This is a genomic window from Sagittula sp., from assembly GCF_052825245.1.
On sequence record NZ_JBRBWD010000045.1, the window covers coordinates 1 to 55,815 of the forward strand.

At 65.2% G+C, this 55,815-nt stretch carries 54 protein-coding genes; 20 read left to right on the forward strand and 34 right to left on the reverse strand.

Annotated features, from left to right (window positions below; genetic code table 11):
- Together ACU0DV_RS19530 and ACU0DV_RS19535 are read right to left on the reverse strand one after the other, a co-directional pair.
- Window positions 1-141: GTP-binding protein (locus ACU0DV_RS19530; RefSeq protein WP_370312185.1), on the reverse strand; the 141-nt coding region annotated here is incomplete at its 3' end.
- A 96-nt stretch (window positions 142-237) separates the two neighbouring features.
- Window positions 238-822, reverse strand: coding sequence for a hypothetical protein (locus ACU0DV_RS19535; protein ID WP_283981924.1), 585 nt, complete (start codon window positions 820-822; stop codon window positions 238-240).
- Between the two features lie 131 nt (window positions 823-953).
- Between ACU0DV_RS19535 and ACU0DV_RS19540 the strand changes: the two genes are divergently transcribed.
- Entirely contained in the window at window positions 954-2,309 is a 1,356-nt protein-coding gene (locus ACU0DV_RS19540; protein ID WP_100928321.1) for a cytochrome P450, read from the forward strand.
- A gap of 668 nt (window positions 2,310-2,977) precedes the next feature.
- On the opposite strand, the gene ACU0DV_RS19545 is transcribed toward ACU0DV_RS19540, so the two are convergent.
- The 4 genes from ACU0DV_RS19545 to ACU0DV_RS19560 all read right to left on the reverse strand — a co-directional run bounded on the left by ACU0DV_RS19545 (window position 2,978) and on the right by ACU0DV_RS19560 (window position 5,311).
- Window positions 2,978-3,553: a cob(I)yrinic acid a,c-diamide adenosyltransferase gene (locus ACU0DV_RS19545; RefSeq protein WP_446269802.1), complete on the reverse strand. Its 576-nt coding sequence runs from the start codon at window positions 3,551-3,553 to the stop codon at window positions 2,978-2,980.
- Between the two features lie 13 nt (window positions 3,554-3,566).
- A complete protein-coding gene (locus ACU0DV_RS19550) occupies window positions 3,567-3,770 on the reverse strand; it encodes a twin transmembrane helix small protein (RefSeq protein WP_100928323.1) in 204 nt (67 codons plus the stop codon).
- Between the two features lie 84 nt (window positions 3,771-3,854).
- Window positions 3,855-4,688: an SDR family NAD(P)-dependent oxidoreductase gene (locus ACU0DV_RS19555; RefSeq protein ID WP_446241763.1), complete on the reverse strand. Its 834-nt coding sequence runs from the start codon at window positions 4,686-4,688 to the stop codon at window positions 3,855-3,857.
- A gap of 23 nt (window positions 4,689-4,711) precedes the next feature.
- Complete coding sequence (locus ACU0DV_RS19560) at window positions 4,712-5,311, reverse strand: SH3 domain-containing protein (RefSeq protein WP_283981921.1); 600 nt, start codon at window positions 5,309-5,311, stop codon at window positions 4,712-4,714.
- 171 nt (window positions 5,312-5,482) lie between these two features.
- Between ACU0DV_RS19560 and ACU0DV_RS19565 the strand changes: the two genes are divergently transcribed.
- The 7 genes from ACU0DV_RS19565 to ACU0DV_RS19595 all read left to right on the forward strand — a co-directional run bounded on the left by ACU0DV_RS19565 (window position 5,483) and on the right by ACU0DV_RS19595 (window position 14,806).
- A complete protein-coding gene (locus tag ACU0DV_RS19565; protein WP_446241764.1) occupies window positions 5,483-7,912 on the forward strand; it encodes a DNA topoisomerase IV subunit A in 2,430 nt (809 codons plus the stop codon).
- A 194-nt stretch (window positions 7,913-8,106) separates the two neighbouring features.
- Window positions 8,107-9,333, forward strand: coding sequence for a DUF898 family protein (locus ACU0DV_RS19570; protein ID WP_446241792.1), 1,227 nt, complete (start codon window positions 8,107-8,109; stop codon window positions 9,331-9,333).
- Window positions 9,330-10,421: a M48 family metallopeptidase gene (locus ACU0DV_RS19575; RefSeq protein ID WP_446241765.1), complete on the forward strand. Its 1,092-nt coding sequence runs from the start codon at window positions 9,330-9,332 to the stop codon at window positions 10,419-10,421. Before ACU0DV_RS19570 ends, ACU0DV_RS19575 begins: the two co-directional genes overlap by 4 nt.
- A gap of 92 nt (window positions 10,422-10,513) precedes the next feature.
- Complete coding sequence (locus ACU0DV_RS19580) at window positions 10,514-11,734, forward strand: YjgN family protein (RefSeq protein ID WP_446241766.1); 1,221 nt, start codon at window positions 10,514-10,516, stop codon at window positions 11,732-11,734.
- Window position 11,735: 1 nt separating this feature from the next.
- Complete coding sequence (locus tag ACU0DV_RS19585; protein WP_446241767.1) at window positions 11,736-12,884, forward strand: M48 family metallopeptidase; 1,149 nt, start codon at window positions 11,736-11,738, stop codon at window positions 12,882-12,884.
- Window positions 12,885-13,121: 237 nt separating this feature from the next.
- Entirely contained in the window at window positions 13,122-13,880 is a 759-nt protein-coding gene (locus ACU0DV_RS19590; RefSeq protein ID WP_283981917.1) for an electron transfer flavoprotein subunit beta/FixA family protein, read from the forward strand.
- Complete coding sequence (locus tag ACU0DV_RS19595) at window positions 13,880-14,806, forward strand: electron transfer flavoprotein subunit alpha/FixB family protein (protein WP_100928331.1); 927 nt, start codon at window positions 13,880-13,882, stop codon at window positions 14,804-14,806. The genes ACU0DV_RS19590 and ACU0DV_RS19595 overlap by 1 nt, the downstream gene beginning before the upstream one ends.
- An 83-nt stretch (window positions 14,807-14,889) precedes the next feature.
- On the opposite strand, the gene ACU0DV_RS19600 is transcribed toward ACU0DV_RS19595, so the two are convergent.
- Entirely contained in the window at window positions 14,890-15,726 is an 837-nt protein-coding gene (locus ACU0DV_RS19600) for a DUF6473 family protein (RefSeq protein WP_446241768.1), read from the reverse strand.
- Between the two features lie 156 nt (window positions 15,727-15,882).
- On the opposite strand from ACU0DV_RS19600, the gene ACU0DV_RS19605 reads away from it, so the two are divergent.
- Window positions 15,883-16,758 carry a 3-hydroxybutyryl-CoA dehydrogenase gene (locus tag ACU0DV_RS19605; protein WP_446241769.1) on the forward strand — a complete coding sequence of 292 codons (876 nt, stop codon included), beginning with the start codon at window positions 15,883-15,885 and terminating at the stop codon, window positions 16,756-16,758.
- 3 nt (window positions 16,759-16,761) lie between these two features.
- Here ACU0DV_RS19605 and ACU0DV_RS19610 read toward each other — a convergent pair whose 3' ends face one another.
- Genes ACU0DV_RS19610 through ACU0DV_RS19640 form a run of 7 tightly spaced genes read right to left on the reverse strand, consistent with a single transcriptional unit; the run spans window position 16,762 to window position 22,175 of the window.
- Complete coding sequence (locus ACU0DV_RS19610) at window positions 16,762-17,640, reverse strand: lysophospholipid acyltransferase family protein (RefSeq protein ID WP_446241770.1); 879 nt, start codon at window positions 17,638-17,640, stop codon at window positions 16,762-16,764.
- 43 nt (window positions 17,641-17,683) lie between these two features.
- Entirely contained in the window at window positions 17,684-17,962 is a 279-nt protein-coding gene (locus ACU0DV_RS19615) for an HPr family phosphocarrier protein (protein WP_100928335.1), read from the reverse strand.
- A 42-nt stretch (window positions 17,963-18,004) separates the two neighbouring features.
- The gene (locus tag ACU0DV_RS19620) at window positions 18,005-18,403 is read right to left on the reverse strand and encodes a PTS sugar transporter subunit IIA (protein ID WP_100928336.1); all 399 of its coding nucleotides are present in this window, start codon (window positions 18,401-18,403) and stop codon (window positions 18,005-18,007) included.
- Entirely contained in the window at window positions 18,400-19,332 is a 933-nt protein-coding gene (rapZ, locus tag ACU0DV_RS19625; RefSeq protein ID WP_198521844.1) for an RNase adapter RapZ, read from the reverse strand. The genes ACU0DV_RS19620 and rapZ overlap by 4 nt, the downstream gene beginning before the upstream one ends.
- Window position 19,333: 1 nt before the next feature.
- Window positions 19,334-19,750 carry an HPr kinase/phosphorylase gene (locus tag ACU0DV_RS19630; RefSeq protein WP_446241771.1) on the reverse strand — a complete coding sequence of 139 codons (417 nt, stop codon included), beginning with the start codon at window positions 19,748-19,750 and terminating at the stop codon, window positions 19,334-19,336.
- A 1-nt stretch (window position 19,751) separates the two neighbouring features.
- Window positions 19,752-21,470 (reverse strand): sensor histidine kinase, encoded by a 1,719-nt coding sequence (locus tag ACU0DV_RS19635; protein ID WP_100928338.1) that lies wholly within the window; start codon window positions 21,468-21,470, stop codon window positions 19,752-19,754.
- Between the two features lie 3 nt (window positions 21,471-21,473).
- A complete protein-coding gene (locus tag ACU0DV_RS19640) occupies window positions 21,474-22,175 on the reverse strand; it encodes a response regulator transcription factor (RefSeq protein ID WP_100928339.1) in 702 nt (233 codons plus the stop codon).
- A 348-nt stretch (window positions 22,176-22,523) separates the two neighbouring features.
- Between ACU0DV_RS19640 and ACU0DV_RS19645 the strand changes: the two genes are divergently transcribed.
- From ACU0DV_RS19645 to ACU0DV_RS19655, 3 genes are all read left to right on the forward strand, one after another.
- Complete coding sequence (locus tag ACU0DV_RS19645; protein WP_100930882.1) at window positions 22,524-24,122, forward strand: phosphoenolpyruvate carboxykinase; 1,599 nt, start codon at window positions 22,524-22,526, stop codon at window positions 24,120-24,122.
- A gap of 159 nt (window positions 24,123-24,281) precedes the next feature.
- The gene (locus ACU0DV_RS19650; RefSeq protein ID WP_446241773.1) at window positions 24,282-24,824 is read left to right on the forward strand and encodes a DUF3859 domain-containing protein; all 543 of its coding nucleotides are present in this window, start codon (window positions 24,282-24,284) and stop codon (window positions 24,822-24,824) included.
- Window positions 24,825-24,845: 21 nt separating this feature from the next.
- The gene (locus tag ACU0DV_RS19655) at window positions 24,846-25,115 is read left to right on the forward strand and encodes a c-type cytochrome (RefSeq protein ID WP_446241774.1); all 270 of its coding nucleotides are present in this window, start codon (window positions 24,846-24,848) and stop codon (window positions 25,113-25,115) included.
- 7 nt (window positions 25,116-25,122) lie between these two features.
- On the opposite strand, the gene ACU0DV_RS19660 is transcribed toward ACU0DV_RS19655, so the two are convergent.
- From ACU0DV_RS19660 to pobA, 5 genes are all read right to left on the reverse strand, one after another.
- Entirely contained in the window at window positions 25,123-25,953 is an 831-nt protein-coding gene (locus ACU0DV_RS19660) for a 3-keto-5-aminohexanoate cleavage protein (RefSeq protein WP_370316329.1), read from the reverse strand.
- A 103-nt stretch (window positions 25,954-26,056) separates the two neighbouring features.
- On the reverse strand, window positions 26,057-26,659 hold the full coding sequence (gene pcaG, locus ACU0DV_RS19665) for a protocatechuate 3,4-dioxygenase subunit alpha (protein ID WP_446241775.1): 603 nt from the start codon (window positions 26,657-26,659) through the stop codon (window positions 26,057-26,059).
- Complete coding sequence (gene pcaH, locus ACU0DV_RS19670) at window positions 26,659-27,381, reverse strand: protocatechuate 3,4-dioxygenase subunit beta (protein ID WP_446241776.1); 723 nt, start codon at window positions 27,379-27,381, stop codon at window positions 26,659-26,661. Before pcaH ends, pcaG begins: the two co-directional genes overlap by 1 nt.
- A gap of 14 nt (window positions 27,382-27,395) precedes the next feature.
- Complete coding sequence (pcaC, locus tag ACU0DV_RS19675) at window positions 27,396-27,788, reverse strand: 4-carboxymuconolactone decarboxylase (RefSeq protein ID WP_100928344.1); 393 nt, start codon at window positions 27,786-27,788, stop codon at window positions 27,396-27,398.
- A gap of 46 nt (window positions 27,789-27,834) precedes the next feature.
- The gene (gene pobA, locus ACU0DV_RS19680; protein ID WP_446241777.1) at window positions 27,835-29,013 is read right to left on the reverse strand and encodes a 4-hydroxybenzoate 3-monooxygenase; all 1,179 of its coding nucleotides are present in this window, start codon (window positions 29,011-29,013) and stop codon (window positions 27,835-27,837) included.
- Between the two features lie 79 nt (window positions 29,014-29,092).
- On the opposite strand from pobA, the gene pcaQ reads away from it, so the two are divergent.
- From pcaQ to ACU0DV_RS19695, 3 genes are all read left to right on the forward strand, one after another.
- Window positions 29,093-30,052, forward strand: coding sequence for a pca operon transcription factor PcaQ (pcaQ, locus tag ACU0DV_RS19685; protein WP_370312320.1), 960 nt, complete (start codon window positions 29,093-29,095; stop codon window positions 30,050-30,052).
- 159 nt (window positions 30,053-30,211) lie between these two features.
- Window positions 30,212-30,712 (forward strand): YbjN domain-containing protein, encoded by a 501-nt coding sequence (locus ACU0DV_RS19690; RefSeq protein WP_100928347.1) that lies wholly within the window; start codon window positions 30,212-30,214, stop codon window positions 30,710-30,712.
- A 116-nt stretch (window positions 30,713-30,828) separates the two neighbouring features.
- On the forward strand, window positions 30,829-32,226 hold the full coding sequence (locus ACU0DV_RS19695; protein ID WP_446241778.1) for a tannase/feruloyl esterase family alpha/beta hydrolase: 1,398 nt from the start codon (window positions 30,829-30,831) through the stop codon (window positions 32,224-32,226).
- 4 nt (window positions 32,227-32,230) lie between these two features.
- Here ACU0DV_RS19695 and ACU0DV_RS19700 read toward each other — a convergent pair whose 3' ends face one another.
- A complete protein-coding gene (locus ACU0DV_RS19700) occupies window positions 32,231-34,018 on the reverse strand; it encodes an SLC13 family permease (RefSeq protein WP_100928349.1) in 1,788 nt (595 codons plus the stop codon).
- 335 nt (window positions 34,019-34,353) lie between these two features.
- Between ACU0DV_RS19700 and proC the strand changes: the two genes are divergently transcribed.
- Both proC and ACU0DV_RS19710 read left to right on the forward strand, forming a co-directional pair.
- On the forward strand, window positions 34,354-35,169 hold the full coding sequence (proC, locus tag ACU0DV_RS19705) for a pyrroline-5-carboxylate reductase (protein WP_446241779.1): 816 nt from the start codon (window positions 34,354-34,356) through the stop codon (window positions 35,167-35,169).
- On the forward strand, window positions 35,162-35,500 hold the full coding sequence (locus ACU0DV_RS19710; protein WP_446241780.1) for a tRNA-binding protein: 339 nt from the start codon (window positions 35,162-35,164) through the stop codon (window positions 35,498-35,500). The genes proC and ACU0DV_RS19710 overlap by 8 nt, the downstream gene beginning before the upstream one ends.
- 36 nt (window positions 35,501-35,536) lie before the next feature.
- On the opposite strand, the gene ACU0DV_RS19715 is transcribed toward ACU0DV_RS19710, so the two are convergent.
- Complete coding sequence (locus tag ACU0DV_RS19715) at window positions 35,537-35,782, reverse strand: hypothetical protein (protein WP_446241781.1); 246 nt, start codon at window positions 35,780-35,782, stop codon at window positions 35,537-35,539.
- A 122-nt stretch (window positions 35,783-35,904) separates the two neighbouring features.
- Between ACU0DV_RS19715 and ACU0DV_RS19720 the strand changes: the two genes are divergently transcribed.
- Entirely contained in the window at window positions 35,905-37,023 is a 1,119-nt protein-coding gene (locus ACU0DV_RS19720) for a beta-ketoacyl-ACP synthase III (protein WP_446241782.1), read from the forward strand.
- On the opposite strand, the gene ACU0DV_RS19725 is transcribed toward ACU0DV_RS19720, so the two are convergent.
- From ACU0DV_RS19725 to ACU0DV_RS19735, 3 genes are read right to left on the reverse strand one after another with little or no spacing between them, the layout of a single operon-like run.
- Window positions 36,987-37,457, reverse strand: a complete 471-nt coding sequence (locus tag ACU0DV_RS19725; RefSeq protein ID WP_446241783.1) for a GNAT family N-acetyltransferase — start codon at window positions 37,455-37,457, stop codon at window positions 36,987-36,989. The two genes, ACU0DV_RS19720 and ACU0DV_RS19725, sit on opposite strands and share 37 nt — an antisense overlap.
- The gene (locus ACU0DV_RS19730) at window positions 37,454-38,605 is read right to left on the reverse strand and encodes a benzoate/H(+) symporter BenE family transporter (RefSeq protein ID WP_446241784.1); all 1,152 of its coding nucleotides are present in this window, start codon (window positions 38,603-38,605) and stop codon (window positions 37,454-37,456) included. The genes ACU0DV_RS19725 and ACU0DV_RS19730 overlap by 4 nt, the downstream gene beginning before the upstream one ends.
- Before the next feature lie 2 nt (window positions 38,606-38,607).
- Window positions 38,608-39,186 (reverse strand): thymidine kinase, encoded by a 579-nt coding sequence (locus ACU0DV_RS19735; protein ID WP_283981900.1) that lies wholly within the window; start codon window positions 39,184-39,186, stop codon window positions 38,608-38,610.
- 197 nt (window positions 39,187-39,383) lie between these two features.
- On the opposite strand from ACU0DV_RS19735, the gene ACU0DV_RS19740 reads away from it, so the two are divergent.
- Window positions 39,384-39,845 (forward strand): hypothetical protein, encoded by a 462-nt coding sequence (locus tag ACU0DV_RS19740; RefSeq protein ID WP_100928356.1) that lies wholly within the window; start codon window positions 39,384-39,386, stop codon window positions 39,843-39,845.
- On the opposite strand, the gene rimO is transcribed toward ACU0DV_RS19740, so the two are convergent.
- The 3 genes from rimO to ACU0DV_RS19755 form a co-directional block, all read right to left on the reverse strand.
- Window positions 39,842-41,200, reverse strand: coding sequence for a 30S ribosomal protein S12 methylthiotransferase RimO (rimO, locus tag ACU0DV_RS19745; RefSeq protein ID WP_446241785.1), 1,359 nt, complete (start codon window positions 41,198-41,200; stop codon window positions 39,842-39,844). The genes ACU0DV_RS19740 and rimO overlap by 4 nt on opposite strands.
- Before the next feature lie 109 nt (window positions 41,201-41,309).
- Complete coding sequence (locus tag ACU0DV_RS19750; RefSeq protein WP_100928358.1) at window positions 41,310-41,897, reverse strand: GcrA family cell cycle regulator; 588 nt, start codon at window positions 41,895-41,897, stop codon at window positions 41,310-41,312.
- A gap of 130 nt (window positions 41,898-42,027) precedes the next feature.
- The gene (locus tag ACU0DV_RS19755) at window positions 42,028-43,110 is read right to left on the reverse strand and encodes an ATP-binding protein (protein WP_446241786.1); all 1,083 of its coding nucleotides are present in this window, start codon (window positions 43,108-43,110) and stop codon (window positions 42,028-42,030) included.
- Between the two features lie 439 nt (window positions 43,111-43,549).
- On the opposite strand from ACU0DV_RS19755, the gene betC reads away from it, so the two are divergent.
- Window positions 43,550-45,070 carry a choline-sulfatase gene (gene betC / locus ACU0DV_RS19760; protein WP_446241787.1) on the forward strand — a complete coding sequence of 507 codons (1,521 nt, stop codon included), beginning with the start codon at window positions 43,550-43,552 and terminating at the stop codon, window positions 45,068-45,070.
- 51 nt (window positions 45,071-45,121) lie between these two features.
- Here the strand turns inward: betC and ACU0DV_RS19765 are convergent, their stop codons facing one another.
- From ACU0DV_RS19765 to ACU0DV_RS19795, 7 genes are all read right to left on the reverse strand, one after another.
- Window positions 45,122-46,123: a C45 family autoproteolytic acyltransferase/hydolase gene (locus tag ACU0DV_RS19765; RefSeq protein WP_283981896.1), complete on the reverse strand. Its 1,002-nt coding sequence runs from the start codon at window positions 46,121-46,123 to the stop codon at window positions 45,122-45,124.
- Between the two features lie 12 nt (window positions 46,124-46,135).
- Window positions 46,136-47,587, reverse strand: coding sequence for a biotin carboxylase (locus ACU0DV_RS19770; RefSeq protein ID WP_446241788.1), 1,452 nt, complete (start codon window positions 47,585-47,587; stop codon window positions 46,136-46,138).
- A gap of 14 nt (window positions 47,588-47,601) precedes the next feature.
- Entirely contained in the window at window positions 47,602-50,355 is a 2,754-nt protein-coding gene (locus ACU0DV_RS19775; RefSeq protein WP_370312305.1) for an aminotransferase class I/II-fold pyridoxal phosphate-dependent enzyme, read from the reverse strand.
- A gap of 48 nt (window positions 50,356-50,403) precedes the next feature.
- On the reverse strand, window positions 50,404-51,372 hold the full coding sequence (locus tag ACU0DV_RS19780; protein WP_100928364.1) for a carbon-nitrogen hydrolase family protein: 969 nt from the start codon (window positions 51,370-51,372) through the stop codon (window positions 50,404-50,406).
- 87 nt (window positions 51,373-51,459) lie between these two features.
- A complete protein-coding gene (locus tag ACU0DV_RS19785; RefSeq protein ID WP_100928365.1) occupies window positions 51,460-51,885 on the reverse strand; it encodes a universal stress protein in 426 nt (141 codons plus the stop codon).
- Between the two features lie 12 nt (window positions 51,886-51,897).
- Window positions 51,898-54,663, reverse strand: coding sequence for a TRAP transporter permease (locus ACU0DV_RS19790; protein WP_446241789.1), 2,766 nt, complete (start codon window positions 54,661-54,663; stop codon window positions 51,898-51,900).
- 109 nt (window positions 54,664-54,772) lie between these two features.
- On the reverse strand, window positions 54,773-55,735 hold the full coding sequence (locus tag ACU0DV_RS19795) for a TAXI family TRAP transporter solute-binding subunit (protein WP_100930885.1): 963 nt from the start codon (window positions 55,733-55,735) through the stop codon (window positions 54,773-54,775).
- Between the last annotated feature and the right edge of the window lie 80 nt (window positions 55,736-55,815).

Consider the following 55,815-nt stretch of genomic DNA (forward strand, 5'->3'; position numbering starts at 1 on the left):
GCCGTCGATCTGGTCGTAGGCGCGGAATTCGCCGAAGTACTTCGTGATCGCCGCGGTCAGCGTGGTCTTGCCGTGGTCAACGTGACCGATCGTGCCGATGTTGCAGTGCGGTTTCGACCGCGAAAACTTTTCCTTTGCCATCTCTCAGACGCCTCATGGTTCATGGGGCCACACATCTGGCCCGGTTCACATGGCGGGGCGTTTATTGAGTCGCAGCCGGAAAATCAAGCCGTTCGATCAGCCTTCGGGCTGCGCGACGGGTGCGGCCGCCGGTGCGGGCGCGGCGCTCGCGACCGTGGCGGACCCGGCGGTCGCGAACCAGCCGTCTTCCTCCATGCGCTCGCGCAGCCACTTTTCGATCCACAGCGCCGCTTCCTCCGCGAGCGAGGCGATCTGCTGCTCGCGCGTCATGCCGTAGGAGGGCAGCACCTGGACCACGCGCACAACGTGGGTTTCCTCGTTCATCTTGGCCTTCGCGGCATCGTCCCAGACCGTCACGCGCAGCGACAGGCCGGACTTGCTGGGCACCAGCGGCACCGGCACCGCCAGCGAATATTCCTCGAGGCTGATGCCAAGGTGATAGAACTTGCCGCCGTCGTAGCGGCGGAACCGCGTCTCCACCGCGCGGTCGACCGCCGTCACCCATTCCTCGCTGCTGGCCTCCTTCGAGATGCCCACCATGTTGAGGTTCGGCGCCACGACGATCGCGTGACCCATCTTGAAATCGCCCAGCGGCTCGACCGGGCGCGACAGGTCGGATGTCGCATCCGTGCAGGCGGCAAGGCCCAGCATCAGGCTCAGAATGGCAAGAATGCGTACCATAGGTACCCCCGTTGACTTGGTTTTCCCGTAGCGCAGCCCCGGTTCACGTGCAATCTCGCAGGCCTTTGTCAATGGCACGATCCCGCCTATGTTTGCAGGGAAACCACAGGCCGCGAGGCCGGGAGCGCACCATGACCGAACTGAAGCCGCATCGCCTGCCCGTGCAGGTGCCGCTGGTCACACGACCGCTGGGCATCTGGGGCAGCCTCCAGGCATCGCGCCGCAACGTGCTGTCCATCATCCCCGAGGTCGCCACCCGCCAGCCGATCCTTTCGGGCAAGACCGGCAAGCGCTGGCACATGGTGATGGAGCCGGGCGCCATCCGCCGGGTCCTCCTGGAAAACCTCGACGCCTACCCCAAGAGCCTCGTCACCAAGAACCTGCTGAAACCGGCCATCGGCGAAAGCCTCTTCATCGCCGAGGGCGCGCACTGGCGCTGGCAGAGGCGCACCGCGGCGCCGGTCTTCGGTCACCGCAACGTGATGAACCTCGCCCCGGTGATGAGCGCCGCGGCGGGCCGCTCGGTCGAGCGCATCCGCGCCGCAGGCCCCCGAGCCGTCGACTTCCTCGAAGAGATGGTCAGCGTCACCTTCGACGTAATCTCCGACGTGACCTTCTCCGGCGACAGCACCTTCGACCGCGACGGCGTGCATTCCGCCATCGACGCCTACATCGCGGAGGCCGGGCGGATCTCGCTCTTCGATCTCCTGGGCTTTCCCGACTGGGTGCCGCGCCCGGGGCGGGCCTTCTTTGCGGGCGGCGTGAACCAGATGAAGCAGATGGCCGACCGCGCGATCGAGACGCGGGCCAGCCGCGACCCGAACGCCGTGCCGGACCTGCTCGACCTGCTGAAGGCCGGCGCCGACCCGGAGACCGGGCGCACCATGTCCACGGCAGAACTGCGCGACAACCTGCTGACCTTCATCGTCGCGGGGCACGAGACCACGGCGCTGACGCTGTCGTGGTCGCTCTACCTCCTGGCCTTCGACCAGGAGGCGCAGGCCCGCGCCCGGGCCGAGGCGCAGTCGGTGCTGACGGACGGCGTTGCACAGGGCGAGGACGTGCCCAACCTGCCCTTCATCCGCAAGGTCATCGACGAGGCGCTGCGGCTCTACCCGCCCGCGGGCATGGTCTCGCGCACCGCGCGCGAGGACGACACGCTCTGCGGGCGCGAGATCCGCAAGGGCGACACGGTGATCCTGCCGATCTACGCGCTGCACCGTCACCACGCGCTCTACGACGACCCCCATGCCTTCCGCCCCGACCGGTGGGAGAAGAAGCCCGACCGCTACGCCTACCTGCCGTTCGGCGACGGGCCGCGAATCTGCATCGGCGCCAGCTTCGCGCTGCAGGAGGCGGTCATCATCCTCGCCACGCTCATCGCCAACTTCCGCTTCACCCCGGTCAGGGGGCGCGAACCCGACCCGGTGATGATCCTGACGCTGCGCCCGCAGGGCGGCGTCTGGCTCGAAGCGGACCCGCTCTGAGCCCTGGGGGCCCCGCGCCCCCGAACCGCCAGCCGCCCCGACCGAGCTACCACCCGGCCAGCCCGCCGCATGCCGCACCCGGCCCGCCACATGGCGCACATGCCACCTGGGCCACAGCCCCCGCCGCCTTCATCTTGGCATAAATTCCTCCGCCGGAGGCATCCCAAGAATGCACCGCACAGACAACGACCGGGCTGGCGCCCGCGCCCCACAGTCAGCGCCCATTGTCCGCACCACCCACGACCCGCCGCAAAGTCGGCACCATGGGCCGCGCTCCCGCCGCCTTCATCTTGGCAAAAATACCTCCGCCGGAGGCATCCGGACGCATCGCAGGCGCAACGCCGGGCCATGGGCACCTGCGTCACGTCCGCCCGTTAACCACCTTTTCCCACCCGAAACGGCAAAAGGTTACCAACCGGCCGGTTCGAGGGGTCCAATCGGCCGGTTCACCCCTTACAGGGTGGAAAGCTGTCTGAAGAACCGGATAACGCGCGGTATGCCGGGCCAGAGGGCATACCAGATGCTGCGTCCGGACGCCCAGCGCGCGCGCCGTTCATCCCACCGCCCGCACCATTAAGGTTAATGCCGGAAAAGGCCCTGCCGGACCTTCCGCCGCCAGCCGCGGTTCGTTCTTCCGGGAACCGCAAGGTCCCCCGGACCTTTCGCCGCTAGCCGCGGTTCGCTCCCGGAACCCACAAGACGTCGGCGGTGCCGTTGTCGTTGGCGATCCGGGCAGCGACGAAGAACCAGTCCGAAAGGCGGTTGAGATACTTCACCGCCGCCGGGTTCACCGCCTCGGCAGAGGCCAGCTCCACGCACAGCCGTTCCGCCCGACGGGCCACCGTCCGGCACACGTGCAGATGCGCCGAAAGCGCCGATCCGCCCGGCAGGACAAAGCTCCGCAGGGGCTCCAGCGAGGCGTTCATCGCGTCGATTTCCTGTTCGAGACGAACCACTTGCGCGTCGACCATCCGCAGCGGCGGATACTCCGCCTCGGCGTCCTTCTCGATGTCCGGGCGGCACAGGTCGGCGCCCAGGTCGAAGAGGTCGTTCTGGATGCGCGACAGCGCGCCGTCCACGTCGCCGGTGGCCGCCTGCCGTGCCACGCCGACAAAGGCGTTCAGCTCGTCCGCGGTGCCATAGGCCTCGACCCGGGGATCGTATTTCTTCACCCGCGCGCCATTGCCCAGCGCGGTCTCGCCCTTGTCACCGGTGCGCGTGTAGATCTTGCTCAGGACAACCATGTCTTCCCCCGTCTTATCCGCCGCGACGGATGTAGACGAACAGCAGGATCAGGACAATCGCCGCGAACTGCGCCCCGATCCGCCACTGCATCGCCTTGTTCGACCACTTCCGACTGAACGCCCCGCCCTTGGCGAAGCTGCCGATTCCAAACAACAAAATGCCTACGACGCCCAGCATGACGAGGGCGATGAGGATGAAAAGGGGATCGTCGCGCATGGTGCCTCCCAAGCGGCCTGCGAAGGTTTGACGATGACTTAGCGCGCACAGGCGGCTTTGCGAACCCGTCCCGCCTGCGTCACGTCAGCCGCCCCTCGCACAAAGCGCATCCATCGCCCGGGTCGTCAGCACCCGCCGCGCCGTGCCCATCAGGTGGGTCGCCGTGGTGATGTAATACCGCGGTTTCGGGCGCGGGCTTTCCAGCGCATGCACCAGCTTGGCCGTCACGGCCGAGGGCGGCAGCTCGAACATGTCCTTGCCGCGCGATTCGTAGAGCCGTTTCAACAGCTTCTCGCGGTACTGCGGCGCACGCGGGCTGTTTTCCCAGTCCACCCATTTCTCGAAATGCGGAATGGAGTTCACCCGGATCTTCGACGTCACCGGCCCGGTGTTCAGCGTGATGACCCGGATCGGCGTGTCGCGCATCTCCAGCCTGAGCGTGTCGGTCAGCCCCTCCACCGCGTGCTTCGTCGCGTTGTAGGCGCCGCGCCACGGCATCACCACCAGCCCCAGGACAGAGGAGTGATTGACGATCCGCCCATGCCCCTGCGCCCGCATCACCGGAATCGCCTTCCGGCTCAGGTCGTGCCAGCCAAAGACATTGGCCTCGAACAGCGCGCGCAGCCCTTCCACCGGCAGATCCTCCAGCGCACCGGGGATCGCGTGGGCACCGTTGTTGAACAGCGCGTCAAGCGTGCCCCCGGTGGCCTCCAGCACCTCGGTTAGGCCCGCCGCGATGCTGTCCGGCTCGGTGTAGTCGATTCGCGGGCTGTCGAATCCTTCGGCGCGGAATCGGGCGCAGTCGGCCTCTTGCCGGCAGGACGCAAAAACGCGCCACCCACGGGACTTGAGCCCGTGGGCGGCGTCGTATCCGATGCCCGAAGAGCATCCGGTGATCAGGACTGAGCGTTGTTGCACGCGATGCGTCGTTCGTCCGGCGATCAGTTCGATGCGGTCAGGAAGCTGCCGGCCATCCAGCCGATGTCGTTGCCGTCCATGGCGCGCAGCTTGACCCAGCCGTCCGGCGTCTCGTCCAGCACTTCGACCTCTTCGCCTTCCAACAGTTGGGTGACGGCGTCGAAGCTGGTCGAGGGTCCGGCACGCAGGTTCACGCGAGACCCGGTGACGGTGCGATACTCGGCAATTGCAGCGGCTACAGCGTCATCCACGTTGTCGACCGATGCGGCGACCTGCTGGATATCCTGCTGAACGTCCTCTTCGCTGGTGAAGGCCGCGTCGAGCATGGCCAGCTTTTCGCTGTCGACCGCCAGATTGTTGCCGGAGGACACGTAGACCGTCTTGACCTGCGACGGACGCGGCTCCGCAACGGCGGGCTGCACGACGGCATGCATTTCGGTCGTATCGGCGCGGGACACGGCTTCCGGCTCTGCGCCCGAGGTCGACACGACAGGCTCGCGTGCCGGATGCGCTGTGGCGACCCACTGTACCCCGTTCTGGCCCGCAACGAATGCGCTGCCACCGGACAGTTCGAACCACGCCCAACCAAGAACCCCAAACGTAAGCAGGATGACTTTAGCCATGCCCAACCCCCCATATTCGTACCGAAGGTATCGCCCCCGCGACCCGGTCGTCCGCAGCTCGACGACCACCTTCGAGATTATCCGATTCCCCAAAATGCCCTAAGTGCATTCGGAGAATATTTCCCACACTGTCGCTTGCTGCGGTGCCGAGGCAACGGTATCACGACATCTATGTCCGACGATGACCTCGACCCCAACATGAACGCCCGCAACCTTGCGGAGCCTTTGCGCCGTGCCATCGGGGAGCGCTACCTGACGTATGCGCTATCCACGATCATGCACAGGGCGCTGCCGGATGCCCGGGATGGGCTGAAGCCAGTCCATCGTCGTATCCTATATGCAATGCGCAGGCTGCGACTTAGTTCCAACGGAGGCTTCCTGAAATCCGCAAAGATTTCGGGGGACACCATGGGGGACTTCCACCCGCACGGTGACGCGGCGATCTACGACGCGATGGCGCGGTTAGCCCAGGACTTCACGATCCGCTATCCGCTGGTCGACGGTCAGGGCAACTTCGGCAACATCGACGGCGACAACCCGGCCGCCTCGCGCTACACCGAGGCACGCATGACCGTGATGTCGGAGGCGCTGCTGGAAGGGCTCGACGAGAACTCCGTCGACTTCCGCCCGAACTACGACGGCCGGCTCGAGGAACCCTCGGTCCTGCCCGCCTCCTACCCGAACCTGCTGGCCAACGGGTCGTCCGGCATCGCGGTCGGCATGGCGACGAACATCCCGCCGCACAACATCGGCGAACTCATCAACGCCTGCCTCCACCTGATCCGGTCGCCCAACGCGGTGGACGACACGCTGATGCAATACGTGCCCGGGCCGGACTTCCCGACCGGCGGCGTCATCGTGGAACCGGCCGAGAACATCGCGACCGCCTACCGCACCGGGCGCGGCTCCATCCGGCTGCGCGCGCGCTGGCACGTGGAGGACCTGGGCCGCGGACAGTGGCAGGCGGTGGTGACGGAAATCCCCTACCAGGTGCAGAAGTCGAAGCTGGTCGAGCGCATCGCCGAACTGATCCAGACCAAGAAGATCCCGGTGCTGGCCGACGTGCGCGACGAAAGCGCCGACGACATCCGCATGGTGCTGGAGCCCAAGACGAAGAACGTCGATCCGGACCTGCTGATGAACATGCTGTTCCGGAACTCGGACCTGGAAATCCGATTCTCGCTGAACATGAACGTGCTGATCGACGGCGTGACGCCGAAGGTCTGTTCGATGAAGGAATGCCTGCGCGCCTTCCTCGACTTCCGGCGCGAGGTGCTGATCCGGCGCTCGAAGCACCGGATGGCGAAGATCGACAACCGGCTGGAGGTGCTCGAAGGCCTGATCATCGCCTTCCTGAACCTCGACCGGGTGATCGACATCATCCGTTACGACGACGACCCCAAGGCCGCGCTGATGTACGAGGACTGGTCGCGCCCTCACCAGGCCACCATCCCGCGCGCCACCGACGAACGCGACTACCGCTCTCCGCTGGTGGGCATCGACGTCACGGCGCTGGAACTGCGCGACGATCCCGACGCCGTGGAACGTGGCGTGCTGGCCGACGACGGCACCTCCTCTGCCGTGCCGCGCCGGTTCATCGGGCGGTCCGAGGGGCTGTCGGATGTGCAGGCCGAGGCGATCCTCAACATGCGGCTGCGCAGCTTGCGCCGGCTGGAGGAGCTGGAGCTTGTCAACGAACGCGACAAGCTGATGGAAGAGCGTGCCGGGCTGGAGGACCTTCTGGCCTCCGAGGACATGCAGTGGGGCCGCATCAAGGAAGAGCTCTCAGAGGTGAAGAAGACCTTCACCAAGGGCTACAAGCGCGGCCAGCGACTCACCACCTTCTCCGAGGCGACGGAGGCGGAGGACGTACCGCTCGAGGCGATGATCGAGCGGGAGCCGGTCACGGTCGTCTGCTCCAAGATGGGCTGGATCCGCGCGATGACCGGCCACATCGCCCTCGACCGAGAACTGAAGTTCAAGGACGGCGACGGCCCGCGCTTCACCTTCCATGCCGAGACCACCGACAAGCTGCTGGTCTTCGGATCGAACGGCCGGTTCTACACGGTGCTTGCGGCGAACCTGCCCGGCGGGCGCGGCATGGGGGAACCCCTGCGCCTGATGGTCGACCTGCCCAACGACACGGAGATCGTCGACATTCTCATCTATCGCCCCGGAGAACGGCTGCTGGTCGCGTCCAGCGCGGGGGACGGCTTCCTCGTGCCGGAGGACGAGGTGATCGCCCAGACCCGCGCCGGCAAGCAGGTGCTGAACGTCAAGGACCCGGTCAAGGCGCTGGTCTGCAAGCCCGTCACCGGCAATGCCGTGGCCGTCGTGGGCGAGAACCGCAAGGTCCTGATCTTCATGCTCGACGAGCTGCCGGAGATGGGTCGCGGCAAGGGTGTGCGCCTGCAGAAGTACAAGGACGGCGGCCTTTCGGACGTGCGCACCTTTACCCTTGAGGCGGGCCTGTCGTGGCTCGACCCGGCGGGCCGCACCCGCACCGTTACCGGCGAAGAGCTGACGGAATGGGTGGCCAAACGCGCCGGTTCCGGCCGGATGGCGCCGCGGGGCTTCCCGCGCGACAACAAGTTCACCTGATCCCGGCAGGCGCCGCCCCTCCACCGGGGCGGTGCCCGACCTTGCGGGAAACACGCGGAGGTACGTGTTTTCCGGCCCGAGGCACCGGATAACACCAACGGGCACTCGAAACGCTTGTCTGCAACTTCCCGAGGCGGCAGGCTTCGGGTGGGAGCAAGCTTTTCGGAACACACGCATTGGACGCCGGCCAGACCTTGCCCACGGGCGCACACGCCGGGGCATCCTCCACAGCGACAGAGCACAGGGTCTGGCAGACCGCCTTTGCCGGAACGCGCTGGCCGATGTTCAGACTGGTCTTCGGCACCGGGCTGCTGACGGTCCTGACGCTCGGCCTTTACCGGTTCTGGCAGAAGACGCGGGTGCGGCGCTGGCTGTGGTCGGCGGTGCGGCCGGGGGGCTACCCGCTGGAATACGTGGGCGACCCCTACGAAAAGCTCCTGGGCTTCCTGATCGCGGTCGTCATCCTCGCCTTCTACATCGGCATCGTGAACCTGCTGCTGATGTTCGCCAGCTTCGCGGTCTTCCAAGGCAACTTCGCCGCCTACCTGCTGTCGCTCGTCGGCGTGTTCCCGATCTGGTTCTACGCCCGCTACCGCGCCCGGCGGTACGTGCTGGCCCGCACGCGCTGGCTTGGCCTGCGCTTCGGGCTTGAGCCAGGGGCCTGGGGCTATGCTTTCCGCGCGCTGGGGCACGGCGTGCTGACGCTCATCACGTTGGGGCTCCTGTGGCCGCGCATGACCTTCCATCTCGAGAAATACCGCACCGACCGGACGTTCTTCGGCGAGACGCGGATGGCCCAGGACGGCCGCTGGACGATGCTGTTCCCGGCACTGAAATGGCATTTCGTGACGCTGGGCCTGACGGTGATCGGCAGCATCGGCTTGGCGGTCTCACCGGCGAACGGCTGGCTGCTGATGGTCATCGCCGGGGTCACGGCAATCTACTCCACCGTCTACTACCGCGTCGAAACCCTGAAGCGCCTGACCGCCACGAAGCGCATCGGCCCGCTGCGCCTGACACTGGACGCGAAACCCGGAAAGGTTTTCCGGATACAGGCCGGCGGCTACACGCTGGCCGCCGTGGCCGCGGCCTTCCCGACATTGGTGCTGCTGGGCCTGTTCCTCGAACTGCAATCGCTGGAGACGCTTGTCGAACTGGGGCTGGAGGATTTGCCGCCGGTCTTCGCGGGCCTGAACCGCTGGCTGCTGATCGCCCTTTCGGTGATGTGCTACTTCGCCATCTTCCTGCTGTGGTCGGCCCTGACCGCCGCCTGGGTGACGCTGCCGCTGATGCGCCACTACGCGACCGGCCTCAGCGTCACGGGCACGGAACACATCGCCACCTTCCGCCAGCGCCCCCGCGACGAACACATGGAGGCCGAGGGCTTTGCCGAGGCGCTGGACGTGGGGGCTTCGCTATGAGCGTCTTCGAGACCTCGGCGATCTACCTCGACGGGGAGACCGGGCAGCCGCTGCGCCTGCGCCTGCGCGTCGATACGGAGCGCGGGGCGCTGGTCGGTCCGGGCGTGTTCTGGCCGCTGGACGACGTGCGCGTGGTGCCCGACATCGCGGGCGGCGACCTCGTGGTGCTGGCGCGGGCCGACAACGCGGTGGAGCGGCTGCTGGTGCGCGATACCGAAATCCGCGCCCTTCTTCCCCGGCGCCGCCACGTCCGCCCCGTCGCGAACCGCAAGCGGCTGATGGGCTGGGCCGCGGGCGCCGTGACCTCCGTCGCGCTGATCCTCTTCGTTCTCGTACCGGTGATGGCGAACCAGCTTGCCAACTTCATCCCGCCCGAAGGCGAACGCGCGCTGGGGGAAGTCACGCTTGCCCAGATCCGCGAGGCGATGGACGAGACCGGCATCGCGCCGACCCGGATATGCTCGTCCCCGGCAGGGATGGCCGCCTTGCGGCAGATACAGGCCCGGCTGGAGACAGAAGCCGGCCTGCCGGTCGAGGTGACCGTGCATGTGCTGGACCACGACATGGTCAATGCCTTTGCGCTTCCGGGCGGGCACATCGTGTTCTTCCGCGGGCTGATCGACGCGGCGGAGGACCCGGAGGAAATCGCCGCCGTCTTCGCGCACGAAATGGGCCATGTCGCCAGCCGCGACCCGACGCGCCATGCGCTGCGCTCTGCCGGGTCGATCGGAGTCCTCGGCCTGCTGTTCGGCGATTTCGCGGGCGGCGCGGTGGTGCTGTTCCTCGCCGAACGGCTGATCGACGCGCAGTACAGCCAGGGCGCGGAGGCAGAGGCCGACGTCTTTGCCCACGACCTCATGGCGCGGGCCGGCCTGTCCCCCGCCGCCCTCGCCGCGATGTTCGAACGTTTCCGGGCGCTCGGGGGCGAGGCAGACGGCATCGTCGCGCATTTCCAAAGCCACCCGGCCCTGGGCAACCGGATCGAGCAGGCACGCGCCGCCGTCCCCTCGGACTTCACGTCCTTGCCCGTGCTGGCGCCGCAGGACTGGAACGCGCTGAAATCGGTCTGCGACACGACCGGCGGCTGAAGGCAACCCACTGGCGAGGCATTGAATTCGCTACTTTACTCGGCATACAGGTCGCTTAAGATTCAAGCAGATTGAGTGTCAAAGGTATTTCGATGCAGCCAGAACCCGCCACCATGCAATTGTCCTACTCCGGCGAAAAAGGTCCGCTGTTCAAGCTGGCGTTCAAGACCGGGCTGCTGACCGTCGTCACCCTCGGCATCTACCGCTTCTGGCAGAAGACGCGCATCCGCAAGTACATCTGGTCCTCGGTCAGCGCCGACGGCGACACCTTCGAATACACCGGCACCGGGATGGAGAAGTTCCTGGGCTTCCTCGTCGCCATCGTGTTTCTCGCCGTCTACCTCGGCATCCTCCAGATGATCCTGTTCTACTTCGGCCTGAACATCATGGTCGATCCGGAGACCGCCGGCCCCGAGGCGGTGATCGGTCAGGCGGTCGCGATCTACATCTCGCTCTTCGCTGTGCTGCCGTTCATCCTCTTCGCGATCTACCGGGCACGGCGCTACAAGATGGCGCGCACGCGGTTCCGGGGCATCCGGCTGGGCATGGAGAAGGGCGCATGGGGCTACGTGGTCCGCGCGCTCGGCTACGGGTTCCTGACCGTCGTGACGCTTGGCGTGCTCATGCCGCTGTCGACCTTCAAGCTCGAGAAATACATGGCCGACCGGAGCTTCTACGGCTCCACCCGGCTGATCCAGGAAGGCGCGTGGACAAAGCTCTACCCGGCGATGAAGCACCTTTTCATCGCGCTCGGGATCTTCACTGTCTGCGGCATCCTCATCGCGATTGGCGGCATCAACGAAATGGTCGGGCTGGCGGTCATCGGCGGCATCGGCATCTTCGTCGGATACATCTGGTTCATGATCGGCGCGGTCTATTACAGCGTCCGCTCCTTCGGCTACCTGATGAGCCACAAGGTCCTGGGCGGCACCGTCCGCTTCGTCGCCGAACCCAAGACCGGCTTCGTCATCAAGACCTACATCATCGGCGGCCTGCTCCTGAGCCTTCTGGCCTCCGTCGCTTTCGGCGCCGTGGGCGTGTTGGCGATGCCGATGATCATGCTGGCCGAGGACGGCTCCGTCGGCGGGATCGTCGCCTTTGCGATCATCATGGGGATCGGCTACCTCGTGGCGCTGGTCGTCACGCAGGCGCTGAGCCTGATCCTCATCACCCAGCCGATCCTTGCCCACTACATCGAGACGATCCGCGTGGAGAACCCCGAGGCGCTCGACCGCGTCCACCAGCGCGAGGCAGAAACCGGTGTCGATGCGGACGGCTTTGCCGACGCGCTCGATATCGGCGGCGCGATCTGAGATGGCACCAGAGGGCACCGCGGCGCAGTTCTTCGACGGACAGACGGCGGCACGGCACCATGTGCAGGTCGCCCTCTGCGACGACCGGCAGGCATTGGTCATCACCGGCGACAGACTGGCGGAGCCGCTGCGCTGGCGGCTGATGGACCTGCGGGCGCTGTCCGACACCTCCGACAAGGCGCGGCTGACCGTCACCCGGCACACCACGTCCGATGACGAGATGCCGCGCGACATCGCCCGGCTGGTGATCCTCGACCCCGACCTGATCGCCTGGCTGCACAAGACCCGACCCAGCCTGTTCAAGGCGGAGGTCCACCCGGGATCGGTGCGCAAGCTTGCCACCTATGCCATCGGCGCCGTGGTGGCGGCGGGCCTGATGCTGTTCGTCATCCTGCCCGCGTTGGCCGGAACGCTGGCCCGGGTGATCCCGGTGGAGCGCGAGGTCGCCTTCGGCAAGACCGTGACCCGGCAGATGGAGCGCGCACTGGGCCGCGCCCGCATGCCCGACCTGCGGTGCAGCGATCCCCGGGGCCAGGCCGCCCTGCAGAAGATGCTGACCCGCCTGACCGCAGGCCAGGACATGAAGTACGACATCAACCTGATGGTGTTCGACCACCCGATGATAAACGCCTTCGCCGCGCCCGGCGGGCAGGTGGTGCTGGTGCGCGGTCTGCTGGACAAGGCGGAGCACCCCGACGAAGTCGCCGGTGTGCTGGCCCACGAACTGGCGCATGTGGAAAACCGCGACACCACCCGAGAGGCGCTGCGCGCGGCGGGCTCTGCCGGGTTGCTGACCATGATCCTCGGCGATTTCACCGGCGGCGCGGCCATCGCCATCGTGGGCGAACACATGATCTCCGCCTCCTACACCCGTGATGCGGAGGGCAAGGCCGACGACTTCGCGCTGGACATGCTGGCGGATGCGGGCGTCAGCGCCGAGGGGTTCGCGGGCTTCTTCGACCGCATCGCCGAGCTGGAGGGCTTTGCCCTGCCCGCCTACCTGTCGAGCCACCCGGTGACCGAGGAACGCGCAATGCAAGCCCGTGACTTTGCGGGGGAACAAGCGCACACCACCCCGATCCTCACGGACGCCGAGTGGTCCGACCTGCAGGGAATCTGCGACAGCGCGGGCGATCACGACGGCGACTGACAGGTGTAGAACGGCACACAGTGCCGTCGCAGCGTAATTTCATTATGAATTCTGCGGCGCTATTGAAATGTTCGTGCCCGACCGTTATTGGCATCGCACCCCTGCGCGCCGTGAAACGCGACGTAGAATGACCGCGACGTGACGATTTTGCCCTGTTTCCCCGGTAAATGCCGCGTTACGTGTGTGCGAGAGGAATCTTGCGGGGAGCGCCCCGCCGAAATGAGGAGAGACACGCTTATGAAGGTACTCGTACCGGTCAAGCGCGTGATCGACTACAACGTGAAGGTCCGTGTCAAAGCGGATGGATCGGGTGTCGATCTGGCGAACGTGAAGATGTCGATGAACCCCTTTGACGAGATTGCCGTCGAAGAGGCGATCCGCCTGAAGGAGGCCGGGAAGGCCGACGAAGTCATCGCCGTTTCGATCGGCGTGAAGCAGGCGCAGGAGACGCTGCGGACCGCGCTGGCCATGGGTGCCGACCGGGCGATCCTCGTGGTGGCCGCCGATGACGTGCACACCGACATCGAGCCGCTCGCCGTCGCCAAGATCCTCGCGAAGATCGTCGAGGACGAGCAGCCGGGCCTCGTGCTCTGCGGCAAGCAGGCGATCGACAACGACCTCGGCGCCACCGGCCAGATGCTGTCCGCCCTGCTGGGCTGGAGCCAGGCGATGTACGCCAACACCGTGGACGTCGACGGCGATCATGCCGTGGTCACCCGCGAGGTCGACGGCGGCCTGCAGACCATCAAGGTGAAGATGCCGACCATCATCTCTACCGACCTGCGCCTGAATGAGCCGCGCTATGCCTCGCTGCCGAACATCATGAAGGCGAAGAAGAAGCCGCTGGACGAGAAGACCGCCGCCGATCTCGGCGTCGACGTGGCGCCGCGGCTGGAGATCGTGAAGACCACCGAGCCCGAGGCCCGTCAGGCCGGCGAGATGGTCGGTTCGGTCGACGAACTGGTGGCGAAGCTCAAAGAGAAGGGGATCGTGTGATGGCCGTTCTGCTGATTGCCGAGATTACCGATGGCGCCCTGTCGATGGACGCAACCGCCAAAGCGGTGACCGCCGCGAAGGCGCTGGGTGACGTGACCGTTCTGGCCTGTGGCGCCTCTGCCAAGGCCGCCGCCGACGAGGCCGCGACCATCGAGGGCGTGTCGAAGGTTCTGGTCGCCGAGGACGCGATCTACGGCCACCGCCTTGCAGAGCCGGTCGCGGCGCTGATCACCTCGCTGGCGGGCGACTACAGCCACGTCGTGGCGCCGTCGACCACGGACGCAAAGAACATTCTGCCGCGCGTCGCCGCGGCGCTGGACGTGATGATCCTGACCGACGTGACCGGCGTCGTGGACGCCGACACCTTCGAGCGCCCGATCTACGCGGGCAACGCGATCCAGACGGTGAAGTCGAAGGACGCGACGAAGGTCATCACCTTCCGGACCTCGACCTTCGACGCGGCGCCGACCGGCGGCTCGGCTTCGGTCGAAGCCATCGGCGCAGGCGAGAACCCGGGTGTCTCGGAATGGGTCGAGGACAAGGTCGCCGAAAGCGACCGTCCCGAGCTGACCTCGGCGGGCATCGTCGTCTCCGGCGGACGCGGCGTGGGCTCCGAAGAGAACTTCGAGCTGATCGAGAAACTTGCGGACAAGCTGGGCGCAGCCGTGGGCGCGTCGCGCGCAGCGGTCGACTCCGGCTTTGCCCCGAACGACTGGCAGGTCGGCCAGACCGGCAAGGTCGTGGCGCCGAACCTCTACGTCGCCGTGGGCATCTCCGGTGCGATCCAGCACCTCGCCGGAATGAAGGACTCGAAGGTGATCGTGGCGATCAACAAGGACGAAGAGGCGCCGATCTTCCAGGTCGCCGACTACGGCCTCGTCGCGGACCTCTTCGAAGCCGTCCCGGAACTCACTGAAAAGCTGTAAGCGAAGGGGCACTGCCCCGATTGCCAGGCGTTTCAAGGCCCCGCTGCATCGCCAGCGGGGCCCTTTCTTTCTACGGCACGGGTTTACCCCGAGAGGCCGATCATGGGCCGCAGCACCGTCTCCAGGGCGTCGGTGGCTTCGGCGTGGGCTATCGGCCCCTGAAGCTCTGCCGCGGCGCAGGATTCGAAGTCCGAGAACACCATGCCGGCGGTCCCTTCCCGCCGGGCCGCGGCGGAGGCGCTGACCTCGACGACGTGAGAGACGCGCGGGCGCAGGACTTCGATCATCTGGCGGGTGATGAACAGCGGGTCGCGGTCCAGAAGCGGCGTCTCGTCGTCGGGCACCGGACGGTCGGCGAACCAGAGCAGCACCACCTGTCCACGTATCTGCGTCAGCATATTCTTCATCCGGGCGATCCACGCCTGCCGCAGTTCCGTCACGACCGTCGCGAACCGCTCTTCCGAGGCCTCCTTCAGCCGGCCCAGCATGTGGCGCACGAAATGGAATTCGGTGAAGTCGACCTCCGGGAAGAGCGACTCGAGCCGCTCGGAAGCGCGCAGGAACCGGTCGTTGCGACGGGGGTGCACCGAGTAGTAGCGGTTCGACATGTTCTGCGCGCCCATGACCTGCACGACCTTGGCGCTGGCCTGCATCACGAGGTCGAGGACCGGCGGATCGTTGAGATAGAGATCGACACCGGCATTCACCACGCCGAAGTTGATGCAGGTGGCACCCAGCCGTTCCTCCAGCAGGAGGGGAAATGGCGCCTCCACGAAGCGGCCGTATGTCTCCGTCGAGCCGAGGAACGCGACGTATTGCCCCTGAAGGTCCCTGCGCGGACCGCGGAACATCACGCGCGAGTTGCCGTATCGGCACGGATAATACTCCAGGGAACCATGGCCCCCACCATGTACGGACATCTCACCACCCTTTTTCATTCACCCGGCGAGGAGAATCGCTCAAAGGGTTTGCCATTTCGCTAATGTTAAAATGCCTCCGGCCCCGGTGCGGGGCAGCCCTTGCGGTTGGTCGTCCCCGCGCCCTACAGTCGCCCCGGGCCAGAATGGAGACGCACAATGGAAATCAAGTCGGTCGGTGTCGTGGGTGCGGGGCAGATGGGCAACGGAATCGCCCATGTGATGGCCCTTGCGGGCTATGACGTCCGGCTCAACGACGTGCGTCAGGACGCGCTGGACAAGGCCGTGGCCCTGATCGGCAAGAACCTCGACCGCCAGGTCAGCCGCGAGAAGATCAGCCAGGAGGAACGCGATACCGCGCTTGCGCGCATCTCCACCACGATGGAGATCGCCGAGGTCGCGGACACCGACCTCGTGATCGAGGCCGCGACCGAAAAGGAGGAGGTCAAACACAAGATCTTCGAGGCGATCCTGCCGTCGCTCCGCCCGAACACCATCCTGACGTCGAACACCTCGTCGATTTCCATCACGCGTCTTGCCAGCCGCACCGACCGGCCCGAGAAGTTCATGGGGTTCCACTTCATGAACCCGGTGCCGGTGATGCAACTGGTCGAGCTGATCCGCGGCATCGCCACCGATCAGGACACCTATGCGTCGTGCCTGGCCGTGGTGGAAAAGCTGGGAAAGACCGCCGCTTCGGCGGAGGACTTCCCGGCCTTCATCGTGAACCGCATCCTGATCCCGATGATCAACGAGGCCTGCTATACGCTGTACGAAGGGGTCGGCAACGTCGCCTCCATCGACACCGCGATGAAGCTGGGTGCGAACCATCCCATGGGGCCACTGGAGCTGGCGGATTTCATCGGGCTGGACACCTGCCTTGCGATCATGAACGTCCTGCACGACGGGCTGGCCGACACCAAGTACCGCCCCTGCCCGTTGATGACGAAATACGTCGAGGCCGGCTGGCTTGGCCGCAAGACCAAGCGCGGGTTCTACGATTACCGGGGGGAGACGCCTGTCCCGACGCGCTGAGGCTCAGTCCTCGCGCAGCGCCAGTGTCTTCTCGCGCAGCCAGCCGACGAACTCGCGCTGACCGCCGGTGAAGGCCTTCACCTCTTCGGGGGTGATGGCCGGGCCGACAACGGGCTTCTGCGGGCGTCGGCAGGCGTGCACCACCTCGTGGATCAGCAGGCCCTGCCGGATCGTGGCCGAGACCTGGTTCGCCATCTGGTAGACGCGGGAGTTCTGGCCGGGGAAGTAGATCGGCACCACGGTCGCACCGGACCGCTGCACCATCTTCGCCGTGAACGGGTTCCACACCTGTTCCACCGCCGGGCCCCACCACGTCTCGGACGAGGCGACCACGCCCGAGGGGAACAGGGCGATGACGCCGCCCTGCTTGAGGTGGTCCATCGCGCGGGCGCGCATTTCGAGGCTTTGTTCGCGGGCGTCGACCTCGTGCGGGAAGGGCACGGGGATCATGAACTGATCGACCTCCTTCACGCCGGTCAGCAGCGAACGGGTGAGGATCTTGTAGTCGGTACGGATCTGCCCGATCAGATGCGCCAGCACCATCCCGTCAACCAGCCCGTGCGGGTGGTTGGCCACCACGATCACCGGGCCGTCCTTGGGGATGTTGGCGATCTGCTCCGTAGGGGTCAGAAGGTCGATGCCCATCACGCCAAGCGCCTGTGCCCAGAAGGCCTGCCCCTCGACGGAACCGATCCGTTCGAAGCGGCGAACCATGCGCAGCAGGGGGATCTTGCCGGTCGCCCACTCCATCGCGCGAATGGTGTTGGCCTTCCACGGATTGGTGAAGGTGTTGGCGTAGCTGACCTTGCGCTTGTCGTAGGGTGCGGACTCCGAGATCACCGGCCTGACGCCTGCGTCTGTCGCCTGGGTGCTTTCAACCATGCGCCTTCACTGTCCCGTACCTGTTCCGCACCGGCCGCCCGGATCAGCAGCTTTCCCCGAACCGATCGGCCACGAGGGCTTCCACGGCGTTGGCCAGAGCCTCCGCATCCGGGCCAGAGGTCTGAACCTCAATAGTCGTTCCCTTAGCCGCTGCCAACATCAAAAGCCCCATGATGCTGTCGCCGCTGGCCGACATCCCGTCGCGGGAGACCTCAGCGCGCGCATCGAACCCTTCGACGACCTCGACCAGTTTCGCGGAAGCGCGGGCGTGCAGACCCTTCTCGTTGATGATCTTGAGGGTCCGGTTCACGGATTGGGTCATTGCGGCAATCTTTCGGTCGTCGGGAAAATCTACAGGAGCCCGTCAGGTGGGCTCGGACGGAACGTTCTGGGTGTCTATATACTTGCGCCCGGCCTCGAGCGCGCTGCGAACCGCATCGCCGACAGGCAACTGGCGGCTTTTCGCCAGCTTGATCAACATGGGAAGGTTGGCGCCGTAAAGGATGCGCCGGTCGTCGGGGCGACAGGCGTTCAGCGACAGGTTGGAGGGCGAGCCGCCGAACATGTCGGTCACCACCACTACGCCCTGGCCATGGTCCACGGCATCGGCGGCATCGCAGATCTCGGCCTGCTTCGAAGACCGGTCGCAATCCGCCTCGATGGAAATGGCCGTCATCCCGGGTTGTTTGCCCACGACATGCTCCACGGCAGCGAGGTACTCCCTCGCCAGCCCACCATGCGCGACGATCACGATTCCGATCACCCGGCTTTCCTTCCGTTCGGAACAGCTCCCAGCCCCTGCGCCGACGAGGGTGCTGCGCTGCGGCGTTCCAATTCACGATGGCGAATAGACACGTGCCAGCCTTCGCGCGCAAGTGCCGCCGAAACGCTTTCCGTCACGGCGACAGACCGGTGTTTGCCCCCGGTGCAGCCAAAGCCGATGGCAAAGTGCGCCTTCCCTTCCTCGACGCAGGCGGGAAGCATCATCAGGATCAGATCCTCGATCTTTTCGAGGAACGGCCCGTGACGCGGATCGGCCTCCACATAGGCGGCCACCTGCGGGTCGAGCCCGGTGTGGGGGCGCAGCTCGGGTTCCCAGTGCGGGTTCCTCAGGAACCGGCAGTCGAGGACCACGTCCAGTCCCTGCGGAAGCCCGCGCTTGTAGCTGAAACTCTGGACCGACACGGCCATGCCCTGCCCCGTGACGTTGCCGAACCAGCCCTCCATCTCGGCGCGCAGGTCGTGCACCGTCAGCTCCGAGGTGTCGATCAGGATGTCAGCCCGGGCGCGCAGATCCTCCATCAAGGTCTTTTCGCGCGCGATGCCTTCGGAGGGGCTTTCGTCGGGCGCCATGGGATGACGGCGCCGCGTCTCCGAATACCGCCGCATCAGCACCTCGGCCGAGCAGTCGAGGTACAGCAGGTCGGCATCGATGCCGGGCTTGTTCAGGCTGTCCCGCAACTCCACCAACCTCTCGACCGAGAAATCCCGGTTGCGCACGTCGATTCCCAGCGCAAGCGGCCGGACAAGCGGCGCATCACCGTCGAACAGCCGCGGGATGAAGCTCAGCGGGATGTTGTCGATCGACTCGAACCCGCAGTCTTCCAGCACATTGATCGCGGTGGCCCGCCCGGCGCCCGAAGGGCCGGTGACCAGAACTATTCTTGCGGTTTCTCGACCAGGTTGGCCCATCTCACTCTCTTCTTCCCGCCTTTAGATACTGTACCAGTGCGGCGGGAAAATAGGGGCGCGCGGTTTTGTGAAGCAACGGCACATCCATACCAAGCAACGTGCTCTTTCGTATAGGCGGAAGCCGTTCCGTTTCTTCGGATTCGAGGTCGACGATGGCGGCCAGCGGGGCCGGCGCGCTTTGCGCGTTCAGAATGCCCAGCCCGCGCGCCTCAATCATGCCCCGGATCGTTTCGGGGGCGTCCATCCACAGCCTGCCGTCGCGCAGGGAAACAAGCGTGCGGTCGTCAGCGACCAGCGTGGCCCCCAGCGCCAACAGTTCAAGCGCCAATGCGGATTTCCCGGCGCCGGATCGCCCGCGGATCAACAGTCCCCGGCCAGCCACAGCAACCGAGGACGCGTGGATCAGGGTTTCCGACATCTCAGATCGGCAAGCCCACGACGAAGCGCGCGCCCAAGGGTTCGGAGGTCGCGTCGGCTTCTGTCGGCCTGATGTTCTCCGCCCAGATCACGCCGCCGTGCGCCTCGACGATCTGCTTTGAGATCGCAAGGCCGAGGCCGGAGTTGTTGCCGAAGTCCGACTGCGGACGCGACGTGTAGAACCGCTTGAAGATCTTCTGAAGCGCCTCTTCCGGGATACCGGGGCCCGTGTCCTCGACCACGACGAGCACGCGGTTGTCGCGCCGCCGGGCCCAGACACGGATCGCGTCGCCATCCTCGCAGAAGGAAATGGCGTTGGTGATCAGGTTGACGAAGACCTGCGCCAGCCGCGCCTCCAGCCCGCCGATCATGATCGGGCGCTTCGGCAGGTCCGAGATGAACTCGATCCCCTTCGCGCGGGCATCCTCCCCGAGGAACTCCGCAAGGTTGCCGATCATCTTCAGGAGGTCGAATTCTTGCTCCTCCTCCTTCACCAGCTCGGAATCGAGGCGGGAGGCGTTGGAGATGTCGCTCACCAGGCGGTCGAGGCGGCGCACGTCGTGTTCGATCACGTCGAGGAGCTTGTGCCGGTGCTCGTCCTTCTTGACCATGCGCAGGCTGCCGACGGCAGAGCGCAGCGAGGCCAGCGGGTTCTTGATCTCGTGCGCGACGTCGGCCGCGAACTGTTCGTTGGAATCGATGCGGTCGTAGAGCGCGCTGACCATGCCGCGCAACGCCCCCGACAGGCGACCGATCTCGTCCGGGCGGGCGGTCAGGTCGGGGATGCGGATGCGGCCCGTGGTGCGGTGCTTGCGGTTGCGGTCGCGGCCGATCTCTGCCGCGTCGGCAAGGTCCGAGATCGGGTTGGCGATGGTCGAGGCCAGAACCAGCGACAGGCCGATGCTGACCAGCGTGGCGATGATGAACATCTGCAGCACCCGCTCACGTTCGGAACGGACTGCGGCGTCGATCTCTGCTGCGGGCGCGACCATGGCGACGGTGCCCTGGATCGCGTTGCCCAGCCGGATCGGCGAGAAGGCATAGAACATGGTATCGGCGCTGCCGCCGCCCTGGACGACACGGGTGGTCGTGGGATCGCCCGCCTCGATCGCGCGGCGCAGCCGGTCCTCGAGCACCAGGTCCGGCTCGTCCGAAAAATAGGTGAACAGCCCGGCAACCCCTTGCCACGCGGCGTTCAGGAAATCGGAAATGACCGTCGGCTTCTCCTCCTCCGTGCGGAGGGGGATCGCGGCGGCCATCTTGCCCTCTGTCTCGCCGACGAGGAAGGTCGCGCTGTCGAAGACCATGACCTGCGTGCCTTCCCGCAGGTCGATGCCCTGCAGGGTCGCGGCCACGTCGATGCCCTCGGCAGACCCGAGCGGCGCCGCCCCCGGCTGAAGCTGGCTTTCGAAGACATCGGCCAGCAACTCGACTTCGGACTGTAGCGCATTGATACGCTGGACGGCCAGCGTATCGCGTGAGGAGTTCAGCCAGAGAACACCTGCAACCAGCACGTTCAACGCAATCAGGTTGAACGTGATGATCTTGCGCGTCAGCGGCGAGCGGTTGAGCGTGAAAAGGCCGCGCTGCGCACGCGTCGCACGCATCTCCTTTTCCACCGTGCTGTCCGGGGCGACCCAATCGTCGCCCAGCACAACATCGGCGTCGCGACGATTTTCATCGTCGTCCTTACCCATCGGGATCCGCTCGGCCAAGGCCATTCATCACTCTTCGTTGTAACGATAGCCGATACCGTAGAGCGTTTCGATGGCGGAGAACTCCGGATCGACAGAGCGCATCTTCTTGCGCAGCCGCTTGATATGGCTGTCGATGGTGCGGTCGTCCACGTAGACCTGATCGTCGTAGGCCACGTCCATCAGCTGATCGCGCGACTTCACGAAGCCCGGGCGCTGCGCCAGCGCCTGCAGCAGCAGGAACTCGGTCACGGTCAGCGAGACGTCGAGGCCCTTCCACGTAACGGCATGCCGCAGCGGATCCATGGTCAGCGACCCGCGGGTCATCAGCTTGGTCTCTTCGGTCTCGCCGACGACATCGCCGGCCACCGCTTCCTGACGACGGAGAAGCGCGCGGATACGTTCGACCAGAAGGCGCTGCGAGAAGGGCTTCTTCACGTAGTCGTCGGCGCCCATGCGCAGGCCGAGCACTTCGTCGATCTCGTCATCCTTGGAGGTCAGGAAGATGACCGGCATCTTGGATTTCTGACGGACGCGCTGGAGCAGGTCCATCCCATCCATGCGCGGCATCTTGATGTCGAACACGGCCATGTCGGGCATCTTCTTGGTGAAGGCGTCCAGTGCGGCCTGTCCATCATTGTAGGTCTCGACTTCGAATCCCTCTGCCTCCAGAGTCATCGATACCGATGTCAGGATGTTTCTGTCATCGTCCACGAGGGCGATTTTCGACATGGTATTGTCCTTGTACTGCTCTGTTTTTGTAATTTTTCCCAAACTATCAGCGATTTTTCGCCCTGCGGCAATCCTTAACTGCGAATCAGACTCCGCGCCTGTTTCAAGGGGACCCGAATTTGACAAAGGAATGGCTAAAATGTCCCACTGCTTAAGTATAGGATTTTCACAAAGCGGGCAGGCATCCGCCCGCCGGGGAACATGGTATCGCTAAACCTCGGGTGGTATCGCTAACTGCGCGAATGCGTCCTGTTCACCCGGAAAAACGACGTGCTAAAGGATCGGATACCGGCGCATACCGTCGCGTAATTTTCTTTCTCGGACCAGCGCTGCACAGGAGCTATGCTGATGACATTCGGACGGGTAAACCCGCAGTTCAAGCTTGAAGATCAAGGGATCGAAGGGCTTGGCAATGTCTATTACAACCTCATGGAGCCCGCGCTGATCGAAGCGGCTCTGAAACGGGGCGAAGGGACGCTTGGCAAGGGCGGCTCTTTCCTCGTGACCACCGGCACTTACACGGGTCGCTCTCCCAAGGACAAGTTCATCGTCAAGACCCCCTCGGTCGAGGACTCGATCTGGTGGGAAAACAACACCCCAATGGAGCCCGAGGCCTTCGACCGGCTGCACGCCGACATGCTGGAGCACATGAAGGGCCGCGACTACTACGTGCAGGACCTCGTGGGCGGGGCCGATCCGGCCAATGCCATCGACGTCCGGATGGTGACCGAGCTGGCGTGGCACGGGCTGTTCATCCGCCACATGCTGCGCCGCCCGGACCGTGAGGATCTGGACAGCTTCACCGCAGATTTCACCATCATCAACTGCCCCAGCTTCAAGGCCGACCCGGACAGGCACGGCTGCCGGACCGAGACGGTGATCGCGCTGAACTTCGACAAGAAACTGATCCTGATTGGCAACACGGAGTACGCAGGCGAGAACAAGAAATCTGTCTTCACCCTGCTGAACTACATCCTGCCGGGCAAGGGCATCATGGCCATGCACTGCTCTGCCAACCATGCCCCGAACAACCCGGTCGACACGGCCGTGTTCTTCGGCCTGTCGGGAACCGGCAAGACCACCCTGTCCGCAGACCCTGACCGCGTGCTGATCGGCGATGACGAACACGGCTGGTCCGACCGCGGCACCTTCAACTTCGAGGGCGGCTGCTATGCCAAGACCATCAAGCTCTCGCCGGAGGCGGAACCGGAGATCTACGCCACGACCGAAAAGTTCGGCACGGTGATCGAGAACATGGTCTTCGATCCGGAGACCTTCGACCTCGACTTCGAGGACGACAGCCTGACCGCCAACATGCGCTGCGCCTACCCGCTGCACTACATTTCCAATGCGTCGAAAACGGCACTTGGCGGCCACCCGAAGAACATCATCATGCTGACCTGCGACGCATTCGGCGTGCTGCCCCCGATTGCGCGGCTGACACCGGCGCAGGCGATGTACCACTTCCTGTCCGGCTTCACCGCCAAGGTCGCGGGGACCGAGCGCGGTGTGACCGAGCCGGAGCCGACCTTCTCCACCTGCTTCGGCGCCCCGTTCATGCCGCGCCGCCCCGAGGTTTACGGCAACCTCCTGCGCGAGAAGATCGCCAAGCACGGCTCGTCCTGCTGGCTGGTGAACACCGGCTGGACCGGCGGCGCCTATGGCACCGGGTCGCGCATGCCGATCAAGGCAACACGGGCCCTGCTGCACGCCGCGCTGAACGGATCGCTGAACACCGCGCCGTTCCGCAAGGACCCCAACTTCGGCTTCGAGGTGCCCACCCACGTGGAAGGCGTGCCGGACATGCTGCTCGATCCGCGCAAGACCTGGGACGACAAGGAAGCCTACGACGCGCAGGCCGAGAAGCTGGTCGGCATGTTCGCCGAGAACTTCGCCCAGTACGTGCCCTACATCGACGACGACGTGAAGGCCGCCGCACTCGGCTGACGCGTGTCGCATCGCATGAATTCCAGTCCTTCGCGGCCCGACCGCGGAGGACTTTTTCATATTCAGGCGGTCTCTTGCCATGGTGCGGAAATCCTGCCTGCGTCCGCCTTCGGAGCCGTGCTAGACATGGGGGGCAACCGGTTCTCGAAAGGGAAGACCATGTTTCGCACCTGCCTGATCGCCGCCCTCCTGACGACGTCCGCTGCCGCCTCCGCCCAAGAGACCGGCGGCTTCGTTCGCCATCCGCTGTCCGACATGCAGTTCGGTGTGCATTGCGACGTGGCAAAGAACGGCAGCCGCGAAGAGCCGGGCACGGTTTCGGGCATCATCAACCTTATCGACCAGCACCAGACTGTCGACGTGGTGACCCAGATGGTTCCGGCGGAACTGGGCATCTCTTTCGGCATCGGTGCATGGCTGGACCCGGAGTCGGAGCCGCTCCTGCTCGAGGTCGTGGTACAGCATCCGCCCATGGGCGAGAACGGTCAGGAGGTCGAGGTCTGGTTCGCACCGCTCGACCCGGGCGAGCCCGCCGTGAACCTCTTCACCTTCGAGAAACCCTTCGAAATGGTGGAGGGGCCGTGGCGCTTCCAGCTTCGGAAGGATGAGGAGGTGCTGCTGGAACAGAATTTCCTCGTCACGCCCCCGGGCACCGTGCCAGCCGTGCAGAAAGCCTGCTTCAGCGCGATGATCATGTCCTGAGAGAGCCCGGGAGACCCTGCCATGCGCCACGCTTCGCCGATCCTTGCCCTCGTGCTGGCCGCCTCCGGCGTCGCGGCGCAGCCTGACGCCCCTCCAAACACGGGCGCGACGCTATACGCAGACGCCTGCGCCCGGTGTCATGGTGATGAAGGCAAAGGCGGCAAGGCGCCTGCGCTGTCGAACCCGTCGATGGAGGCCATGACCACGGCGCACAACTATGCCCGGATGCTCGACGCCGAAGATGTCGACGCGGCGCTTGTCGCCATCGCCGCGTACCTGTCGCAGGACTGACCGCGCCTCAGGCGGCGCGCAGACCCAGCATCTCGCGCGCCTGCGCGTAGGTTGCCACGGGGCGCTCGTATTTCTCGCATAGCTTCACGGCACGCTCCACCAGCGCGGCATTCGACGGCGCAAGCGTGTCGCGGTCCCAACGCACGTTGTCCTCGAGCCCCGTGCGGGTGTGGCCGCCTGCGGCGATGCACCACTCGTTCACCTCGACCTGGTGCCGGCCGATCCCGGCCGCACACCACTCGGCGTCCGGCGCCAGCCGCTCCACCGTCTTGATGTAATAGTCGAAGACCTCGCGGTCGCAGGGCATGGCGTTCTTCACGCCCATCACGAACTGCACGTAGAGCTTGCCCGGAATGCGCCCGTCGCGGTTCATCTCGGCGGCCTTGAAGATGTGGCTGAGGTCGAAGGCCTCGATCTCCGGCTTGATCTCGTAAGTCTTCATCTCGGAGGCCAGCCAGTCCACAAGATCCGGCGGGTTCTCGTAGACGCGGGTGGGGAAGTTGTTCGAGCCCACCGACAGCGACGCCATGTCGGGGCGCAGCGGCAGCATCCCGCCGCGCGTCTGACCGGCGCCCGACCGGCCGCCGGTCGACAGCTGGATGATCATGCCGGGGCAGTGTTTCTTGATGCCCTCGACCAGCCGCGCGAACTTCTCCGGGTCGGAGGTCGGCGTCTCGTCGTCGTTGCGCACATGCGCGTGCATGATCGTCGCCCCCGCCTCGAACGCGGCCTGCGTGCTTTCCACCTGTTCCTCGATGGAGATCGGCACCGCCGGGTTGTCCTTCTTCTTCGGCACGGAACCGGTGATGGCGACGCAGATGATGCAGGGTTTGGTCATGTGGATCCTCGGGCGTTGGTCTTTCTGGAACCGACAGGATAGTGAGTATTTGCGAAGCAGAGAAGCCAGAGGACCGAGAAAGTCCCCCGGCCTTCGGGAATTATCAGATATCGAAAAAGATGGTCTCGTCCGGCCCCTGCAGGTGGATGTCGAAGCGGTAGGTGTCGCCATCCTTCTTCGCCAGCAGCGTCGGTACACGCGACTGGTGCTCGATCCGGGTGAGGATCGGGTCCTCGGCGTTGGCCGCTTCCTCGTCCGCGAAGTACATCCGCGTGTGCAGGCCGAGGTTGATGCCGCGGGCCACGATCCAGAAGGTGACGTGCGGCGCCTGAAGGCGGCCATCGGGAAAGGGCACACGGCCGGGCTTCAGCGTCTCGAAGGTGAATTCGCCGGTGTTCATGTCACCGGGCGAGCGGCCCCAGCCGGTGAAGCCCTCTGCCCCGCCCTTGCCTGCGAACTTGCCCTGCGAGTCGGCCTGCCAGACCTCGATCAGCGCGTCCTTCAGTGCGTTGCCTGCGCCGTCGAACACGCATCCTTTGATGGTGATGCGCTCGCCGGCGGGGTCGCCGGTGATCATGCGCGTGCCAAGGTCCTCCGGGAAGACGCCCACGATCCCGAGGAAGTTGGGCGTGCAGCCGATGTGGACGTAGGGGCCTGCCGTCTGTGACGGGCTTTCCTTGGCGCGGTTCGTCATGGGTCCGGTCATTACATCCCCTCCATGCGGTTCTCGAACATCGTCTGGCGGCGGCCGCGCAGGGTGATGTCGAACTGGTAGCAGAGCGAGTCCATCGGGATCGACCCTGCGCGGTCCAGCCGGGCGACCAGAGTTTCAATCGCCTCGCGCGACGGGATGGTCCCGACGATGGGGCATTGCCAGATCATCGGGTCGCCCTCGAAATACATCTGCGTGATCAGCCGCTGCGCGAAGCTGTGGCCGAAGACGGAGACGTGGATGTGCGCCGGGCGCCAGTCATCCGGACCGTTGGGCCATGGGTAGGGACCAGGCCTCACCGTGCGGAACTCGTAGAAGCCGTTCTCGTCCGTGATGCAGCGCCCGCAGCCGCCGAAGTTCGGATCGAGCGGCGCGAGGTAACCTTCCTTCTTGTGCCGGTAGCGTCCGCCGGCGTTGGCCTGCCAGACCTCCACCAGAGTGTGCGGCACCGGGCGGCCGAATTCGTCGCGCACCGTGCCCTGGACGACGATGCGCGGACCGATGGCCATTTCGCCGGGCGCGGCGAAATTGGTGATCAGGTCGTTGTCCTTCGGTCCGAGCAGGTGGTGTCCGAAGACCGGGCCGGTCTCTTCGGACAGGGATGTCGCGGCACCGATGGGGGCGAAGCGCGGGCTGCGCGCGACGCTGGTCTTGTAGAGCGGGGTCAGCGCGGGCGGGTGCCAGCCTCGATCCCGCGCGGTGTATCCGTTGGTCATTCGGGTCTTCCTCCTCAGGGGTGCGCGTTTCCCTGGTCTTCCATTTCGGCGTAGGTCTGCTTGGCAAGTTTCAGGGCGTGGTTTGCCTTGGGCACACCAGCGTAGATCGCCACGTGCTGGAAGGCCTCGGCCACGTCCTCCTTCGATGCGCCGGTGCGCGCGGTGGCGCGGATGTGCATCGGGATCTCTTCGAAATTGCCGGTCGCCGCCAGCAGGGCCAGCGTCAGCATCGAGCGTTCCCGGTCGGTGATCCTGTCCGACGCCCAGAGATTGCCCCAGGCGGTTTCGGTGATCATCTCCTGGAACGGCGTGTCGAACGGCGTCTTGGCAGCTTCGGCCCGGTCCACATGCGCATCGCCAAGGATGCGGCGGCGCACGTTCATGCCGGTTTCGTAACGGTTGGTCATGTATCCTCCGCGGGGCGCGATGATCCTGAGGCCATCGGTGCCCGTCTCAGTATGGCAGGCCAACGTAGTTGATGGCCATGGTTTCCTGTGCGCTTTCCACAGTGGCGAGATGCTCTATCTCGGCCCGCTGGATGCGCAGCTCGTAGGGGTCGGTGTCGGGGAAGCGGTGCAGGAGCTTCGTCATCCACCACGAGAAGCGCTGCGTCTTCCAGACCCGGGCCAGCGCCCGTTCGGAATAGCCCCCCATCGCGGCGGCATCGTCTTCCTGGTAGCGTGCCTTCAGCGCCTCGAAGAGGTAGTGGATGTCGGAGGCCGCCGTGTTCAGACCCTTCGCGCCGGTGGGCGGCACGATGTGGGCCGCGTCGCCCGCAAGGAACAGCCGCCCGTATTGCATCGGCTCGCAGACGAAACCACGGAGCGGCGCGATGCTCTTTTCGATCGACGGGCCGGTGACCAGGGTCTCGGCGATGCGGCTCGGGATGCGGCGCTTGAGCTCGGTCCAGAAGGCGTCGTCGGACCAGTCCTCGACCTTGTCGGTCAGGGGGGCCTGCAGGTAGTAGCGGCTGAGCTTCTCGTTCCGCATGGAGCAGAGGGCAAAGCCGCGCTCGGAGTTTGCGTAGATCAGCTCGTGGTGCGCGGGCGGCGTTTCGGACAGGATGCCGAGCCAGCCGAAGGGATAGACCCGTTCGAACTCGCGGCGCTTCTCTGCCGGGATGGCCTGGCGGGAGGGGCCGTGGAACCCGTCGCAGCCGGCGATGTAGTCGCATTCGATGGTCTTGCGCTGGCCCTCGTGGGTGAAGGAAACCGTGCAGCCCGCGTCGCCGTCGAGAGTGGCGTTGCCAAGTTCCACCTCGTCCACGTCGTGCAGGGTCATGCCGCCGGTCAGATCGCGCGCTTCGTAGAGGTCGCGCGTCACCTCCGTCTGGCCGTAGACCATGACCGAGGTGCCGGTGTGTTTGCGGAAGTCGACGCGTACTTCCATGTCCTCGAAGGAAATCACGGTGCCGTCGTGCGGATACCCTTGGGTGTCCATCCGGGTGGCGACCTTGGCCTCCTTCAGCAGATCGATGAACCCCTGCTCCAGCACACCCGCCCGGATCCGGCTGAGCACATGCTCGCGCGAGCGGCGTTCGAGCACGATGGCGTCTATCCCGGCCTGGTGACAAAGCTGGCCCAGCAACAGCCCGGAGGGCCCGCCGCCGATAATGCAAACCTGAGTTTTCATGCTGATCTCCCTTGGTACGATTAGACACTGAACCAATTGACATTGTAAATTGAGATTTCAGGCTGTTTAGTTTACCATTATGATAACAAAAAACCGCATCACGCAGGTCAAGCTGCGCCATCTGGAGGCTTTCTCGGCCATTGCGCGCCTCGGCAGCCTGAAGGCCGCCTGCACGGCACTGCACCTGTCGCCGCCCGCCTTGTCCAAGACTCTCAAGGAGTTGGAGGAAGGCCTCGGCACCACGCTGATGACGCGCGACCGGGGTGGCACCCGGCTGACGCCGCAGGGCGCCCTGTTCCTCGACTTCACCAACCAGAGCCTCGCCGCCCTGCATCGCGGGATCGAAGGCGTCACCGACCTGCGCGATGGCGGGCGCGAGACGCTGCGCGTCGGCGCCCTGCCCAGCGTCGCGGCCCGGTTGATGCCGGAGGCAGTTGCACGCTTCCGGCAGGCGGCGCCGGACACGCAACTGATGCTACGCGACGGGTCGCACGGGGTGCTGACGGATGCCCTGAAATCCGGGGCGCTCGACATGATCGTGGGGCGGATGGGTCCGGCAGAGGCCATGCAGGGGCTGTCCTTCACACAGCTTTACCTAGAACCCGTGGTCTGCGTCGTGCGGGCCGGCCATCCCCTGACAAAGGCGCCGGTCAGCGTGGATGCGCTGGCGGACTGGTGCATCCTCTACCCGCCGGAAGACGCCGCGATCCGCCCCCTGCTGGACCGCTGGTGCCTGGCCCAGGGTCTGGCGCCTTTCCCCGAGCGCATCGACTGCGTGTCGGGCGCGTTCGGGCGCAACTACCTGAGGGTGTCGGACGCGCTGTGGTTCATTTCCGAAGGCGTGGTCGCCCAGGACCTTGCGGACGGGCGGCTCGTGTCGCTGAACTTCGATCTCGGCTTGACGGCGGGGCCGGTCGGCCTCATGACGCGGCCCGACACGGTGACATCCCGCAGCCGGCAACTGTTCGAGCAGGCTTTGCGCCATGCGGTCCACGATTCTACATCATACGAGTCCGAATCGGAAAGAATCCACAAGTAAATCAAGTTATCACCAAAGTTTTGCTTTACACTGCCCCCTAGCCACAGGCACGATATCTAGTGAGGGCATGGGGTACGCCCCCAAGACCCTTGAGCAGGCAGCAAGTGCTGGGGGCGCATACAACCACCCGGCGCTACAAAAGAATAATGAGGTGGCGGCATGGCACTATCCGAGCAGTATCTGACGGACGAATTGCATCCTATCGACATCGTCGAGAACATCGCCCAGTTCAACGACTGGGATTTCGACCGCGTGACCGACGACCAGATCGCCATGGCGGTCGAGGGGCAATGGCGGACGTATTCCGTCACGCTGGCATGGAGCCACGGAGACGAGACCCTGCGCCTCATCTGCACCTTCGAGATGGAGCCCCCGGCGGACCGCATGCACGTTCTGCACGAAGGGCTGAACGCGGTGAACGACCAGTGCTGGGCCGGGTGCTTCAGCTATTGGGAAGAGCAGCGTCTGATGGTCTACAAGTACGGTCTGATGCTGGCGGGCGGCAACATCGCCTCGGCCGAGCAGATTGACACGATGATCACCGCGGCAGTGCTGTCCGCAGAACGCTATTACCCGGCATTCCAGCTCATGGCGTGGACGGACCGCAGCGCCAAGGACGCCCTGCAGATCGCCATGGCAGAGGCCTACGGACGCGCCTGAGGGCCAGATCCAAGACAGTTCCCGGAAGGGCGCCCCGCACGGGCGCCCTTTTTGCTTGAGAACGCGCGCCTGCCCCGCAATTCTACCCAAGGGAGAAAACCCGACGGGAGGACAAGATGAAGACCACATTTGCCACGCTGGCGCTTTGCGCCGGCGCCACCCCGCTGTTTGCGCAGCAGACGGAGGCGGACTGCACCGCGCTGCGGGATGTCGTGTTCAGCGGCGGTTATGTCACTTCGGCGCGGTCGGTGGCGGCGCAGGACACCTTGCCCGCGTATTGCGAGGTACGCGCGACCGCCCTGCCCGCCATCTCCATCGAGGTGCGCCTGCCACTCGAGAACTGGAACGGCAAGTATTACCAGGCGGGCTGCGGCGGTTTCTGCGGCATTCTCGGGCGGGCAGATGCCGGGGCAAGCTGGGTCAATGCCATGCGCCCGGGTCTGGAACTGGGCTACGCCACCGCCACATCCGACAGCGGGCACCACGCGTTGTCGGTCGTCGATGCAGGCTGGGCCGCCAACAATCCGCACGCGGAGCGGGACTGGGGCTGGCGCTCCATCGGAGAGACCAACCGCGTGGCGGGCCTCCTGATCGACGCGTTCTATGGCGGGCAGGCAGAGCAGGCGATCTTCCAGGGATGCTCCACCGGCGGGCGCATGGCGCATGTCGCCGCGCAACGCTATCCGGAGATGTTCGACGGCATCATCTCGGGCGCTCCGGCGATGGACTACACCGGGCTGGTGGCCACCGCGATGGCCTTCTTCGTGCAGGCCAACACCGCCGACGACGGCAGCCAGATCCTCGGCCCCGATGACGCGCAGGCGATCGGCGACCTCGTGATGCAGCAATGCGATGCGACGGACGGCACGGAGGACGGGCTTATCGAAGACCCGCGCGCCTGCGAGATCGACTACAGCCCGCTCGGACTGTCGAACACGAAGATGGATGCGCTGATGAAGTGGCGCGAAGGCCCCCGGAACGCGGCTGGCGACCAGCTTTACCCCGGCGGCATTCCGGAAGGGTCGGAACCATTCTGGTGGCTCTGGCTGACCGGAAACGCAGAGGGAGCCGCGCCGCTGGTGCCCGCCTTCACCACCGGCTTCACACAGTACATGGCCTTTGCAGACGATCCCGGCGCGGAATACTCGCCGCTCGACTTCGACATGGAAAGCGACCCGGCCCGGCTGGAGACGATGGCCAAGGTCTACAACGGCGACAACCCGGACCTCTCGGCCTTCCGCGCGGCGGGCGGCAAGATGATCGTCTATCACGGCTGGGCCGATGCCATCGTGACGCCCTACAAGACAGTGGACTGGTACGAACAGGCATCCGAGGCCGCGGGGGGAGAGGAGACGCTGAAGGAGAACGTCCGTCTCTTCATGATCCCCGGCCTCGACCATTGCGGCATCCTGCCGGGGCCCGGCGGCGTGAATGCGGCCTCCCTCGATCCGATGGGCCCGATGGAGCGGTGGCTGAACGAGGGCACCGCGCCCATGTCGATCATGGCCGAGTAGGCCCTCACATCGGAAAGAAGAAGCTGATCGCCAGCACGGCGGTCAGCCCAACGATCAGGTTCATCGGCACGCCCATGCGCAGGAAGTCCGAGAACTTGTAGTTGCCTGCACCGTAGACCAGCGTGTTCGTCTGGTAGCCGATGGGCGTGGCAAAGCTGGCACTCGCCGAGAACATCACAGCCACCACGAAGGGCCGCGGATCGACCCCCAACTGCGCCGCGAGCGAAATCACGATGGGCGTGAAGATCACCGCGACGGCGTTGTTCGTCACGACCTCGGTCAGGATCGAGCCCACGGCGTAGATCGCCACGAGCGTGACGAAGGGGGACAGGCCGTCGAGGAACGGCATCATCCAGCCGACCAGCATCTCGACCGCGCCGGTGTTCTCCAGCCCCTGCCCGACGATCAGCATGGCAAAGATCAGCACGAGCACACCACCGTCGATGGAGTTCCACGCCTCGTCGTTGTCGATGCAGCGCAGGACGAGGATCGCCGCCACCCCGATCAGCGCCAGCACGCCGATCGGCATGAGGTTGAGCGCGGCAAGGACGACGATCCCCACCAGCGCCAGCACCGCGATGGGCGCCTGCCGCCTGCGATAGGCCCGGCCACCGGGTGCGGTGACATTCACCACATCGCCGGAGCGGGTCAGTTCCTCGAAGCCTTCCGGCGTACCCTCCAGCAGCAGCTTGTCGGCAGGCCGCAGGTGCACGCTCGACAGGTCGGCGCCCGCGATGTGGCGCGGACGGTAGGCGCCCAGAACGCGGACACCGGCGCGCCGCCCCAGCGCAAGATCGGCGATCCGCAGGTCGGAGCTGCGCCGCGAGGGGGTCACGATGGCCTCGACCACCTTCACCTCGGCCTCCGGGTCCAGCTCGATGGAGCGTCGCAGGCCGACCCGCAGCCCGGGCTGTTCGGCCAAAGTCAGAAGCTCGGACGTCTCGGCGACGACGATCAGCGCGTCGCCCCGTTCAATCACCCGTTTCGCTATGTCGCTGCGTTCGATCCTGCCGCCGCGCCGGATGCCGGTCACGCGCACGCCAGACCGCTGGAAGTCGGCAATCTTGCCCAGGGCCGTGCCGATGTGCGGGTAGTTGGACCTGACCGTGATCTCCGACAGGAAGGCCGTCTCTGCGTCCTCCGTGCCGCTTTCCTTCTGTGCCCGGTCGGGCAAAAGCACCTTGCCCAGCACCAGCATCGAAAGCCCGCCGACGACGGCGACGGTCAGGCCGACCGGCGCGATCTCGAAGATCGAGAACGGCTCGATCCCCGCTTCCTGCGCCACGCCATCCACGAGGATGTTGGTCGACGTGCCGATCAGGGTACAGGTGCCGCCGAGGATCGCGGCGTAGGACAGCGGGATCAGCAGCCGCGTCGGCGCGATGGCAAGGCTCTGTGCCAGCCGGATGACCACCGGGATCAACACCAGAACGACCGGCGTGTTGTTCATGAAGGCCGAGGCCGCGATGGTGGCGAAGATGAACAACCCGATGGCCATCACGGGGCGGGCCTGCGCCTTGTCGATGACGATACCCGCCAGCGCGTCCAGCACCCCGGTCCGCACCAGCGCGCCCGAGACGACGAACATCGCCGCAATCGTGATCGGCGCCGAGCTTGAGAACACGGCCATGACCTCGTCGCTGGGCACCATGCCCAGGAGGATGTAAAGCGCCGCCGCCCCCGATGCGGTCACCTCGGGCGGGAATTTCTCGATGGTGAAGGTGATGAACAGGATCACGAGGATCGCCAGTGCGACCAGCGGTGCATCCGTTCCGTAGAGATGGTCGAGCATAAAGGTTCCCCGGGTTCGCAGAGCACACACCCTTCGTCACAAGTCCCGAGCGCCGTCAAGGTTCCGCCCGGTCGCTGGATCCGCGTGTGATCCTCTGTCCTTTCGCGCAGAAGTGGGGCCGGGCGCGGCGCGAAGTCAATGGGTTGCGAAATGGCGCCATCGCTTTGCCAGCGGTATTCGTCTGCCGCTGCTCATTTGCGATGCGGCGCTTCCGTGCGCCTGTCTGCGGCTGTGCCGGGACACTTTCAGGCCGTCTTTCCGCGCGCCCCGCATTGCCCTTTCTGTCCCCCTCGGGCTACCTCTTGGCGCGCAAAGTGTTTTCAGGAGGAACAGGCATGAAAGACGGAATCCTGGCCGAAAAGGGGCTCGTGCTGCTGGGATGCGGCAAGATGGGATCGGCGATGCTCGAAGGCTGGCTGAAGCGCGGCCTCCCCGCATCCTCCGTCTGGGTGACGGACCCCAACCCCTCCGACTGGTTGAAGGGCCGGGGCGTGCATCTGAACGAGGAACTGCCGCCCGAACCCGCCATCGTCCTGATCGCCGTCAAGCCGCAGATGATGGGCGAGGCCCTGCCCACGCTGCAGGCCATGGGCAATGGCAAAACGCTGTTCGTCTCCGTCGCGGCGGGCATCTCGATCGCGACCTACGAGCACATTCTCGGCAGCGCGACACCGATCATCCGCGCCATGCCGAACACCCCCGCCGCCATCAGCCAGGGGATCACCGCCATCATCGGCAACCCGAAGGCCTCGGACACCGATCTCGACCTTGCCGAGACGCTCCTGTCCGCGGTTGGAGAGGTCGTACGGCTGGAGTCGGAGGTCCAGATGGATGCCGTCACCGGTCTGTCGGGCTCCGGCCCCGCCTATGTGTTCCACATGATCGAGTGCATGGCCGCCGCAGGTGAGGCACAGGGGCTGGCGCCGGAGCTGGCCATGACGCTGGCCAAGGCAACCGTCGCGGGCGCAGGGGCGCTTGCCATGCAGGCCGACGACGATCCGACGCAGCTCCGCCGCAACGTGACCTCCCCGAACGGTACGACGCAGGCCGGTCTCGACGTGCTGATGGACGAGGAGAAGGGCCTGCCGCCCCTCATCAAGGACACCGTGGCCGCAGCGGCCAACCGATCCAAGGAACTGGCCAATGGCTGAGATTACGTTCGACGACTTCATGGCGGTGGATATCCGCGTCGGCACCGTCACGCGTGCCGAACCGTTCCCCGAAGCGCGCAAGCCCGCGATCAAGCTGTGGATCGACTTCGGCCCGGAGATCGGAGAGAAGAAATCCTCTGCCCAGATCACCGTCCATTACATGCCCGAAGATCTTGTCGGTCGCCAGGTCTCGGCGGTCGTCAACTTCCCGCCGCGCCAGATCGGGCCGTTCATGTCCGAAGTGCTGGTCCTGGGTTACCACGACGCGGATGGCGCGGTGACACTTGCGCGACCCGATCATCCTGTTCAGAACGGCGCGCGCCTCTGCTGAGGGCGCGCCGGACGTCGCATTGTCATAGTTCCGGCTTCAGAGTTCCGGCGCCTTGGGATCGGGCACGATGCCCATCCCGCCGGAGTAGTTCCAGTTTGGGTCGTCCTTCTTGATCCGGACAGAGATCAGCTTGCCCACCGGCCAGGCCAGAGCAAGGCCAATGACTCCGGCGGTGGCCACTGCCCACCAACTGTACCAGCCGAAGATGAAGAAGACGATCAGCGCGGCGCCTGCGATGCTGGCCCCGGCCATGTGCGCGATGAAATACGCCAAGCGGTCCATGTCGTTGCTCCTTTCGGGTCGTCCCTCATATGGAAAACGTGCGAGACGAACGCAGGTTCCGCCACGCCCCGCTTGACACCCCCCGTGCCGTGCGGATGCTGGCGCAAACGCAGGAGGAGACCATGTTCAGACCCGCCATCACGGGGCACGGGGTATTCACCCCGACCGAGAACATCACCAACGACGAACTGGTGGCGGCGTTCAATGCCTATGCCGATCTGTGGAACGAACGGCACGCCGACGAGATCGCCGAAGGCAAGGTGCAGGCGATGGATCATTCCAGCTCCGACTTCATCTTCTCCGCTTCCGGCATCGAACGGCGGTACGTGATGGACAAGTCCGGTGTGCTCGATCCCGAACGCATGTTTCCCCATCTGCCCGCCCGCCCGGACGAGGCACCGTCCATCATGGCGGAAATGGCGGTCGACGCCTGCGGCAAGGCACTGGCCATGGCGGGCCGGGACGGTGCGGACGTCGATCTGGTGATCTGCGCTGCGTCGAACCACGAACGCGCCTATCCCGCCATCGCGATCGAGATACAGCAACTGCTGGGCGCGCAGGGCTTTGCCTTCGACATGAACGTCGCCTGTTCCTCCGCCACCTTCGGCATCCAGGCGGCGGCGGACATGATCCGGTCGGGCAGCGTGCGGCGCGCGCTCGTGGTCAATCCGGAGATCTGCTCCGGCCACCTCGAATGGCGCGACCGCGACTGCCACTTCATCTTCGGCGACGTGTGCACCGCCGTTCTGATCGAACGTGCCGAAGACGCACAGGGCGCGCGGTTCGACATCGTCTCCACCCGCTGCGCGACGCAGTTCTCAAACAATATCCGCAACAACAATGGCTTCTTGCGCCGGACGCACGACCAGATGGAAGACCGCCGCGACATGCAGTTCATGCAGAACGGCCGGAAGGTCTTCAAGGAGGTGCTGCCGCTGGTCTCCGCGCATATCCTCGGCCACATGGAGGCAGAGGGCTGGGAAGCAGACGGGCTGAAGCGTCTCTGGCTGCATCAGGCCAACAAGACGATGAACGATTTCATCGGAAAGAAGGTGTTGGGCCGCATGCCCGAAGAAGGCGAACAGCCGAACATCCTTCAGGACTACGCCAATACCTCCTCCGCCGGGTCGATCATCGCGTTCTCCAAGAACTCCGGCGATCTCGCGCCCGGGGACAGGGGCGTGATCTGCTCTTTCGGCGCGGGCTACTCAGTGGGGTCGGTGCTGGTGGAGCGCGGCTGAACCGGCTTTTCGAAGAACACCCGGTCGAACCCGTCCTGCACCATACGATGCGTCTCGACGTAGCCGAAGTGCGGATACATGGATAGGTTCTCCGTCATCTTCGCATTGGTGTAGAGGCTGATCCGCTCAAGTCCCAGCCGGGCCGCTTCCCCCTCGCAGAAGCCGATCAGCGCCTTGCCGATGCCACGTCCCGACGCCTCCGGTGCCACACCCACGGCATCGAGAACCATCGCCCCGCCCTCGGGCCAGAAGGCGATGTACCCCAACGGTTTCCCGTCGTCGTAGACGTATAGGACACCCTGCCCGATCTGGGCGTCGACATCCGCATCCATCGGCGCCGGGCGGCGCCCGATGCGCGGCACGTACCGCGCGTAAGACGCCTCGGCGATCTCCCGGATGGCTGCCGCGTCGTCCGGTTTCGCCTGCCGTATCATTTGCCGCCCCGCATGTTCAGAAGGTGTACGATCCCGCCGACCAGCAGCCCCCAGACCGCGCCGCCAATCCCGAAGAGCGTCAGGCCCGACGCGGTCACGATGAAGGTCAGCACCGCCGCTTCGCGGGTCTCGTCCGCCCGGAGCGCGCCGGTCATCGACGTCATGAACACACCGAACAGCGCCACACCCGCCAGCGTTGCCATGGCGAAAGGCGGGGCGGCGGCGGCGACGAAGGTCACAAGCGCCGCGAAGATACCGAATACGCAGTAGAAGACACCGGCCCAGACAGCCGCCCAATAGCGCTTCGCGTGGTCAGGATGGGCGTGCTCGTCCGAACACATGGCTGCGGTGATGGCGGCGAGGTTGGTCTGCACCGCACCGAAAGGCGCCGACAGGATCGAGATCGCGCCGACCGTGGCGAACATCGGACCGGGCGGAGGCGTGAACCCATTGGTGCGGAGCACCGCAACGCCCGGCATGTTCTGCGTCGCCATGGTCACGATGAACAGCGGCACGGCCAGGCCGATCACCCCTTGCAGGGACAGCGTGGGCATCACCCAGACCGGCGCGGTCAGGGCGTGATCCGGCAGGGGCAGCGTGCCGTTGTGCCAGATGACCAGCCCGAAAGTGACGAGCACCGCGGCAGGCACCGCAAAGAGCCGCCGGATGCGGGTCGCCACGAACCACGTCAGAAGGATCGGAAGGGCCACCGCCGGCGCCTCGGCCACCGCGCGGATGGGGGTGAAGCAGATGGGCAGCAGCACCCCGGCCAGCATCGCTTGCGTGATCGGGCCGGGTACGCTTTGCGCCAGCCGCACCAGCGGTTTCCAGAACCCCGCGACGACCGTCAGCGCACCTGCCAAGGCAAAGGCCCCGACCGCACCGGAAAAGCCCTGCGGGTCCGCAGCGGAGGCCGCAAGCAGTGCCGCCCCCGGGGTCGACCACGCACAGGACGCGGGCGTCTTGGTCCACAGCGCCAGAACGATTCCGGCAAGCCCCATCGCCAGCGCACCGGCCATCAAGGCGGAGGAGGCCTGCGCCTGTGTTGCGCCCATGGCCTCGACCCCTGCGAGGAAGATCGGGAACGACGAGAAGAAACCGACAATCGCCACCACCAGACCCGCGGTGAACGCCTGTGATCCGCCCATGTCTAGCGTCCTACCGCTTGTCGCCAGTGGCGGCGGCACAGGCTGACGTAGGCTTCGTTGCCGCCGATCTGAACCTGCGCGCCATCCAGCAGCGCCCGGCCCTCGGCGTCCTGCCGGATCACCATCGTCGCCTTGCGGCCGCAGTGGCAGATGGTCCGGACCTCCCGCATCACGTCCGCCAGCGCCAGCAGCGCGGCGGAACCGGGGAACAGCTCGCCGCGGAAATCCACCCGCAGGCCATAGGCCATCACGGGAACGTCGAGATCGTCGACCACTCGGGCCAGCTGCCAGACCTGTTCGGTCGTCATGAACTGCGCCTCGTCGACGAAGATGCAGGCCACATCGCCCTTCGCCCGCCGCGCCTCGATCATCTCGAAAAGGTCGGAGTGGGTGCCGAAGACATCCGCTTCCCGCGCGAGGCCGATCCGCGATCCGATCCTCCCCTTGCCGGCGCGGTCGTCGAAGGCGGCGATCATCAGGTAAGTCTCCATCCCGCGTTCATTGTAGTTGTGCGCCGCCTGCAGAAGCAGCGTCGACTTGCCCGCGTTCATGGTCGAGTAATGGAAGTGCAGCTTGGCCATGACCCGCTTTTGCGTCAGCCGCCCGGGAGAGGCAAGAGTGCCTCGAAACGTCACCGCCGGAACGCAGGACAGCCCGGCGCGGGCGTGAGCGTGCTGTTGCCGGCGGGTTGATTTTGCCATGACGGCGGCGCGCTCCGCGGGTATTGGGACTGCAACGCGCCGCCCCGGACGCAGGCGCACCTGCCGAGAGGATCACGATGGCGAACGTCGGAAACTACCTGAAGAAGCACAGCGAAGCCTTGGTGAAGGACGTCGGGATCGAGACGGCCTGTGCGCTGTCAGGCAAGTCGAAGGCGACGCTGGGCCGGTATTATTCCGATCATGTCGAACATGCGGACCGCTTCATGCCGGTGGACGTTGTCGCCGCGCTGGAAGAGAAGGCCTCCTACCCGCATGTCACCGCCGCGCTGGCAGAGCTGAAGGGCATAACGCTGCACTTCGACGAGGACCGCCGCAACACGCGGTCGCCGGGTGGGATGAATTCCGACGTGATCGCCCTGTCGCAACGGTTCGCCATGCTGATGGCCGAATATCACACGTCAATGGTCGACGGAGACATCTCCGTCAACGAAGCCAAGCGGATGCTGAAGGAAACCCTGGAGATCCAGAAGGTGCTGATCGACATCAAGATGCACCTCGAGGACGAGACAGCCCGCTAGGCCAGCCGTCCCCAGAGGTCGTATTCCCCGGCCTCGTCGACCTCGACGGTCACGATCTGACCCGGCTGCAATGCCTCCGCGCCTTCGTCGATAAACAGGTTGCCGTCGATCTCCGGCGCGTCCGCCTTGGTCCGGCAGGTGGCGATGCCGTCCTCGTCCACGTCGTCGACGATGACATCCATGCGTCGACCGACCTTCGCGGCCAGCTTGGCCTCCGAGATCGCCTGCGCTTTTTCCATGAAGCGCGCCCAGCGTTCGGCCTTCACCTCGTCCGGGACGTGATCCGGCAGCGTGTTGGAGCGCGCACCGGCGACGTTCTCGTACTGGAAGCAGCCCACGCGGTCGAGTTGCGCCTCGTCCATCCAGTCCAGAAGGTGCTGGAACTCCGCCTCCGTCTCTCCGGGGTAACCCACGATGAAGGTGGAGCGGAGCGCGATGTCAGGGCAATCCGACCGCCACGCAGCGATCTCGTCCAGCGTACGCTCGGCGGCGGCGGGCCGGGCCATGCGGCGCAGGGTGTCCGGGTGACTGTGCTGGAACGGAATGTCGAGGTAGGGCAGCACCTTGCCCTCTGCCATCAGCGGGATCACCTGCCGCACGTGCGGGTAGGGATAGACGTAATGCAGCCGCACCCACGCGCCCAGCTCGCCCAGGTCGCGGGCCAGGTCGACGAAGGGGAACTTTGCGTCGCGGTCCTTCCAGTCCGTTCCGTAGGCGGATGTGTCCTGGCTGATGACCAGCAGTTCCTTCACACCGGCCTCAACCAGCTTTTCCGCCTCGCGCAGGACGGCGCGGGCGGGACGGCTTTGCAGTCGGCCGCGCATGTCGGGAATAATGCAGAACCGGCACTTGTGATTGCAGCCTTCGGAGATCTTCAGATAGCTGTAATGCCTCGGCGTCAGGGACACGCCGCTGGCCGGCAGAAGATCGATGAAGGGATCGGGCGACGGCGGCACCGCGCCATGCACGGCGTCCAGCACCTGCTCGTACTGATGCGGTCCGGTGACCGCCAGAACCTTCGGATGCGCGCCGGTGATGTACTCCGGTTCCGCGCCAAGGCAGCCGGTCACGATGACCCGCCCGTTTTCAGCCAATGCCTCGCCGATGGCGTCGAGGCTTTCGGCCTTGGCGCTGTCAAGGAAACCGCAGGTGTTCACGATCACCGCATCGGCGCCGGCGTAGTCTGAAGAGATGCCGTAGCCCTCGGCGCGCAGGCGCGTCAGGATGCGCTCGCTGTCCACCAGCGCCTTCGGACAGCCGAGGGAGACCATGCCGATGGTCGGCTGGCCGGCGCGGACGGTGTCGGTGATGCGGGCGCGCGCAAGGTCAGGGCGGAGATCGGGGGGATTCTGCATGGGCCGCCTATACTGCACCCTTAGCCGCCGGTGAAGCCCCGGTCGTCACGCCCCCGGACACAAACGGCGATGGCGGGCGCCTTCCCGCCAGTCCGCCGTTGCGTTGGGATCAGCGGCGCCGGTCGCGGCGCGCGCTCATCGGCTGGAAGGCGACGCCGACATGGGCCTCGCAGTAGGGCTTGCCCTGCTGGACCGGCAGCCCGCAGAACCAGAAGTCCTCCGTGGCGGGATCGCCGACGGGCCACTTGCAGGTCCGTTCGGTCAATTCCATCAGGGTCAGCTTCTTCGCCTTCTTTTCCACTTCGTTGACTTTCGCCAGCGCCTCGGGGCTGATCTCGTTCGTCGAAGGCTGCGGCGGAAGAGGCTGGCCCGCCGGAATGATCTGCTTGCGCGCCGGGGACTGCGGGGCTGGTGCTGCCGCGGCGGCCGGTGCGGGCGCGGGTTCTGCCGGTTTGGCTTCGGGGGCCGCGGCGGGCTTCGGTGCCGGTTTCGGCTTGGCGGCCTGCGGCTTGACTTCCGGTTTTGCCTCTGCCGGGGCGGGCGCGCTGCCGGCCCGGTTCGACAGCCCGAGGCGATGCACCTTCCCGATCACCGCGTTGCGGGTCACGCCGCCCAGCTCCTTTGCGATCTGGCTGGCCGACTGACCCTCCGACCACATCTTCTTGAGCATTTCCACGCGTTCATCTGTCCACGACATCGGAGCTTCCTATTGAAAAAGCGGCCGCGCTTGTCCGGGCCGCCTGACGGTCTATTCGTTGAGACGATATTCTAATCATCACGCCCAAAGTTACAAGGCGGTGCGATTCTCCTGGGCCTCTGCCCGCCGGTCAGCGCAGCACGTCGGCCACGTTTCCCCTCACTGAAAGCGGCTGCGTCACCTGCCGCTGACTGCCCTCCCCGTCGAAGCGCGGCAGATCGAGGATGAAGCGCGCGCCCTCCCCCGGCACGGAGGTGCAGCCCAGATGGCCGCCGTGGCGCGCGGCGATGCGGCTGCACGTCGCCAGCCCCAGCCCGCTGCCCGGGAACTCATCTTCTGCATGGAGCCGCGCGAAGGGTTCGAAGATGCGCGTCCGGTGCTCCTCCGCGATGCCTATGCCGTTGTCCGCCACCTCGATCCGCCAGCCGAAGGTTGTCGTCGTGCCGGCGATCTCGACCCGGGGTCGCGCGGCGCGGTTGAACTTGACCCCGTTCGCGACGAGGTTCTGAAGCAATTGCAGGAGCAGGACCGGATCGGCCTGGACGCGGGGAGGCTCGCCGACGAGGATGAGTTCTGCCTCCCGCTCCCTCAGGTCCGCGCGCAGCGCCTGCGCCAGCTCCGCCACGAGGTCGGCGAGGTTGACGGGTCGTTGCCGCGGCTCGCTCTCTGCCTTGCAGAGCCCGTAAAGCGACATGATCAGCCGCTCCATTCTCAACGCGCCGCCCCGGATGAATTCCAGGACCTCGGCATGGTTCTGCCGTTGCGCCTGCGGCAGATCCTCGATCAGCATCTCGATACCGCCGCCAACCGAGCGCAGCGGCGCGCGAAGGTCGTGAACAAGGACATGCGCGAAGGTTCGCAGGCTGTATTGCTGGTCTTCGATCCTGCGCGCCATGTCCGTCCGCTGGACGGCATTCGCCACGGCGCGGGCCAGCCCCCCTGTCGTGATCTTCGTCAGCACGCAGTAGTCCTGCGCCCCCCGTTTCATCACGTCGACCGCTACCCCTTCGTCCACGAGGGCGGCGATATAAATCACCGCCGTCAACGGGCGCGTACCCGCGATCTGGCTGACCAGTTCCGGCCAGTGCGGATCGTCGCTGTCGGGGACGAGGATCACGCAATCGACGCGGGGCAATTCGCCGATCCGCTGCAGGCAGGCGGGGCCGTCGGTGGCGAATTCCAGATCCGGCGTCGGTGCCCCTTCTTTCAGCATTCCGGCCACCTGAGACCGTCGGGCGTCGGTCCTGCCGACGACAAGGATCCGCGTCATGGCCGCGGGCCATGCGGCAGCCTGACCAATACATGACCGATGCGTTGGCGGTGCGCGGCGCAAGGCATGGGCCAGTGGATCCTCCCTCACTTGGTACGAAAGCCGGTACAATCGGACCGGCACATGGACGCCGGGCCGTCCAACCAGGGACGGTGTCGCGAAACCGCGCCAGGTCGCCTTCGACTTTTGTAGCCAGAGGACGATTACCAAATGGTTATCCGCGGCCCTCCGGCATACCGGCCTCGCTTTCCGCTTGGCGGTTCGGCCCTGCGTGGTGCAATGATGTGCGCATGAAACCGCGTCACCGGAAAAGCATGCAGTACCAGCCTCCCCCGCACCGGGGCTGAACCCGTCGTCTGCCCTTTCATTCCGGAGAAAACACGTGACCCGTCCCAATATCGTCGTGATCATGGCCGATCAGCTTGCGCCGCATTTCCTTGGCGCCTACGGCCACAGGTCGGCAAAGACGCCGAACATCGACGCCCTCGCCGCGCGCGGCATGCGTTTCGACGCGGCCTACTGCAACTCGCCGCTCTGCGCGCCGTCGCGCTTTGCCTTCATGTCCGGCCAGCTCATCAGCAGGATCGCGGCCTTCGACAACGCCTGCGAATTCCGCGCCTCCGTGCCGACCTTTGCGCACTACCTGAAGGCGCTGGGATACCGCACCTGCCTGTCCGGCAAGATGCACTTCGTCGGCCCCGACCAGAAGCATGGTTTCCAGGACCGCGTGACCACGGACATCTATCCGGCCGATTTCGCCTGGACGCCCGACTGGGAGGCCGCGGACGAGCGCATCGACAAGTGGTATCACAACATGCAGACGGTCAAGGAAAGCGGCGTCGCCGTCGCCACCTACCAGACCGACTACGACGACGAGGTGGAATTCGCCGCCCGACGCTGGCTGATCGACCGCGGACGGGACCGGGCCGCCGGGGACAAGTCGCCCTTCTGCTTGGTCGCCAGCTTCATCCACCCGCACGACCCCTACGTCGCGAAACCGGAATGGTGGGACCTGTACTCCGACGACGAGGTCGACATGCCGGAATATCCGCTGTCACCGGAGGAGCAGGACCCCGGGTCGCGCCGCGTGATGGACGGGATCGAGGCGAGCTACATCCCCCTCACCGACGAAGAGGTCCACCGCGCGCGCCGCGCCTATCTGGCCAACGTCAGCTATTTCGACAGCAAGGTCGGCGCGCTGGTGAAGACGCTGGAGGACATCGGCGAACTGGACAACACGCTGCTGATCGTCACCGCCGACCATGGCGACATGCTGGGCGAGCGCGGATTGTGGTTCAAGATGAACTTCTTCGAGCACTCGGCCCGCATCCCGATGATCATGACGGGGCCGGGCGTGGCGCAAGGCACCGCTGCAAATGCCTGTTCGCTGATCGACCTGCTGCCGACCTTCATCGAGGCGGGCGGCGGGGACATGTCGATGCTGGGCGAACCCGTCGATGGGCGGTCGCTGATGCCGCTGGCACGCGGCGAAAGCGATCCGGTCGACCTCGTGATCGGCGAATACTGTGCCGAGATGACGCCGTGGCCGGTGTTCATGATCCGGCGCGGGCCACTGAAATACATCCACTGCGATCCCGATCCTGCGCAGCTTTACGACCTGTCGAAGGACCCGTTGGAGAAGGTGAACGTCGCGACCGACCCGGCCTATGCCGACGCGGCAGCCGCCTTTGCCGCAGAGGTCGCCGAGCGCTGGGACAGTGCCACGCTGCGGGAAAACGTGATGCGCACCCAGAGGTCCAGGCGCGCCCTGCACGCCGCGATGGAGGCCGGGGCGGGCGAGCACTGGGACTACAACCCGCCGCGCGATGCCACGCAGGAATACGTGCGCAATCACATGGACTGGGCCGTCGCCAACAACCGCTACCGTTTCCCGCCACTCTGAGGCGGAGCGTGGGCAGGTCTGCCGCCCGGCGCGGCGGGCCTGCCGTACAGCCTATGCGCCGCCCGGGTAGTGTGCGGGCGCCGTTGTGACCTGCGGATACGCAATGGTCATGGAGTCCTCTTCGAAGGCGTCGAAGCTCTTGGACCATTGCCTGCCGGGCCAGAAGATCTCGACCCGCCCTGTCCGGGGTCTGTAGGCAGCGGTGTAGAGCGTGCCAAACCCCCGGTCGAAGGCCAGCGAATAGAGCGGTGGCCGCAGGAAGGCGCGGATGAACTTGTCTTCCGGCTCCGGATGCAGCGTCAGGCGTTGCAGCAGATAGCGTTCGCGCTCGACCGTCGCGGTCAGCCGCGCGTGGCTGCGCCACTCGACACGTTCCTGGTGGTTGGTGGCGACCGCTGCATGGGTGATCTGAGGGGCGCGGTCCGGTGCCAGATAAGCCGTCGCGAACCGCCGCTTCGCATCCAGGACGGTTACGTTGTAGCTCATGTGGCTGGGCACCCGGGCGAGCACGTCGATCGCTTCGGGGACCGTGGTGCAGGTCTGCAGGATGTAGCGCAGCAGAAGCGGCACCCCGAAGCCCACACCGGCCTCGCGCCGCCCGCCGAAGGTCAGCGACACCGCAAGCCCGTCCTCGTTCATGCCGTCGACCAGCCCGAACAGCCCGTCGGACATGCCGATCACGCGGCGCCCCTGCCAGCGTGTCCGCAACAGCACGGCATCGACCGCATGCGGATTGTAGTCGTAGTTGCGAACCATCAAGGGTTTGTCGCCCGGCCAGATCGCCTGACTGCAGCCCGTCAGGTAGCGCGGCGGACAATAGAAACTGAGAAACCGCGCGTCACGGTCGCCACCGCCGGCCAGCTCGACCAGTTGCTCGTAGAGCGGCACGATCTCCGGCATGTGGGTCCGCATGGCGTTCAGACCTTCCATGTAGGTCGGACGCACGGCCACGCCTTCGCGCGCCCACCAAGTCAGGTAGGCGTTGCGGTATTCCGAGAAAAGCCCGGACCATTTCGGCCCGGGCTCATCTTCATGGATGGCGCGGAAAAGCATTTCCTGGAAACCTTACATGATCTTGAAGGCCGGATCCTCGAACGCCTGAGCCGAGGGCAGAGCCCGTGCCTTGTAGCTGGCCTTGATGCCGTCAATCCAGCGCTTGGACTTGTCGGTCAATTGGAAACCCTGCGTCATGGACCGGCCACGGGTGACGAGGATGCCCAGATCGGCGCCTTCGTAACGGTAGTCGCCGACGTTGGAGATGCGGAGGAAGAAAGCCTCGTTCTCGGTCTCCACGGCGCGGCGGTGATAGTCGAACCGGTCGAATTCCACCGTGCCGTCCTCTTTCATTCGGTAGATGCCGGACTGCGGCGCCTCGGTGATGATGTCGACGCTGTCCTCGGTGTGCTTGATGACCATCTGGCTCCATGAGTCGATCATGTCGGGATCGGCCCAGCGGGCGTTCAGTTCATCCACATCGAGTTGGAACGGCTTCTTCGAGAATTCGAGCAGGTGGAACAGGAAGAGCGGCGCGTCGGCATGGGCAAACGCGGCGTGGTTCGTCATCGACGACGCGCCGGTGATGCGCGGGTTCAGCTCGCCCAGCCAGATGTCGTCGTTCTTCTTGTCGATGAGGAAGTCCAGCTCGAAGTACCCCCGGTAACCTTCCTTGCGAAGCTGTTCGCCGAACTGGAAGGTAAGCGCACGCGCCTTCTGACGCTGCTTGGGACTGAACGCGGTGGAGAAGATCTCGTTCCCACACCAGCCCCCACGATATGGTGTCAGCTCCTTGAAACCCACGAGTTCGGTCATCAGCGGGCCGACGATGGTGCCCTGCGAGGTCGCGCACGCCTCGATCGCCGAACCTCGGCAATCGATGCGCTTCATGATCTTGATCTCGCCCTCGCCGACGATGTCGTGCTCGTACTTGCGGAAATCGGCCTCGGACTTGATGAAGAAGGTGGTGTGCCCGCTGTCACCGAAGGCAGACTGCAGCACGAGGTCGTCGCCCAGCCCGGCCTTCTTGCAGATCTCCTGCAAATGCGCGTAGTCCTTCACCTCCGACAGGGTGTTGGGCACAGAGGGCACGTCCGCCTTGTTGCCGACGCGGACGGTCTCGATCTTGTTGTCCATCGCCGTGCGCAGCTTTGCCTTGGGGAACCAGACCTCGCCGCCCAGGTCCTTGGCCAGCTTCTCCGTCTTTTCGTCGAACATCAGGAAGACGAACTTCGGCTTGCCGCCGCGCGACTTCACCAGGTCGACCACTTCCTTATGCTGGAGGAGGTAGTTGTTGATGTCCTCGATGGACTGGAATTCGTCGTGCGGCATCTCGGAGGGCACGAAGACGTTCGGATGCCGACCGTCGAAGCAGTCCATGTAGCAGATGTACTTGAAATTCTTCACCCATTCGTCGAGCCCGAGCAGGTTGAAGTTTGTCGCGGACACGAAATAGATCGGATCCTTGTTGGTGTGGAAATACCGGCGGATCTCCGAAATGTTCTTGAGCGTTTTCTTGGTCATCTGGTTCACCTCCCTCAGGATTTCTTGGTCAGCACGTCGTCGAGCGCGGCCTTCGTAAACACGCGCAGGCCGAGATCGGCCCGGTATCCGTGGATTTCGCTGACATCGAGCGCGCGCATGAATTTCAGGATTTCAGGACTGATCACCTGCCCCGGCACGAGGATCGGAAAGCCCGGCGGATAGGGGATGATGAAACTCGTCGACACGAGCTCTTCGCCGCTGTCGAGCCGCTCCATCAATGTATCGTCCAGCGCGAGATAGTCGCAGTTGTCCTCGTCGTAGGCCAAGAAGTAGGCCGTCCGGATATCGCCCTCGGGCGTGTCGCCGTCGGCGCGGAAGGCATCGTGGAACCGGCTGAAATCGGGCAGCGGCGGGACGTGTTCCACCAGTGCGGCGACGCGGTTCTCGAACGACCTCCGCTCCATCTTGGAGGCGTCGTCCAGCAGTTCGTCCAGCTCGTTGGCAATCTCGACCAGAACCTCGATCAGGTAGGCGACCGAAGACCGCGTCGTGCCGATGTTCGTCATGAACAGCACGGAGTTGCGCGAGGTCTTGTTGATCTGGATCCCGTACTTGTCCATCAGGATCTTGGTCTTGAAGGTGTCGCCGTCCCAGCCGGTGCCGCCCACCGCCAGCGTGATCCGCGTGGGATCGAGGACAAATTCGTCCTCTGCCCACATCGCCCACTTGTCGGTCCAACCCTGCTGCGGGTCGTAGTAATGCGTCGACTCGCTGGCCCGGTACGTCTCTGGCACCACATCGGCGATGGTCAGAACCTTGAAGTATTTTCCCAGCAGGGGATGGGTCGATACCGCGCGCCGGATCGACATGGCGCTTTCGACCTGCCGCTGCACGAATTCGAATCCTTCCAGCTCCACCTGCCTTCGCCCCACGTCGAGCGACGCGATGATCTGGTAGTTGGGAGAGGTCGAGGTGTGCGTCATGAAGGCTTCGTGGAAGGCCTGCTCGACCTCGCCCTTGAAGTCCTGATCGTTGACGTGGATCATCGATCCCTGCCGCAGCGCGGTCAGCGTCTTGTGCGTCGATTGCGTCGCGTAGACGCGGACGCGCGCATCCGGCGGCGGGACAAGCCGTGTGTTCAGCCACTCTTCCTCGCCGGCATCGGCCAGCTTGGCCTGCTGCGCTTCCCAGGCGGCGGCGGTCTCCGGCTCCTTCAGCTTCTGGCGCAGGGTGTTGGCGGTCGCCATGGCGGTGCGCTGGCGGTAGGTCGGCTCGAACCGGGCGAAACCGAACCACGCCTCGTCCCAGAGGAAGACGAGGTCCTTCTTGATGGCGAGGCATTCCTCCATGACCCGCTGCACGTTGTACACGAGGCCGTCGAAGGTGCAGTTCGTCAGGGTGATCATGCGCACGCGGTCGAGCTTGCCCGCGGCCTTGAGCTTCAGCAGGTGATGCTTGATCTCGGTCAGCGGCACCGCCCCGTACATCGAATACTGGTGCAGCGGATAGCTGTCCATGTAGACGACGTTCGCCCCGGCCAGCACCATGCCGTAGTGGTGCGACTTGTGGCAGTCGCGGTCCACCAGCACGATGTCCCCCGGCCTGACCACCGCCTGCGTGACGATCTTGTTGCAGGTCGAGGTGCCGTTGGTGGCAAAATACGTGTGCTTGGCGCCGAACGCCCGCGCCGCCATGTCCTGCGCTTCCTTGATCGGCCCGCGCGGCTCCAGCAGGCTGTCGAGACCGCCGGAGGTTGCTGAGGTTTCCGCAAGGAAGATGTTGGGGCCATAGAAAGCGCCCATGTCCTGGATCCAGTGCGAGCGGCTGATCGACTTGCCCCGGCTGATCGGCATGGCGTGGAAGACGCCGGTCGGTTGCTTGGAATACTCCTTCAGCGCGGTGAAGAACGGCGTCTTGTAGCGCCGGTTCACGCCGCGCAGGATGTTCAGGTGCAATTCGAGGAAGTCTTCCTGATTGTAGAAGACCCGCCGGCAGATACCGAGGTCGAGGCCGGCAACGTCCTCCGCCGAGCGGTCGGTGATCAGGTAGGCGTCCAGCTCCGGACGGACCCGCGCGATCAGGCGGCAGGCTTCGGGGCCGTATTCGTGAGGCTGGATAGCCTCGACGTCTTCCGGATCGCCTACGCGCTTCAGGTAACGCGACAGGATCGGCAGGTCGTTGCGCGACTTAAGGGTCAATCCGGGCCGCACCACCACCGCCTGGACGTTGTGATTGAACAGGATGCCGATCAGCGCGTCCTCGATGGAGGGCACCACGACGGGTTCGTAGATGAAGGGGTCTTCGGACCGGCGCATCCGCAACAGGCTGTGGCGTAGGAAACGCTCCTGCTGTTCGCTGACGTCGTCGACGATCAACACCTCGAAATAGGGACGCCCCAGCGCGCGCGCCTCTGGCGAAAGGGCCGCCTCGTCCTCGTAGTCCTCGTTGTCGAGCTCGTCCGACGACAAGGGCACCGTGCGGCGGCGGTAGGCCCCGGAGGCGAGGGCCCGCGCCACCCGGCGCACCGCCGTCAGTAACTCATCGTAGTTGGCGTGGTTCAGCAGCCTGCGCAGATGCGCAAAGCTGCTGGCCCCGGGAAAGGCCCAGTAGGCCTCGATCACTTCGAGCGAGTCGAAGAGGTGCTCGGCGGTCTGGAGCAGTTTCTTGCCCTTGCGCCCCTCCGAGCCTTCGCGCGACAACCCCTCGGCGGCTTCCCTCAGCGCGCTCCACCTGTCGGATCGAAGCTGGGTCGCGCTGTAGTATTCGTTGATCGACGGAAGCGATCTGTCGCCGGGTTGAGAGTTCATCGCAAGCTCCTCTTCTTACGCGTCCGCTGCGTCCACGGCGTCTCCGGATCACTCCGATCCGGTCTTGCCGTGGAACACCGAGATGTTCTGGGGCGGTATGTCAGGGCGCTCGGAGTGTCCGAGAGCCGTGCGGGGATCCGATGTCCTCAGGCCCCGCGTGGCGCCCTGCCGGGGCATCTCCAGCGGGCCGAGCGTGTTGAGGTAGGCGTCGGCACCGCTGGCGCGGTCGTAGACCGTGAAGTCGGCCTCGCGGTCGCGGAAGCTCTTCAGCACCTGCCCCAGCCCCTTCAGGCCGGTCTCGCGCTGGCGGCGGACCTGCTCCAGGTCGACTTCGATCGGGAACATATCCTCCTGCCCTGCCGACTGGTGCAGCACGGTGGCCGACGGGTCGACGACAAGCGAACGCCCCACACCGCCCGCGGCCAGCCCGTTCACGTCGAAGACGTAACACTGGAACTGCGCAGCGGTTGCGCGGGCGATGGCCAGCTCCGCGTCGCGGTCCGTTGTGCCGGTCAGCACGGGGTGCAGCAGCACCTCAACGCCCTGGCTGGTCAGCTGGCGGGTGGTTTCGGGGAACCAGATGTCATAGCAGATCGACAGACCGAAGCGGCCCACTTCGGGCACATCGAAGACACAGAAGTTGGTCCCGGCAGAGATGCCCGCCTCATACGGGCGGAACGGGAACATCTTCGAATACTTGGCCACGATGTCGCCGTCGGGGTTGATGACCACCGAGGTATTGAAGATGCGACCGTCCTCCGTGCGCTCGAACATGGAGCCGGGGATCAGCCAGATCCCGTAGCGGCGGGCATCGTCCTGGAACTGCTGCAGGGCGTCGTTGGGGAAAGGCAGGGCGAAACGATCCAGGGGACCGTAGGGCGCCAGCTCGGAAAACAGGACCATCTGCGTCCAGGGAAAGCGGGCCATCAGAACTTCGATCCTGTGGCGCATGCCTTCTACGTTGGAATGCAGGGCCGCAACGTGCATCTGCACGCCCGCGATGGCGAAGGGTGTCATAGACGGACAATCTCCAATTGGTGTGGCCGACCGCACCCCCCGGAGCGGACAGGCCTTTGTGTATGGCGCAGAGGTGCGCCCTTGGGTTCAGCGCACCACCAGCACCGGCTGCTTCGCGTGACGCACCACCTTGTCGGCGTTGGACCCCACAAGGAAGGTCATCAGCTCGTCCGGCGGATGGGACGCCATGACGATCAGGTCCGCGCCCACTTCCCTGGCGGCGGACAGGATGTGTTCGGGCACATGCCCGTGGCCCACGTGGGCCACGGCGTTGCTCCCGGCAGGCATTTTGCTGGCGATGAAGGCGTCGAGATCCGACTTCATCTTCTGCAAGGCCTTGGTTTCGAAGTCCTCGGGCAGGAAGGCCGCGACCGAGGCCGCGCCGAGATCGTGGACAATGCCGAGAATGTGGATCGTCCCGGTCCCGCCGGCCAGCTTCTGCGCCATCGGCAGCGCCTTTTCCCATGAAGACGGGTGGTTCAGGTCGATCGGCAGGAGGATGTTGTCGAACATGGCCAGTCTCCTTCAGGCGTGCGCCATTTGCGGTTCGGCGCGGCGACGGCGCTGCAACCAGACCACCAGCGCCAGGACAAGCAGCGCAGGCAGGTAAATCAGGTACTTCGACGGCTGCGACTGCGGCGCGAGCACCTCGACGATTTCCTGATCCCAGTCGAGACCGACCTGCTGCGCGGGGCTGTCGAAGGCGACGTTGTCGATGATGACGCTGCCGTCTCGGTCGATGGTCTCGATCCCCGTGGCCATCAGCCTGTCGGCTCCGGTTTCGCCTTCGGGCACCGTCAGCGGCGCGGTGAAAGTCACCGGATCGCCCACGGCATTCAGGCCGTTCACGGTCAGCCGCATCTCTGTTCCCGGCTGCGCGTCGCCGAGTGCCTGCTCGAACCTTGCGGGTTCGACCTGGGCGAATGGCGGTGCCACCATGTCCATCCAGAACCCGGGCCGGAAGAACGTGAAGGCGATGAGCAGAAGCAGCACCGACTCCCAGATCTTGTTCCGCGCCAGGAACCAGCCCTGCGTGGCCGCCGCGAACAGCAGCATGGCTACGGTCGCCGTGATGAACACGAATATCCCGTGTATCCAGTCCACGTCGATCAGCAACAGGTCGGTGTTAAAGATGAACAGGAACGGCAAGGCCGCGGTCCTGAGCGAGTAGAAGAACGCCACAACGCCGGTCCGGATCGGGTCGCCGCCCGACACCGCCGCCGCCGCGAAGGAGGCAAGCCCCACCGGCGGCGTCACGTCGGCCATGATGCCGAAGTAGAATACGAAGAGGTGCACGGCGATCAGCGGCACGATCAGGCCGTTCTGCTGGCCTAGCGTGACGATGACCGGGGCCAGCAGTGCCGACACGACGATGTAGTTCGCCGTGGTCGGCAGGCCCATCCCGAGGATCAGCGACAGGATCGCGGTCAGGAACAGGATGGCCAGGATATTGCCGCCCGACAGCACCTCGACCACATCGGCCAGCGCGGACCCAACGCCGGTCTGGCTGACGGCGCCCACGATGATACCGGCGGTCGCCGTGGCGATGCCGATGCCGATCATGTTGCGCGCGCCGGCCTCGAGACCTTCGATCAGTTCACGGAACCCGTTGCGCATCGCGCCGCCCAGATTACCTTCGCCGCGGAAGATCGCTTCGAGCGGACGCTGGGTGATGAGGATGAATACCATGAAGGCCGCCGCCCAGAAGGCCGAGAGGCCGGGCGACAGGCGATCCACCATAAGCGCCCAGACAAGGACCACGACTGGCAGGAGGAAGTGCAGACCTGCGCGGATGGTCGGCCCCGGCACCGGCAGTTTCGTGACGGGCGCGTTGGGGTCTTCCATCTTCAGCCGGTTCTCGCGGCAGGCCACTTTCAGCAGGCCGATGTAGACCGCAACCAGCAGGGCAAAGACGATGTACCCGGCGGAGGCACCAAATGCCGGACGGATCCAGCCCATGCCGTAGTAGACCGCGAAGCTGAGCGCGCAGATGACGGCGATGGTAAAGGCGAGGCTCATCAGCCAGGCGACAAGCGGCTTCGGTTCCACCGCGCGGGGCAGGCCCTGCATGTTCGCCTTCATCGCCTCGAGGTGCACGATGTAGACCAGTGCGATGTAGGAGATGACCGCCGGCACGAAGGCGTGCTTGACCACGTCGAAGTAGGGAATGCCCACGTATTCGACCATCAGGAAGGCCGCGGCGCCCATGACGGGCGGCATGATCTGACCGTTGACGGAGGACGCCACCTCGACCGCGCCTGCCTTTTCGGAGGAGAAGCCCACACGCTTCATCAGCGGGATGGTGAAGGTGCCGGTGGTGACCACGTTGGCGATGGAGGAACCCGAGATCAGGCCTGTCATGGCAGAGGAGACCACGGCCGCTTTGGCCGGTCCGCCGCGCATGTGACCCATCAGCGAGAACGCCACCTGGATGAAGTAATTGCCGGCGCCCGCCTTATCCAGCAGCGAGCCGAACAGCACGAAGAGGAAGACGAAGGAGGTCGAGACCCCCAGCGCGATGCCGAAAACGCCCTCGGTGGTGATCCACTGGTGGTTCACGACTTCCGAAAGGTTGTTGCCCTTGTGCGCGATGATGCTCGGCATGATCGGTCCGAGGAACGTGTAGGCGAGGAAGACCGTCGCCACGATCATCAGGGCTGGGCCAAGCGCGCGGCGCGTCGCTTCGAGCAGAATGATGATGCCGATGACCGCCATGACGAAATCCGGCGTGATCGGCGCGCCTACCCGCTGGGCGATGGCATCATAGGCGAAGTAAAGATACAGGGACGTGACGGCGCCAAGCACGGCCAGCACCCATTCCCATGGCGGCACGCGGTTCTTGGGCGATCCCAGGAGAACGGCGGCGATCATGCCGATGCCGACCAGCGGGATCCACCAGATCGCCGTGTCGTCCTTTGCACCGTACATGAAAAGGAACGTCAGCAGCGCCGGAACACCAACGCCGAGGATAAGCTGAACCGTTGACCGCGCCGCCGGGTAGGCGAGGAAGGCAAGGAACAGTGCGAAGGCAAGGTGGAACGACCGGGCTTCGGTGTCGTTGAACACGCCGAACCGCAGCATGAAGGGCAGCGGGCTGGCGATCCAGAGCTGGAACAGAGACCAGACGATCGCGGTCCAGGTGATCAGCTTGCTGATCGCGGGCGATGGTGACCTGCCGCCGGTGTCCGAGGAGGCGACCAGTTCGTCGATTTCCGCCTGGGTCAATCCGCTTTTTCCGGCGGCTGCGTTTTCCACGGCGGCCGCTTCGAATTGGTTGTCTCTGTCAGTCATGTCCGTCCCCCGGTTGCCGCTGTTTGTTCAGCGCCGGCCCATCGTTCGTGGGCTCGGGGCACCCCCGCGTTTTGCGGAGGTGCCGGTCTTTTGACTCAGGTTCTTGGGATCACTCGATCCAGCCGCGTTCGCGGTAGTACTTCTCTGCGCCCGGGTGCAGCGGTGCGCTGAGACCGGCAGAGATCATCTCTTCTTCCTGAAGGGTGGAGAATGCCGGGTGAAGACCCTTGAAGCGGTCGAAGTTGTCGAACACCGCCTTCACGACTTCGTAGACCACATCGTCCGGAACGTCCGAGGAGGTCACGAAGGTCGCCTTCACGCCGAAGGTTTCCACGTCATCGGGGTTGCCCGCGTACATGCCGCCCGGGATCACCGCCTTGGCGTAATACGGGTTTTCGGACACCAGCTTGTCGATGGCTTCGCCGGTCACCGGCACGAGCTTCGCATCGACGGTGGAGGTCGCTTCCTGGATCGAACCGTTCGGGTGGCCGACGGTGTAGATGATGGCATCCACCTTGTTGTCACCCAGAGCCGCCGACTGCTCGGCCGGCTTCAGCTCGGATGCGAGCGCGAAGTCTGCATCGGACTTGCCCATCGCGTTCAGCACGACATCCATGGTGGCGCGCTGGCCGGAACCGGGGTTGCCGACGTTCACGCGCTTGCCGAACAGTTCGTCGAAGGACGACACACCGCTGTCGGCACGTGCCACGACGGTGAAGGGTTCGCTGTGAACGGAGAACACGGCGCGTTCCTTGTCGAACTGCTTGCCCTCGAATTCCGACGTGCCGTTGTACGCGTGGTACTGCCAGTCGGACTGGGCCACGCCCATGTCCATGTCGCCCGCAGCAATCGCGTTGATGTTCGCGATGGAGCCGCCGGTGGACGGCGCTGTGCACTTGATGCCGGTTTCGGCCGTATTACGGTTGACCAGACGACAGATCGACTGACCCACGACATAGTACACGCCGGTCTGACCGCCGGTGCCGATGGTGATGAAGCGTTCCTCCGCCGTCGCGACGGTGCCCATCATCGCAATCGCGGCACCCAAAGTGGCGAATTTAAATGATTTCATCATTTTCTCCCTGTTTTATGGGTCGCACCCGAGTTGGTGCGTGCGACCCTGTTGATACGGAAAAGGCTAGCAGCCTTTCG

Bases quoted from the DNA above. Each gene is read 5' to 3' on its own strand.
- pcaG (WP_446241775.1), bottom strand. From the start codon at position 26,659: ATGACCGGACCCATGACGAACCGCGCCAAGGAAAGCCCGTCACAGACG.
- ACU0DV_RS19580 (WP_446241766.1), top strand. From the start codon at position 10,514: ATGCAGCCAGAACCCGCCACCATGCAATTGTCCTACTCCGGCGAAAAA.
- ACU0DV_RS19540 (WP_100928321.1), top strand. From the start codon at position 954: ATGACCGAACTGAAGCCGCATCGCCTGCCCGTGCAGGTGCCGCTGGTC.
- ACU0DV_RS19655 (WP_446241774.1), top strand. From the start codon at position 24,846: ATGCGCCACGCTTCGCCGATCCTTGCCCTCGTGCTGGCCGCCTCCGGC.
- pcaH (WP_446241776.1), bottom strand. From the start codon at position 27,381: ATGACCAACGGATACACCGCGCGGGATCGAGGCTGGCACCCGCCCGCG.
- ACU0DV_RS19630 (WP_446241771.1), bottom strand. From the start codon at position 19,750: ATGTCGGAAACCCTGATCCACGCGTCCTCGGTTGCTGTGGCTGGCCGG.
- ACU0DV_RS19645 (WP_100930882.1), top strand. From the start codon at position 22,524: ATGACATTCGGACGGGTAAACCCGCAGTTCAAGCTTGAAGATCAAGGG.
- proC (WP_446241779.1), top strand. From the start codon at position 34,354: ATGAAAGACGGAATCCTGGCCGAAAAGGGGCTCGTGCTGCTGGGATGC.
- ACU0DV_RS19780 (WP_100928364.1), bottom strand. From the start codon at position 51,372: ATGACACCCTTCGCCATCGCGGGCGTGCAGATGCACGTTGCGGCCCTG.
- ACU0DV_RS19605 (WP_446241769.1), top strand. From the start codon at position 15,883: ATGGAAATCAAGTCGGTCGGTGTCGTGGGTGCGGGGCAGATGGGCAAC.
- ACU0DV_RS19750 (WP_100928358.1), bottom strand. From the start codon at position 41,897: ATGTCGTGGACAGATGAACGCGTGGAAATGCTCAAGAAGATGTGGTCG.
- ACU0DV_RS19635 (WP_100928338.1), bottom strand. From the start codon at position 21,470: ATGGCCTTGGCCGAGCGGATCCCGATGGGTAAGGACGACGATGAAAAT.
- ACU0DV_RS19640 (WP_100928339.1), bottom strand. From the start codon at position 22,175: ATGTCGAAAATCGCCCTCGTGGACGATGACAGAAACATCCTGACATCG.
- ACU0DV_RS19615 (WP_100928335.1), bottom strand. From the start codon at position 17,962: ATGACCCAATCCGTGAACCGGACCCTCAAGATCATCAACGAGAAGGGT.
- ACU0DV_RS19765 (WP_283981896.1), bottom strand. From the start codon at position 46,123: ATGCTTTTCCGCGCCATCCATGAAGATGAGCCCGGGCCGAAATGGTCC.
- ACU0DV_RS19730 (WP_446241784.1), bottom strand. From the start codon at position 38,605: ATGGGCGGATCACAGGCGTTCACCGCGGGTCTGGTGGTGGCGATTGTC.
- pcaC (WP_100928344.1), bottom strand. From the start codon at position 27,788: ATGACCAACCGTTACGAAACCGGCATGAACGTGCGCCGCCGCATCCTT.
- ACU0DV_RS19715 (WP_446241781.1), bottom strand. From the start codon at position 35,782: ATGGACCGCTTGGCGTATTTCATCGCGCACATGGCCGGGGCCAGCATC.
- ACU0DV_RS19740 (WP_100928356.1), top strand. From the start codon at position 39,384: ATGGCGAACGTCGGAAACTACCTGAAGAAGCACAGCGAAGCCTTGGTG.
- ACU0DV_RS19795 (WP_100930885.1), bottom strand. From the start codon at position 55,735: ATGAAATCATTTAAATTCGCCACTTTGGGTGCCGCGATTGCGATGATG.
- ACU0DV_RS19545 (WP_446269802.1), bottom strand. From the start codon at position 3,553: ATGGTTGTCCTGAGCAAGATCTACACGCGCACCGGTGACAAGGGCGAG.
- ACU0DV_RS19535 (WP_283981924.1), bottom strand. From the start codon at position 822: ATGGTACGCATTCTTGCCATTCTGAGCCTGATGCTGGGCCTTGCCGCC.
- ACU0DV_RS19575 (WP_446241765.1), top strand. From the start codon at position 9,330: ATGAGCGTCTTCGAGACCTCGGCGATCTACCTCGACGGGGAGACCGGG.
- ACU0DV_RS19700 (WP_100928349.1), bottom strand. From the start codon at position 34,018: ATGCTCGACCATCTCTACGGAACGGATGCACCGCTGGTCGCACTGGCG.
- ACU0DV_RS19690 (WP_100928347.1), top strand. From the start codon at position 30,212: ATGGCACTATCCGAGCAGTATCTGACGGACGAATTGCATCCTATCGAC.
- ACU0DV_RS19595 (WP_100928331.1), top strand. From the start codon at position 13,880: ATGGCCGTTCTGCTGATTGCCGAGATTACCGATGGCGCCCTGTCGATG.
- ACU0DV_RS19790 (WP_446241789.1), bottom strand. From the start codon at position 54,663: ATGACTGACAGAGACAACCAATTCGAAGCGGCCGCCGTGGAAAACGCA.
- ACU0DV_RS19785 (WP_100928365.1), bottom strand. From the start codon at position 51,885: ATGTTCGACAACATCCTCCTGCCGATCGACCTGAACCACCCGTCTTCA.
- ACU0DV_RS19660 (WP_370316329.1), bottom strand. From the start codon at position 25,953: ATGACCAAACCCTGCATCATCTGCGTCGCCATCACCGGTTCCGTGCCG.
- ACU0DV_RS19755 (WP_446241786.1), bottom strand. From the start codon at position 43,110: ATGCTGAAAGAAGGGGCACCGACGCCGGATCTGGAATTCGCCACCGAC.
- ACU0DV_RS19725 (WP_446241783.1), bottom strand. From the start codon at position 37,457: ATGATACGGCAGGCGAAACCGGACGACGCGGCAGCCATCCGGGAGATC.
- ACU0DV_RS19610 (WP_446241770.1), bottom strand. From the start codon at position 17,640: ATGGTTGAAAGCACCCAGGCGACAGACGCAGGCGTCAGGCCGGTGATC.
- ACU0DV_RS19560 (WP_283981921.1), bottom strand. From the start codon at position 5,311: ATGGCTAAAGTCATCCTGCTTACGTTTGGGGTTCTTGGTTGGGCGTGG.
- ACU0DV_RS19695 (WP_446241778.1), top strand. From the start codon at position 30,829: ATGAAGACCACATTTGCCACGCTGGCGCTTTGCGCCGGCGCCACCCCG.
- ACU0DV_RS19720 (WP_446241782.1), top strand. From the start codon at position 35,905: ATGTTCAGACCCGCCATCACGGGGCACGGGGTATTCACCCCGACCGAG.
- pobA (WP_446241777.1), bottom strand. From the start codon at position 29,013: ATGAAAACTCAGGTTTGCATTATCGGCGGCGGGCCCTCCGGGCTGTTG.
- pcaQ (WP_370312320.1), top strand. From the start codon at position 29,093: ATGATAACAAAAAACCGCATCACGCAGGTCAAGCTGCGCCATCTGGAG.
- ACU0DV_RS19770 (WP_446241788.1), bottom strand. From the start codon at position 47,587: ATGACCAAGAAAACGCTCAAGAACATTTCGGAGATCCGCCGGTATTTC.
- ACU0DV_RS19550 (WP_100928323.1), bottom strand. From the start codon at position 3,770: ATGCGCGACGATCCCCTTTTCATCCTCATCGCCCTCGTCATGCTGGGC.
- ACU0DV_RS19565 (WP_446241764.1), top strand. From the start codon at position 5,483: ATGTCCGACGATGACCTCGACCCCAACATGAACGCCCGCAACCTTGCG.
- ACU0DV_RS19600 (WP_446241768.1), bottom strand. From the start codon at position 15,726: ATGTCCGTACATGGTGGGGGCCATGGTTCCCTGGAGTATTATCCGTGC.
- ACU0DV_RS19775 (WP_370312305.1), bottom strand. From the start codon at position 50,355: ATGAACTCTCAACCCGGCGACAGATCGCTTCCGTCGATCAACGAATAC.
- rapZ (WP_198521844.1), bottom strand. From the start codon at position 19,332: ATGGGCCAACCTGGTCGAGAAACCGCAAGAATAGTTCTGGTCACCGGC.
- ACU0DV_RS19585 (WP_446241767.1), top strand. From the start codon at position 11,736: ATGGCACCAGAGGGCACCGCGGCGCAGTTCTTCGACGGACAGACGGCG.
- ACU0DV_RS19590 (WP_283981917.1), top strand. From the start codon at position 13,122: ATGAAGGTACTCGTACCGGTCAAGCGCGTGATCGACTACAACGTGAAG.
- ACU0DV_RS19650 (WP_446241773.1), top strand. From the start codon at position 24,282: ATGTTTCGCACCTGCCTGATCGCCGCCCTCCTGACGACGTCCGCTGCC.
- ACU0DV_RS19735 (WP_283981900.1), bottom strand. From the start codon at position 39,186: ATGGCCAAGCTGCACTTCCATTACTCGACCATGAACGCGGGCAAGTCG.
- rimO (WP_446241785.1), bottom strand. From the start codon at position 41,200: ATGCAGAATCCCCCCGATCTCCGCCCTGACCTTGCGCGCGCCCGCATC.
- ACU0DV_RS19710 (WP_446241780.1), top strand. From the start codon at position 35,162: ATGGCTGAGATTACGTTCGACGACTTCATGGCGGTGGATATCCGCGTC.